Genomic DNA, 57671 nt, shown 5'->3' with positions numbered 1-57671 from the left:
GGCGAAGTTCCAGCGGAACCCGACCGAGGAGGAGATCGCCGACGAGATGGAGATGGACGTCGAGGAGGTGCGCAAGTTCCTCGGGCAGCTCTCCCTGGTCAACGTCGTGGCCCTCGACGAGCTCCTCGTCGACGACGACGGCTCGGCCCCGCGCCTGGTCGACACCCTCCGGGACACCAGCGCCCTGGACCCGCAGGCGATGGCCGAGCACGGTGAGGCCCGGCAGCTGCTGGCCCGCGCCGTCGAGCAGCTCCCCGAGCGGGAGAAGGTCGTCGTCAGCCTCTACTACTTCGAGGGCCTGACCCTGGCCGACATCGGCCGCGTGCTCGGGGTGACCGAGAGCCGGATCTGCCAGCTGCACACCAAGGCGGTCCTGCACCTGCGCGGCAAGCTCGCCGACATCGCCTGACCGGCGCGGACGGGAGGCGGTCGGTGGAGGAACTGCGCTCGTCCCGGCTCCGGCTGCGCGGGTGGCGGCCCGACGACGTCGACTTCCTCTTCGACCTGTACTCCCGGTGGGAGGTGCAGCGTCACATCGGGCTGGTGCCGCGGGTGATGACCGACCGCGCCGAGGCCCAGGAGCGGCTGGACCGGCTGGCGGCCCACCCGCAGCCGGACCCGCTGGGTGTCTGGGCGGTGGCGCGGGAGGACGACGGGCGCCTGCTCGGCGTGCTGCTGCTCAAGAGCATCCCGGCCTCCGGTACCGGGACGCCCGCGCAGCCCTCGGGTGACGTCGAGATCGGCTGGCACTTCCACCCCGACGCCTGGGGGCACGGCTACGCGACCGAGGCCGCCGCGCTGGTGCTCGGCCGCGCTCTCGAGGCCGGCCTGCCGCGGGTCGTCGCGGTCACCCACCCGGAGAACACCGCATCCCAGGCGGTGTGCCGGCGGATCGGGATGGTCCATCAAGGCCGCACGGACCGGTACTACGACGCGACCTGCGAGCTCTTCACCGCCACCCGCGACTGACCCGCGCGGGGTCAGTCCCCGGGCGGTGGCGGAGTACCGGGCGCGCCCGGGACGGACCCCAGCAGCGGCTGTGCCCCGGGCGGGTTGCGGTGCCCCTCCTCCCACGGCAGCTTGCCCGTCGAGTCGGGCCAGACCAGCTGCAGGACCTCGATCGCGCCGTAGAACTGCTCGGCGACCGACGTCCGCGGGTCGTCGTCCACCCGCAGGAACACCACCGGGGACGTGGCGTCGGTCAGCGCGGTGGTGGTGACGCCGGGGTCGAACCGGGCGCCGCCGCGCACGGCCTCGCCGACCAGGTTGAGGTACTTCTCGCCGGCCTCGAACGGCAGCCCGAGCACGATGACCTCCGGATGGCCCAGGGCCGTCAGCCCCACGGTGGTGGACCACCGCGGGTCGCCGGGGTTGCCGCCACCGTGCAGCACCGCCCAGCCGAAGCGGTCGATGACCCGCTCCAGGTCGCGCCGCACCTGCTCGGCGCTCGGGTCCTGCGCGGCGTCCGTCCCGGGGACGTCCCCGGAGGGCGCGGCCGCGGGCTCCGGCTTGGGCTTGCGTCGGAATCGCACCCCTGGACCGTAGCCGGGCGCCGGTCCGCCGTCGGCGATCCGACCGCTCAGCCCCACGGCAGCAGCCGGACCCGTGGTGGTCGCAGCAGCGACAGCGGGTCCAGGTAGGTCCCGCCGCGGCGCAGCCCCCAGTGCAGGCAGGCGTCGGCCGGGCAGCCGGCGTGCCCGGCGGTCAGCTCGCCGAGCGGTGTCCCGAGTCCCACCGCCTGACCGGCGGCCACGGAGGGGACGACCGGCTCGTAGGTCGTCCGCAGCCCACCGGGGTGGTCGACGCTGACCACCGGGCGTCCGGCCACCAGGCCGGCGAAGACCACGACGCCGGCAACCGCGGCGAGCACGGGCCGGCCCGGGACGGCGGCGAGGTCGACACCCCGGTGCCCGGGCGCGTACGGGGAGGGCGGCGGCACGAACGGCCGGGTCACCGTCGGCCCACCGGTGAAGGGCCAGCCCCACAGCGCGGTCGCCGGAGCGGTCGGGACGGGTGCGGCGGAGGCGGTGGGCGCGCCGGGCAGGGCCAGCGCCAGCACGGCGGAGGCGACCAGCAGACGTCGGAGGGGCACGCGGTCAGCCTGGTGCGGCCACGGCGCCGGGCACCGCGTCAGGACGGGCACGTGGACGAACGGGTGGGCTGGGGACGACCCGGTCCGCGAGCCGCTGTGCACCGCGTATGCTCAGCGGTGCGGTCCGCCTCCGGCGGGCCGACTTCGCGTGTCCGCCTCCCGCTGCTGCAGCGGGCCGGTCGCCACCTCGGTCCCGTTCCCCGGAACGGGTTCGGTGGCGCGGTGCGGGCACCAGGGCGGGCCACCACACGGTGCCCGCGACAACCGAGCAGCGCGGACCGGCCCCGGCCGGCCGCGCACGAGAAGGAAGGCGGCGCCACGTGGCAGTCGTCAGCATGAAGAACCTGCTCGACAGCGGGGTCCACTTCGGGCACCAGACCCGTCGCTGGAACCCGAAGATGAAGCGCTTCATCTTCACCGAGCGCAACGGCATCTACATCATCGACATCCAGCAGACGCTGGGTTACATCGACCAGGCCTACGAGTTCGTGAAGCAGACCGTCGCCCACGGCGGTTCGATCATGTTCATCGGGACCAAGCGCCAGGCGCAGGAGGTCATCGCCGAGCAGGCGACCCGCGTCGGCATGCCCTACGTGAACCAGCGGTGGCTGGGCGGCATGCTCACCAACTTCCAGACCGTCTACAAGCGGCTGGAGCGCATGAAGGAGCTCGAGGAGCTCGAGCAGACCGGCGCGCTGGTCAGCCTGTCGAAGAAGGAGCAGCTGGTCCTCTCCCGCGAGCGGATCAAGCTGGAGCGCTCCCTCGGTGGCATCCGTGACATGAAGAAGGTGCCGAGCGCCGTCTGGATCGTGGACACCAAGAAGGAGCACATCGCCGTCGGCGAGGCGCGCAAGCTCAACATCCCCGTCGTCGCGATCCTCGACACCAACTGCGACCCCGACGAGGTCGACTACAAGATCCCGGGCAACGACGACGCCATCCGCAGCACCGCGCTGTTGACCCGCGTCATCGCCGACGCCGTCGCCGAGGGCCTGCAGGCCCGTTCGGCCGCGCAGGCCAACGCCGGCCGTGGCGAGGACGCCGCCGTCGTGCCGGCCGCCGAGCCGCTGGCCGACTGGGAGCGTGAGCTGCTGACCGGTGGCGACGCCGCGGCTGCCCCGGCCGACGACGCCACCGCCACCCCGCTGCCCGAGACCCCGGCCGAGGCGCCGGCGGTCACGGCCACCGAGGTCGCCCCGGTCGAGGGTGTGCCGGCCACCGGCAGCACCGAGACCGGGACCCAGGGCGCCCAGAACGGCTGACCCATCGGCGCCGCCCCTCCCGCTCCGGCGGTGAGGGGCGGCGCCGCTGCATGCCCGGCCCCGCCGGGCGCGCTCCGCACCGTCGGGCCCGCACCGCCCGGGGCCCCGAGCCCGCACCCACCACGAGATCAGAGGAAGTGACAATCATCAACCCTCCTCTCTTCATTAAACTCTACTCACCTTTCTTCATAATTCCACCACTACTTCCATACTCTTCTATTTCTTAACCTACCATTCCTATAAATTAAATTTTCCAATTTCCTTCGTCCATCTCAATTATCTACTCCCCCACCCATTATATATTACTCTTCCTTCTCTCATCACTATATTACATCTATCTCAACTACTCCCCTCCTTCCAACTACATATTCTACCTCATCATTTCACTTCATTCTTCCCTCTTCTATTTCACATTCCCCTCTTATCTTCCCTCCGACTCTCCCTATCATTCTTTTCTATCCTCACTTTCTCCTCATATATATCCTTTACTCCATATCTTTCCCGGGATATTATTTTTCTGTTGTATACATCCTTATAACTGTGTTTCACTCATCTTTCACACGCGCTCGCTCACGAGCGCATGTTTATTAATGTCTCTGCTCTCGCGCGCGTTGTATCTCACGAGCGCACGCGCACGCACACGACCATGTATAGAGATAGATAGAGACAGTAGCGTGACTCCTCTGTATAGCGAGTCTTTTGTCTGATGTGTTATTAATTCATGTTCTTGGTGTATTGAGAGCGCTACATATACCCGTGTCTGTGTGTGTATCTCACAGATATTTTTATGCTATTAACGATACAGAGTCCGCGGCCTCCCCTTATCATACTTCCATTATTATTTCATCCCTATCCTCTCACACCATCGCTCTCTCTACGCATTGCTTTGCCTAGATTCATGAGGCGGCTATGCGACGTACTTGTGAATTCTCACTCTCACACGCGCAGAATAATGACTCACGCGCATCGCACACTCACTTGCCCATAAATTGGATTTTTAGATTATGTTACAGCAATTGTGTGTGTGCGACACGATCATCCCGCGCTTCATAGACACACGGCAATAGAGATAGATATAGAGAGATAGATTATAGAATACTAGTTCTTCAGTGCAGAACAGCAATTTCCCCCACGACTGACCCGCGATGGTGTGTGTGTGTCTTCCCCGTCCCTCCAAAGGGGCGGTGGCCGGGTGGCCTGTCGGGTTGATAGAGAGAGAGAGGAGTTGAGGTGATGAGGTGGTGTGTGTTACCCGCGCGCTCATGCGGCACGATCGACCGACACCCCACCGAACGATGACGAGGAACCACGTGACCGACTCGCGACCTGCCGGCAACCCCGAGGGGCTGCTGTTCGCGCCCGCCTCCTCCGCTCCCACCGACGGGCGGGGGTACCGGCGCGTGCTGCTCAAGCTCTCCGGTGAGGCCTTCGGCGGTGGCAGCGTCGGCGTCGACGGCGGCATCGTGCGCAACATCGCCGAGCAGCTGGCCGAGGTCGTGCACGGCGGCACCCAGGTGGCCGTCGTCGTCGGTGGTGGCAACTTCTTCCGCGGCGCCGAGCTGCAGAACACCGGCATCGACCGCCGGCACGCCGACTACATGGGCATGCTCGGCACGGTCATGAACGCCCTGGCCCTGCAGGGCTTCTGCGAGCAGGTGGGCCTGGAGACCCGGGTGCAGACCGCCATCACCATGGGCCAGGTCGCCGAGCCCTACATCCCGCGCAAGGCCGTGCGGCACATGGAGAAGGGCCGGCTGGTCATCTTCGGCGCCGGCGCCGGCATGCCCTACTTCTCCACCGACACCGTGGCCGCCCAGCGCGCGCTGGAGATCGGCTGCCAGGTGCTGCTCATGGCCAAGAACGGCGTCGACGGCGTGTACGACGACGACCCGCGCACCAACCCGGCGGCGACCATGTACGAGGACCTGGACTACGCGACCGTGCTGGCCAAGCAGCTCAAGGTCGCCGACGCCACCGCCATCTCCCTGTCCATGGACAACAAGATGCCGATCGTGGTGTTCAACCTGCTGGAGGACGGCAACATCGCGCGTGCGTCGGCAGGTGAGAGGATCGGCACGCTGATCAGCGACCAGTCCTGACCGGTCGCACCTGAGCGGGACGGCGCACGCCGGGCACCGTCCCGCTCGAGAACCGCACATCCCACGGCCAGCACGGCGGCTCCGGCCGCAGGAGGAGAGAACCCCGTGATCGACGACACCCTGCTCGATGCCGAGGAGCGGATGGACAAGGCCCTGTCGGTCGCCCGCGAGGACCTCGGCTCCGTCCGCACCGGCCGCGCCGCCCCGTCGATGTTCAACAAGATCGTCGTCGAGTACTACGGCGCCATGACCCCGGTGTCGCAGATGGCCTCCATCACCGTGCCCGAGGCGCGGATGGCGGTCATCAAGCCCTACGACGCCGGCCAGCTCAACGCGATCGAGAAGTCGATCCGCAACTCCGACCTGGGCGTCAACCCCACCAACGACGGGCAGCTGATCCGGGTCAACTTCCCGCAGCTGACCGAGGAGCGTCGTCGCGACCTGGTCAAGCAGGCCCGGTCCAAGGGCGAGGACGCCAAGGTCGCGATCCGCAACGTGCGGCGTCGCGCCAAGGAGGAGCTGGACCGGATCAACAAGGACGGCGAGGCCGGCGAGGACGAGGTGCGCCGCGCGGAGAAGGAGCTCGACGACCTCACCGCCGCCCACGTCGCCAGCATCGACGAGGCGATGAAGAACAAGGAGACCGAGCTCCTCGACGTCTGACCCGGTCCTGGACTCCCTCGCATGACCTCCTTCCCGCCCCGTCCCGAGCCGCCCCGTCCCGAGCCGCAGCAGGCCGATCGGCAGAGTCCGGGGCGGGAGCCTGCCCGTGGCCGGACGGGCGTGGCCGGTGGTCCCGCGACCGCTGGCATCGGGCCGCTCCCGCTGCACGGCGACGCAGCCGCTCCCGCGGTGCGGGCCGGCACGTCCGCACGGCCACCGCTGCCCCCGCTCCCGCCCCGCCCGGCCAGGCGGCCGGAGCAGGTGGCCGGCCCGGGCACCGTCGGGCTGCGCTGGGACGCCGGAGCCGACGAGGACCCCGGTCGTGACGAGGACGCCGCGGGCGGCGAGGGTGCCGCGCCCGATGAGCGGGGGCGGCCGGACGAAGGACAGGACGGCACCGCCGACCACGGGCGCGACGGCGACCCGCATGCAGCAGACGACGAGGACCCCGACGGCGACCCGCCGCTGACCGCCGTCCCGGACGCCCCGGGGCACGAGGTGACCGGCGAGGCACCCGTGGACACCCCCAGCGGTGCCCCCCGGGTGACCGGCCGGGCCGGTCGGGACATGGCCGCGGCCATCGGGGTGGGTGTCGGCCTGGGCGTGGCGGTGCTCGCCTCGCTGCTGGTCTGGCGCCCGGCCTTCCTGCTGGTGCTCACCGTCGCCGTCGCGATCAGCGTCATGGAGCTGACCGGGGCGTTGCGGAAGGGCGGGCACCGGCCGCCGCGACCGCCCGTGCTCGTCGGCGCCCTCGGGATGGTGGTGCTGGCCTGGACGCGTGGGCCCTCCGGCCTCGTCGTCGCCTTCCTGCTCACCGTCTTCGCCGTCCTGCTGTGGCGGCTGGGCGACGGACCGCTCGGCTACCTGCGCGACGCCTCCGCCGGGGTCCTCGTGGCCCTCTACGTCCCGCTGCTGGCCGGGTTCGCCGTCCTGCTGCTCGTCCCCGACGACGGGGTCGCCCGGGTGCTGGCGTTCATCGCCACGGTCGTCTGCAGCGACGTGGGCGGGTTCGCCGCCGGTGTCCTGTTCGGCAAGCACCCCATGGCCCCCACGGTCAGCCCGAAGAAGTCCTGGGAGGGGCTGGCCGGGTCGGTCACCGCGTGCGTGGTGATCGGCGTCCTGCTGGTCACGCTCACCTTCCACGCCCCGTGGTGGGGCGGGGCGCTGTTCGGGGTCGCCATCGCCGTCACCGCTACGCTCGGCGACCTCGCCGAGTCGCTGATCAAGCGCGACCTGGGCATCAAGGACATGGGCGACCTGCTGCCCGGCCACGGTGGCCTGATGGACCGGATGGACTCGCTGCTGCCGTCGGCCGCGGTGGCCTGGCTGATCCTCTCCGCGGTCGCCCCGGTCTAGCGGCGCCCCCCACTCGCACGCCCGCGGCTGGCCCTGAGAGGGAGCCGGCGGCCGGGGGTCAGCGGCGGACGGCGTCCCAGGTGCGGCCGACCTCGGTGAAGCCGAGGCGGGCGTACCAGTGCCGGGGCCAGTCGTCGGCCGCTGCGTCGAGGACCACCAGGTCGCAGCCGGCCGAGCCCGCGGTCGCCAGGGCCAGGTCGAGCAGGGCGCGGCCGTGGCCGCGGCGCCGCACCGACGGGTCGCTGACCACCGACTCCAGCGAGGCGGTGGCGCCGTCCACCCGCAGCTGCGCGGCAGCCACCACCTCGCCGCGCTCGCGGACGCCCACGTCGACCACCCGCACCACCCGGTCGGTGCGGTGCTCGCGACCCACCAGCTGCCGCACGACCTCGTCGAGGTCCGGCTCACCGGGCCCCAGGTCGTGTCGCCAGGACCGCTCCCACAGCGCGTGCACGTCGCGCTGCGGCACCACCTCGGCCGGACCACCGGCAGCAGCGGGAAACGGTGCCCAGCGGGCCATGAGCACCGTGGTCGCCACGTCCCAGCCCTGCCCGGACAACTCGGCGGCCACCGGTGCGGCGTCCGGGTGCAGCAGGGTCACCGGTGTGGCCGCCCAGCCCAGCGCGGTGGTGAGCTCGGCGGCGCGCGCGGCCACCTCGACAGCGGGGAGCAGGTCGGTGACGAGCAGCCGGTTGTCGTCCCGGGAGTGCGGGAAGGCGGGGTCGGCGACCGCCACGCCGCCGGGCACGTCGACCACCCGGGCGGCGCGACGGGTGCGCAGCGAGACGTCCAGGGCGCGGGCCCGGCCGGTCGCGTCCGCGGGGTCCGGTGGCGCGGGGGCGGTCCCCGGCCGCCAGGGCAGGACGGCGACCACGGCAGAGGTGGGCAGCGGACCGTACAGGTGCGGGAAGCGCATGCTCGCCGGGTCGCCGGGCACCCCCGGCTCCCAGCGCACCGGGGCGGTCAGCCGCGCCGGGTCGACGGCCAGCAGGACGACGTCCCGGCGTCCGGGGAAGAGCCGCTCGGCGGGCAGGTGCACCTGCGCCGGGGAGGACAGGTGCACGAACCCCACCTCGCTCAACGAGGGTGGGGTCACCGCACCGGTCTGCAGCGCCGCCCGCCACTCGGCCGGCGTGATGAGGTGCAGGAGCGGGCCCTCCGCGTGGTCGGTCACCAGCAGGACGTGCCCGGCGGGCCGTGACACCATGCCCGGCGATGACCAGCCCCACCGCTCCGGACGACGAGGACGCCGGTCCCACCGAGTGGGGCGGCTCGGTCGGGGTCGGCCCGTGGCCGGGGGAGTGGCCCACCGACCCACGGCTCGACCGCGAGCTGCTGGCCGACGGCGACCGGCGCAACGTGGCCGACCGCTACCGCTACTGGACCCTCGAGGCGATCGTCGCCGACCTGGACACCCGCCGGCACCCGTTCCACGTCGCGATCGAGAACTTCGCGCACGACCTGAACATCGGCACGGTCGTGCGCACGGCCAACGCCTTCCTCGCCGCCGAGGTGCACGTCATCGGCCGCCGCCGGTGGAACCGCCGCGGCGCCATGGTCACCGACCGCTACCAGCACCTGCGGCACCACCCCGACGTCGGCGGCCTGCTGGAGTTCGCCGCCGCCGAGGGCCTGGTGGTCGTCGCCGTGGACACCGGCCCGGGGTCCGTGCCACTGGAGACCGTCGACCTGCCGCAGCGGGCGGTCCTGCTGTTCGGCCAGGAGGGCCCCGGCCTCACCCCGAAGGCCCGCGCCGGTGCCGCGCTGACGGTGTCGATCGCGCAGTTCGGATCCACCCGGTCGCTCAACGCCGGGGTGGCGGCCGGGATCGCCATGCACGGTTGGATCCGTCAGCACGCCGGTCCGTTCATACCCTGAGTGCGGCGGGCCTCAGCGGAGTGTGATCGACCCGTGACGCCGCGCCTACCCGACGACGGGTGCCGTCTCCGGCACCATCACCGGGCGGGTCCGTCACCTCAGGCCCGGCCGCACCGGTGGCCGGGAGGACGACGGGCCGGGGAGGAGCGGCCGTCGTGTCGGGAACGCAGTACGACGGCCCGGTCCCGGACGCGCCCTCCACCCCGGTCGACGCCGTGCCGACCCCGCCGACCGCCACCGGCCCGGCGCAGCCCGTTGATCCCACCACCGGGCCGGCCGTCGCCGAGGAGGTCCCGGCCGGCCCGCCCGCGGGTGAGCCGTGGGACGCGGCCTGGCTGCCCACGTGGGCGCACCCCGCGGACCGGGGCGAGGCGCCCGGCCAGGTCAGCTCCCCGGCGGCGCGTCCCGCGGAGCCGGGGGTGGAGCCCGCGGCCCCGGCGCTGTCCGCCTGGGAGGTGGAGGCCGCGGCCATCGCCGCGCTCATCGCCGAACTCGACAGCGCAGCCGACGCACCGCCCGCCCTCACCCCGCCCTACGTGACGCCGCCCTCGGTGACGCCCGTCCCCGTGGCGCCCGTCCCCCTGGCGCCCACATCCATCGCGCCGCCGTCCGCGGCGCCGCCTCTCGTCGCACCGGCTCCTGCGGCGTCCGCGTACATGGCGTCGGCGTCTGTGGCGTCGGCGCCCGTGGCACAGGCGCCTGTGGCGTCGGCGCCCGTGGCGTCGGCGCCCGTGGCGTCGGCGCCCGTGGCACAGGCTTCCGTGGCACAGGCTCCTGTGGCATCAGCCCTGGTGGCACCGGCTCCCGTGACACCGGCCTCTTCGGTCCCGATCTCTTCGGTCCCAGTCTCCTCGGTCCCGGTCTCCTCGGTCCCGGTCTCCTCGGTCCCGGTCTCCTCGGTCCCGGTCTCCTCGGTCCCGGTCTCCTCGGTCCCGACCTCCGGGACGCCGGTCTCGGAGACGCCGATGTCCGCCACGGGGTCCTCGTCGACGCCGCCCACCACGACGCAGGTCACCAGAGTCGCGGTCTCCGGGACGCCGATCCCCGGGACACCGGACGTCGTGACGCCGTCCCCGGTCCTGGTCCCCGCCGCACCACCCACCACCGTGCCGCCCACGGCCCCGCCCCTGACGGCAGCTCAGCCCGGGCTCGCGGCCGGCGAGCCGCTGCCGGTGGCCACGCCGGTCCCCGTCGCCGGGTCCGCGGCAGTCGGCGGCCGGCCGGTCACCAGCGGACCGACGGCACCCCGGGACACCCCGCTCGCGACACCACCCGTCGTTCCCGTGCGGGCGCCCGAGGACGAGCGCGCGATCGTGTCGACCGCTCAGGAGCCCGCAGCCCCCAGTACCAGGGGCGCGCTCACCCCGACGGTCGTCGTCCCGCCCGTGCCGCGCAGCCGTCATGTCCGGGTCCTGCTGCCGCTGGCCGTGCTCGCCCTGGCCGCGGTCATCGCCGGCCTCGTCGTCCCGGGACAGTCCGGCGGCGACCGGCCTGCCGAGGCGGCGGCGCAGCGCAGCTCCGCTCCGTCGCCGGCCGCCACCGCACCGGCGCGCACACCGACGGCGACGACCCCGGTCCCCGCGGCCCGGACCACCGCGCCGGTCCCGCCCCCGACCCTGACAGCACCGACCGGGCTGCCGACGGTCGCCGGTCCGACGACCAGCGCGAGCCCGTCGTCCAGCCCGTTGCCGCTCCGGCCGTCGACCCCGCCTACCAGCCTGCTGTCCGCCCGGCCGGCCGCCGTGTCACCGGCCGTGCCGTCGCCGACGGTCGGCGGCATGCCGGCACCCGTCGTCCCGGTGCCCGTCGCCCAGGCCCCGGCACCCGGCCCGGACGGCGTCCCCGGCTGGACCGGCGACCTCCCGGTGGTCGGCCCGGCCCCGGGCGGCGTGCTGGTGCCGGACTCCCCGCCCGCCGTCCCGCCCACCGTCGACCCGGCGCCCGGGACCCCCGCGCCCGAGAGCCCGGCTGCTCCCACCAGCCCGCCGCCCGGTGGGCCCGGCACCTGCGAGGCCGCTGGTGAGGCGGACCTCGACCCCGGGGAGGCCGACGGAGCCGACCCCTGCGTGCCCGACGTCGACCCACCCGCGGAGGGCACCGACCCGAGCACCCCCGTCCCGATCCCGCCCACCGAGCCGAGCCAGCCCGCCGAGCCGACCCCGTCCACCGAGCCGGGCCTGCCCGGCACGCCCGGACCGACACCGCCCGACCCCGGTGACGGTCCGGTCCCGACGCCGTCGGCGACGTCCCCGGCCCCACCGGTGACCGTCGCCGGCTGACCCGGCCAGGCCCCGCGGTCGCCGACGGCGGTCCGGCCGGGAGCCATCTCACGCCCCGCCCGGCTCCCGGACGGCCCAGGTGGTGGGACCATGGACCCCGCCATGACTGTCCTGCCCCTGGTCTTCGACGCCCCCCGCCGCACCAAGCCGCCCCGGCACCTCGCCGACCTGACCCGCGAGGAGGCCCGCTCGGCGGTCACCGAGCTCGGTCAGCCGGCCTTCCGTGCCGACCAGCTGGCCCGGCACTTCTACGCCGGGGTCACCGACCCGGCGCTGATGACCGACCTGCCGGCCGCGTCCCGTGAGGACCTCACCGCGGCGCTGCTGCCCGGTCTGCTGACCCCGGTGCGGCACCAGTCCGCCGACGGCGGCCGCACCCGCAAGACGCTGTGGCGCCTGCACGACGGCGCCCTGGTCGAGAGCGTCCTCATGCGCTACCCCGAGCGCGCCACCGTCTGCATCTCCAGCCAGGCCGGCTGCGGGATGGCCTGCCCGTTCTGCGCCACCGGCCAGAGCGGCCTGACCCGCAACCTGTCCGCCGCCGAGATCATCGGCCAGGCGGTCGCCGCCGCCGCCGCGATGGCCAACGGCGAGATCCCGGGCGGGCCGGGCCGGCTGTCCAACGTCGTCTTCATGGGCATGGGCGAGCCGCTGGCCAACTACGCCCGCGTGCGCAAGACCCTCGACGCGCTCCTCGCGCCCGCACCGCACGGCCTCGGCCTGGCGCAGCGCTCGGTGACCGTGTCCACCGTCGGCGTCGTACCGGCGATCCGCAAGCTCACCGAGGAGGGGCTCAACGTCACCCTCGCGGTGAGCCTGCACGCCCCCGACGACGAGCTCCGCGACACGCTGGTGCCGATCAACACCCGGTGGAACGTCGAGGAGGTGCTCAGTGCCGCCGACGACTTCGCCCGGCGCACCGGCCGTCGCTACTCGATCGAGTACGCCCTGATCCGCGACATCAACGACCAGCCCTTCCGCGCCGACCTGCTCGGCAAGCTGCTGTCCAAGCGCCTCGCGCACGTCAACCTCATCCCGCTCAACCCCACGCCGGGCAGCAAGTGGGACGCCAGCCCGCTGCCGGCCCAGCGCGAGTTCGTCGCCCGGCTGCGCGCCGCGGGCGTGCCGACGACGGTCCGCGACACCCGTGGCTCGGACATCGACGGTGCCTGCGGGCAGCTCGCCGCCGCCGACCAGGTCGAGGGCATCCCGAGCATCGCGGTGCCGGTGCCCGGGATCGAGGAGGGCGTTCCGCTGGGCGGCGAGTCCGACCAGTGAGCGCCGCCCCCGGGCTGCCGTCGGCCGAGGTCGAGCCGCACACCCACGCCGACGTCTCCGGCGGCTGGTTGCGGGCCGCGGTCTTCGGGGGCATGGACGGGCTGGTCACCAACACCGCGCTGGTCGCCGGCGTGGGTGGCGGCGGCGCCGGGACCCACGCCGTCGTCCTGTCCGGGGTGGCGGGGCTGGCCGCCGGCGCCATCTCCATGGCGCTGGGTGAGTACACGTCGGTGAGCACCCAGAACGAGCAGCTCGACCTCGAGGTCGCCAAAGAGCGGCGCGAGCTGGCGACCAACCCGGTGGGGGAGCAGGAGGAGCTCGCCCAGCTGTGGCGCGAGCGCGGCCTGGACGACGATCTCGCCGAGGCCGTGGCCGCCCAGCTGTCCCGGGACCCCGAGCAGGCGCTGCGCGTGCACACGCTCAACGAGCTGGGCCTGGACCCCGAGGACAAGCCCTCGCCGATGACGGCCGCGGTGTCCTCGTTCGCCTGCTTCGCCGTCGGTGCGCTGATCCCGCTGCTGCCCTACCTGCTGGGGGCGCCGCAGCTGTGGCTGGCGTTGCTGGCCGGCGGTGCCGGGCTGGTCGTGGCCGGCGCGCTGTCGGCGCGCTTCACACCGCGCCCGTGGTGGTCGGCCGGGCTGCGGCAGCTGGTCTTCGGCGCTGTCGCCGCCGCGGCGACCTACCTGATCGGGACGGCGATCGGGGTCGGCGCCGGCTGACCGCTCAGTCGGCGCAGGACATCCCGGCTGCGCGCACCGCGTCGCTGGTGGCACGGATCGGCAGGCGGGCGATCGCGGGGGCGAGCGGCTCGCCCACGGGCAGCACCTGGATCGACCCCAGGTCCGCCCGGGCCAGCGAGGCGAGCTCGGTCATCGACGTGTCCGGGTCGACCTGGACCGCACCGGAGGCGGCCCACGCCGTCCGCTGCAGGCGCACCGGTCGCAGCAGTGAGCCACGGACCTGGGCCGCCAGCGCGGACAGGACGGTGCCCGCCGCCGACGCCCGGCCGTTGGGGTCGACCGTCGCGGGGACCCAGACGCCGTCGGCGAGGTGCTCGGGGTGGCGGGAGCGCACCATGGCCAGCGCCGTGACGCCGTCCACGTGCTGGCGCCCCGCGGTGGGCAGCTCGAGACCGGCGGGCACGTCCCGGACCGGCTCGGGGACGTCGACGTCCAGACCGCCGGCGGCGTCGACGAGCCCGGCGAACCCGGCCAGGTCCACGGTGACGAGGTGGTCGGTGGGGATGCCCAGGCTGCACAGCGCGCCCACCGTGTTGGCCGGGCCCGCGAGCCAGGTCAGGGCGAGCCGGTCGGGTCCCTCGGGTGCGCGGACCACGACGTCCCGGGGCACCGACAGCACCGTGGTGCCCTGGTCGCCCTGGTGCACGACGACGACGACGTCGGCGCGGGTCCCGGGGACGTCGGCTGCCGTGCCGAAGTCGGTCACGTCGGCACCGGCGGGCAGGTCGGTGCGGGAGTCCAGGCCGAGCAGCACCCAGGTGGTGCCGTCCTGGTCCTCGGGGCTCCCGGCGAGGGTGACGTCGAGGTGGTCGATGCGCGAGGTGATCAGGGCGACGTCGCCCAGCACGGCCAGCACGAGCACGACCAGGGCGGCGAGGGCGACCCGCACAGGGTGCCGGGGGCGGCGGAGGAGCACGGAACGCGCCGAACGCCGGCCAGGGAGTCCCTGGCCGGCGTCCGTCGTGGTGCGAGAGGTCATGCTCAGACCTGCGCAGCCCCAGCGGAGCGGCGGCGGCGGCCGATGACCATGGCGCCGGCGCCGGCGGCCAGGAGGACGCTGCCACCCATGAGCGGCATGGCGATGCTGGCACCGGTGTAGGCGAGGGCCTTGCCGTCGGCGGTCAGCTGCAGGGGCTCCTCGAAGTGGGTGCCCATGCTGCCGTCGTAGGCGAGGGTGTGGTTGCCCAGCGGCGTGCCGGCCGGGACGGTGAACTCGACGGTCACGACACCGTTGGCGTCGGCGGTGAACTCACCCAGGACGACGGGGGCCGAGTGCAGGACCACGGTGACCTTCTCGAAGGGCTTGAAGCCCTTGAGGACCTTGACGACCTTCTGGCCCGGGGCCGCGGCGTTGCCGGTGGTCTTGTCCGTGGAGGTGCTGGAGACGCCGGGGGTGTTCGGCTTGGCGCCGGGCTTAAAGTCGGCGGCCGGGGTGGTGGCGGCCGGCGTGGCGGTGGGGCTGGCGGCCGGGGTGCCCGGGGCCGGGGCGGGGGCGACGGTGCCGGCGGCCACGACGGTCAGGTCGGTGACCGGGTACTCCTGGGCCTCCTCGCCGTACTCGGTGCCACAGACGGCCTGGAGCTGGTGGGCGCCGAGGGGCGTGTCGGCCGGGAAGGACACCGAGATGCTCCAGGTGCCGTCCTCGTTCGTGTAGTCGCCGAAGACGACCTCGTCGGGGTTGTCCGACGTCGAGTCGGTGGCGATGATGACGGCGGCCGGGTTGGCCTCGTCGGTCGTCGTGCACCCGGTGCCGGAGACCTCGAACTCGGTGCCGGCGACGACGGTCGCGGGGGCGGTCGGGGCGGCCAGGGCGGCGAAGGCGGACGGCGCCAGGAACATGCTGGCGGCGGTGGCGCCGAGGGTCAGGCCGGCTGCAACAGCGGCGCGGGGGCGGGACGTGCGGCTCATCAGGTCCTCCGTGAAGTCTTTGGCGGCTCGGGCGTCCCGGCCTGCTGTGCAATGTCTATCGGCACAGACCCGTCCGAACTCAAGGAATACACAGCGACACGTCGGATGTCGCCCCAACAGTTCACAGCAGTCACACGCGCCACAGGGTGAACGGCTCAGGAGTTGTGGACTTCAGGCGCCCAGCGACGAAGCGTTGGCACAAGCAGCCACCACGGGGTCGCCCAACCGTGTCGCGGGTGCGTGCACAAGTGCCAAGAGCTGCCGGTAGTACGGCTGGTCGTCGGTGGCGCACGGGAGCACCCGGGCGCGACGCCGCCGACCCCCGCCGACCGCGAGTGCGTGGACACGCGGGCCGGTGTCGCCGGCCCGGGGTGGGCGTCCGGCCGGCTCTCGGCACACGCGGCCCTGGGACGACGAGAGGCCCGCCCCCCGGGTGGGGAGCGGGCCTCTCGTCGTACGGGCTCAGGTCAGCGCGCGCGCCAGGCGTTCTTGCGCCGGCGGATGTCCCACAGCAGCGTCACGACCAGGGTGGCCGACGCGAGGGCGAGGTAGATGTCCTCCACCCGACCCTCGTGGTTGCCCACCATGAGGGTCAGCAGGACCACGGCCAGGATCCAGCCGAAGACCCGGCCGGTCCGCCCGGCCTCGCCGTGCCAGCCCCAGTCCTCAGGACGCTCGTGGACGATCGGGGTCTCGCCCGCGCGGACGATGCCCTCCTCGCGGCCGGACTGCTCGACCACCTTGGCGCTGGTCTGGTGGCCCTGTCCCCGGCCGGTCGCATCGCTCACTGGGCATCCTCGCTCGCGGTCGTGGCCGCGTTCGCGGCGTCACTGGTGTCTCGGTGCACGGGCCGCAGCCCGTACCTGCCCATGATGACAGGCCGGGGTGTCGTGCACCCGACGGGCCGCGGGGCGGGTCTTGCGAGGATGGTGCGCACCGAGGGCACGGCACCGGCGACCGCCGCCGACCAGGGCAGCGAGGAGTGCAGATGAGCGAGCCGCGCGAGATCACCGTGCTGGGGTCGACCGGGTCGATCGGGCGGCAGGCCATCGCGGTCGCCCGGCAGAACCCCGGCCGGCTGCAGATCACCGGTCTGGCGGCCGGGGGCGGGGACGTCGCCCTGTTGGCCGAGCAGGCCCTCTCCCTGGGCGTGCGCACCGTCGCCGTCGCCCGGGCCACCGCCGCGCAGGACCTGCAGCTGGCCTTCTACGCCGCGGCCCAGCAGCGCGGCTGGGCGCAGGGCAACTACGCGCTGCCGGAGATCCTCGCCGGTCCCCGTGCCGCGGAGGAGCTCGCGGCCCGGCCGGCCGACGTCGTCCTCAACGGGATCAGCGGGTCGATCGGGCTGCGGCCGACCCTGTCGGCACTGGCGGCCGGGCGCACGGTCGCGCTGGCCAACAAGGAGTCGCTGGTGGCCGGCGGCGCGCTGGTGACCGCCGCGGCCGCGCCCGGGCAGCTGGTGCCGGTCGACTCCGAGCACTCGGCGCTGGCCCAGTGCCTGCGCGGCGGCGACCGCAGCGAGGTGGCCCGGCTCGTGCTCACCGCCAGCGGGGGCCCGTTCCGCGGCCGGACGGCCGACGAGCTGGCCGGGGTCACCCCCGAGCAGGCACTGGCCCACCCCACCTGGGACATGGGTCCGGTGGTGACCATCAACTCGGCCACCCTGGTCAACAAGGGGCTGGAGCTGATCGAGGCGCACCTGCTCTTCGACGTCCCGTACGCCGACATCGACGTGGTGGTGCACCCGCAGTCGATCGTGCACTCGATGGTCACCTTCGCCGACGGCGCGACGATCGCCCAGGCCAGCCCGCCGGACATGCGGCTGCCCATCGCCCTCGCGCTGGCCTGGCCCGAGCGGCTGCCGGTGGTCCAGCCCGCACTGGACTGGTCCACCGCCAGCACCTGGGAGTTCCAGCCGCTGGACGCCGAGGTCTTCCCGGCGGTGCGGCTCGCCCGGGAGGCCGGGGAGGCCGGTGGCGTCGTCCCGGCGCTGTACAACGCGGCCAACGAGGAGGCAGTGGCGGCCTTCACCGCCGGACACCTCTCGTTCCCAGGGATCGTGCAGGTCATCGCACGTACCCTCGACGAGGCGCCGGACCTCGGCGCCCCCACCTGCGTCGAGGACGTGCTGGCCGCCGAGAAGTGGGCCCGGGAGCACGCCCGCGCCGCCATCGCCGGGAGCTGAGTTGAGCGGGTTCCTCCTGACGGTCCTCGGGATCGTCGCCTTCGCTGTCGGCCTGCTCTTCAGCATCGGCTTCCACGAGTTCGGCCACTTCTACTGGGCGCGGAAGTTCGGCATGCGCGTGCCGCAGTTCTTCGTCGGCTTCGGCCCCACCGTGTTCTCCCGCCGGTTCGGGGAGACCGAGTTCGGCATCAAGGGCATCCCGCTCGGCGGCTTCATCCGGATCGTCGGCATGATCCCGCCGGCCGAGGAGGGCGAGAGCAAGCGCGCCACCCGGATGCGCCGCTTCATCGCCGAGGTGCGCGGGCAGGCGCTCAACGACGTCCTGCCCACCGACGCCGACCGCGTCTTCTACAAGAAGCCGTGGTGGCAGCGGGTGATCGTGATGTCCGCGGGGCCGGCGCACAACCTGGTGCTGGCCGTGGTGTTCTTCACCGTCGTCCTCGTCGGCCTGGGCACCAGTGTGATCACCACCCAGATCGACTCGATGCCGGCCTGCGTGCTGCCCGCCGGCACCACCGCCACCGACGCCGAGACCGCCTGCCAGGGACAGCCGCAGAGCCCCGCCGCCGCCGCCGGACTGCGCCCCGGCGACACCATCGTCGCCGTCGAGGGCCAGCAGCTGGACCCCACGGCCTACGACAGCTGGACGACGGTCCAGGACGCCATCCGCAGCCATCCCGGCCAGCCGGTCGCGCTCACCGTCGACCGGAGCGGCCAGCGGCTCGACCTCACCGTCACCCCGATCGCCAACACCGTCTACACCGACCTCACCGGTGAGGAGACGACGACCGCCGGCTACGTGGGCATCGCGCCGGCCCCGGGTTTCGCCCGGCAGTCGATCGGCGAGGTGCCCGGGTACTTCGGCATGGTCGTCTCGCAGTCGGTGCAGAAGCTGGTCCAGATCCCCGAGCGGGTGCCCCAGCTGTTCCGGGCGGCCTTCCTGGGGGAGGAGCGGGACCCCAACGGGCCCATCGGGGTCGTCGGCGTCGGCCGGCTGTCGGGGGAGTACTTCGCCCTCACCCAGATCAGCGCGCTGCAGAAGTTCTCCATCTTCCTGAGCCTGCTGGCCAGCGTGAACATGGTGCTGTTCCTGTTCAACCTGGTGCCGATGTACCCGCTGGACGGCGGCCACGTCGCCGGCGCCCTCTACGAGAAGGCCCGCGCCACCGTCGCCCGGCGCCGCGGCCGCCCCGACCCGGGGCCCTTCGACATCGCCCGGCTGATGCCGGTGGCCTACGTGATCGCCGGGTTGTTCATCGTGCTGTCGGGCCTGCTGCTCATCGCCGACATCGTCAACCCGATCACCCTGGGCTGAGGAAGGACCCCCTCGCCCCCCACCACTCGTCCCTCGCGGTGGGGCCCTGCGAGGGGGCCTGCCCTGCGCTCCCACCGCTCGTCTCTCGCCGAGGGGCCCTGCGAGGGGGCCCGCAGGGGAGCCGGGGGAGCTCACAGCGGTGCCGCCACCACCTGGTCGCCGGAGCGGTAGATACTGGTGGGCATGGCGATCCCCGTCAGTCTCGGCATGCCGGCTGCGCCCCCTCCCGTCCTCGCTCCCCGTCGCAAGACCCGCCAGCTCGACGTGGGCGGTGTCGGCGTGGGCAGCGACTTCCCGGTGAGCGTGCAGTCGATGACCACCACCAAGACCGCCGACATCAACGCGACGCTGCAGCAGATCGCCGAGCTGACCGCGTCCGGCTGCCAGATCGTGCGGGTCGCCGTCCCCGACACCGACGACGTCGAGGCGCTGCCGATCATCGCCAAGAAGTCGCAGATCCCGGTCATCGCCGACATCCACTTCCAGCCGCGCTACGTGTTCGCCGCGATCGACGCCGGCTGCGCCGCGGTGCGGGTGAACCCGGGCAACATCAAGAAGTTCGACGACAAGGTCGGTGAGATCGCCCGGGCCGCCAAGTACGCCGGCACCCCGATCCGGATCGGCGTCAACGCCGGCTCGCTGGACAAGCGTCTGCTGGAGAAGTACGGCAAGGCCACCCCCGAGGCGCTGGTCGAGTCCGCACTGTGGGAGGCCTCGCTGTTCGAGGAGCACGACTTCCGCGACATCAAGATCTCGGTCAAGCACAACGACCCGGTGGTCATGGTCCGCGCCTACGAGCTGCTGGCCCAGCAGTGCGACTACCCGCTGCACCTGGGCGTCACCGAGGCCGGCCCCGCCTTCCAGGGCACCATCAAGTCCGCGGTCGCCTTCGGCGCGCTGCTGTCCCAGGGCATCGGCGACACCATCCGGGTCTCCCTCTCCGCCCCGCCGGCGGAGGAGATCAAGGTCGGCAACCAGATCCTCGAGTCCCTCAACCTGCGCCAGCGCGGGCTGGAGATCGTCAGCTGCCCGTCCTGCGGCCGCGCCCAGGTCGACGTCTACAAGCTCGCCAACGACGTCACCGCCGGGCTCGAGGGCATGGAGGTGCCGCTGCGGGTGGCCGTCATGGGCTGCGTCGTCAACGGCCCGGGCGAGGCCCGCGAGGCCGACCTGGGCGTCGCCTCCGGCAACGGCAAGGGGCAGATCTTCGTCAAGGGCGAGGTCGTCAAGACCGTGCCGGAGGAGCTGATCGTGCAGACGCTGATCGAGGAGGCCAACCGCCTGGCCGCCGCGATGACCGCCGCCGAGCTGGCCACCGCCGGCGGCTCGCCGGTCGTCACCGTCTCCTGACCCGCACCTGCTGAGGTCGAGGACGGGGACCCACGTGCTGCGTTCCGTTGCCGCCCGGGTGCTCGACGCCGACGACGAGCTCGCCGTCCGCGAGCTGCTGGACACCGACCCGGTCGCGGCCTGCATGCTCGCCGGCCGGATCGAGACCCACGGGACGGCGACGTCGTCGCTCGGCGCCCCGCTGTGGGGCCTGGCCACCGGTGGCCGGCTGGACGCCGTCTGCCTGGCCGGTGCGAACCTGATCCCGTTCGCCCGGCCCGGCACGGAGCGCGTCGCAGCCGCCGCCTTCGCCGACCGGGCGCGGCGGGCCGGACGCCGCTGCTCCACCATCGTGGGGCCGGCCGCGTCGGTGCTGCCGCTGTGGGAGCTGCTCGAGCCCTGGTGGGGCCCGGCCCGCGAGGTCCGCGCCTCCCAGCCCCTGCTGGCCATCGAGGGGCCGCCGGCCGTGCTGCCCGAGCCCGCCGTCCGGCCGGTGCGGCCCGCGGAGCTCGACCTGCTGTTCCCCGCGGCCATCGCGATGTTCACCGAGGAGGTCGGGGTCAGCCCGCTGCGCGTCGACGGCGGGGCCGGCTACCGGGCCCGGGTGTCCGACCTGGTCCGCGCCGGGCAGGCGCTGGCCTGGATCCACGACGGCGAGGTGCTCTTCAAGGCCGACGTCGGCGCCGTCTCCCGGGCCGCCTGCCAGGTGCAGGGCGTGTGGGTGTCGCCGCAGCACCGGGGCCGGGGGATCGGCCAGCGCGGCACCGCCGCCGTCGTCGAGTACGCCCGCACGGCGATCGCCCCGGTCGTGAGCCTGTACGTCAACGACTACAACTCCGCCGCCCGCGCGGCCTACCAGCGGGTGGGCTTCGACCAGGTCGGCACGTTCGCCTCCGTCCTCTTCTAGAAGGACCCCCTCGCCCCCCACCACTCGCGAGCTCGTGGCGGGCCCCTGCGAGGGGGCCGGCGGGGCCGGACGCCTCGCCGTGTGCAGCGTGCGCGCCGGGCTCTGTCAGGTGCGTCTGCCAAGGTGGGGGACGTGCGCAGCCGATCCAGTTCCACCAGCAGGCGCGGGGCAGCCCGTCGGATGACGACGGCGGGCGGTGCGGCGGTCCTGGTCCTGGTGCCGCTGCTCGCCGGCTGCTCCAGCGACCCGACCGACGACGTCCGCGCGGCGGCCCAGGGCTTCCTCGACGACTGGGCCGGCGGCCGCACCGACGCCGCCGCGGCCCGCACGACCGACCCGGCCGCCGTCTCCACCCTGCTGACCCAGACGGGCACCGACCTGCCCGACGCCACCCTCACCCCCGCGCTGGGCGCGGTGACGGTCACCGACGACACCGCCACGGTGGCCTGGACGGCGGCCTGGGACCTCGCCGCGTCACCCGACTGGCGGTACGACGCCACGCTGCAGCTGCGCCAGGCCGACGACGCTTGGCAGGTGGTGGCCGCACCGACGATCGTGAACCCCGAGCTCGCCGCCGGCCAGCACCTGGAGCTGGCGCGCTCGCTGCCCGAGCGGGCCGCGCTCACCGACGGCACCGGCGCCCCGCTGTTCACCGAGACCGAGGTGGTCAACGTCGGGGTCGACAAGGCCCAGGTCACCGACCTGCCCGCGCTGTCCGCCGGGCTCGCCGCCGCGACCGGCGTCTCCGCCGAGGAGATCACCAAGGACGTCGAGGCGGCTCCCGACGGCCAGTTCGTCCCGGTCATCACGCTGCGCCGGCCGGACTTCGAGCGCATCCGCAGCCAGGTCTACGACCTGCCCGGCGCCGTCTTCCCCACCAGCACCCGGCTCCTGGCCCCCAGCTCGCGCTTCGGGACGGCGCTGCTGGGCCGGGTCGGGGACGCCACCGCCGACGTCCTGCAGGCCACCGTCGGCGACGACGGCAAGCCGGTCTACGCCCCCGGTGACCAGCTGGGCCTGTCGGGTCTGCAGCTGGCGTACCAGCAGCAGCTGGCCGGCACCCCGGGGTTCACCGTCTCGGTGGCCAGCACCGACAAGTCGATCACCGACGCCGGCCGACAGATCGGTGCCGTCGCCCCCGTGCCCGGCACCCCGGTGCAGACCACGCTGCTGCCCGCGGTGCAGAACGCCGCGGACGCGGCCGTCGCGAGCCAGCCGCTGGCCACGCACCTGGTCGTCGTCCGGCCGGGCACCGGGGAGGTCCTGGCGGTCAGCTCGAACGAGGCGGCCAACCCGACCAACGCGCTGTCCGGGCAGTTCCCGCCCGGGTCGAGCATGAAGACGATGACGGCGACGGCGCTGCTGTCGGCCGGGGCGCTCACGCCCACCTCGCCGGTGCCCTGCCCGGGGACGACGGTCGTCGAGGGCCGCGAGTTCGAGAACGAGGACCAGTTCGACCTGGGCACCGTGCCGCTGACCGAGGCCTTCGCCCAGTCCTGCAACACGACCTTCATCCAGCAGGGCCTGCAGCTGCCCGACGGCGCCCTGGCCGCGGCCGCCGCCTCCTACGGAGTGGGCAGCGACTGGCAGCTGCCGGTCGGGATCTTCAGCGGCGAGGTGCCCGCCGACGCGACCGGCACGACCAAGGCCGCCGACCAGATCGGCCAGGGCCAGGTGCTGATGAGCCCGGCGCAGCTCGCGCTCGTCGCGGCCGGCATCGCCAGCGGCACCCCCGCCGCACCGGTCGAGGTGAAGGGCGCCGCACCGGCCGGCCCGGCCCCGACCGGGCCCAGTGCGCAGGTGCTCGACGCGCTGCGGCCGATGATGCGCCAGGTGGTGCTCACCGGGACCGCCAGGGGGCTGAACGACCGGGGCGAGGTGTTCGGCAAGACCGGCACGGCCGAGTTCGGCAGCAACACCCCGCCGGACTCCCACGGCTGGTTCATGGGCTACCAGCAGGGCGGACCGCAGGGGGACCTCGCCTTCGCCGTCCTGGTCGAGGCCGGCCAGACGAGCCGGCTCGCCGTCGACGTCACCGACGCCTTCCTGGGCGGTCTCGGCGGCTGAGGCGCGACCCCGCCCCGGCCCCACGCCGGGCCGGGGCGGGCAGGCTGGCGAGGGGGCCGGTCAGGAGGCGGGCAGGCCGGGAAACGGCGTGGTCACCGGGGTGCGTCCGGCGGCGCCGCGCCAGGTGACCGCCCGTAGCTCGGCCGCCGTCAGCGTGGCGACGCCGAGCTCGCGGGTGCCCACCTCGGTGGCCTGGTCGAGGACCCACGTCCAGGCGGCGGAGGTCCCGTCCTCCAGGGTGACGGCGAGCCCGGCGGCGTCCTCGGCGGACGTCACGGGGGAGGGCAGCGCGTAGCCGCCCTCGGCGCCGACCGGCTCGACCCCCCGGGAGGTCAGCAGCTCCGCCAGCTGGTCGCGGAGGTCGCGGTGGGCCTGGCGGGCCGCACCCGCCGGCCCGCGCTGCTCCGGGGGGAGCGCGGTGCCGACCACCGCGTAGCCCCAGACGGCGGTGTGCGCGGCGGCCAGCGCGCCCTGCAGCGCGGCGTCCTCGGCCGCGGTGGGGGACGGGGCGGTGCTCGGGTCCTCAGGCACGGTGCTGGCCTCTCCGGGGGTCGACGGTGCCGGTCACGCCAGCTGCCCGGCCTGCCCCCGCAGCCCCGCGGCGAGGCTGCCCAGCAGCGCGGCCCGGGCCCCGCTGAAGGACGGGCAGGCCGTGGCGTGTGCGTCGGCTGCCGCGACCACCCGGGTGCGCAGCCACTCGCGCGCGCCCGCGGCGTCCGGGGGTGCGTCCGCGGTGGTGAGCGCGGCGGAGGCCGGTGCGGAGCTGCCGGCCCCCGCGCCCGGGGCCGCGGCCCGCAGCCGGTCCAGCTGCGCGCGGGCCTGCTCGGCGAGGCCGCTGGCGGACGTGGCCAGCTCCGGAGCGGCGGCCAGCGCCCGGTCGTACGCGGCGACCAGCTCCTCCTGCACCTGCACCTGGGCGGCCAGCTGGTCGACCTGGGCGGGGGTGACCGCGTCGGCGCGCTGCTCCGGCTCGCCGGTGCACCCGGTCGCCAGCAGCGCTGCGCCGGCGAGCGTGCCCAGCAGCAGACCCCGGCGGCTGAAGGCACCGGCGGCGGGGGAGGACGACAGCGGACCGGACATCGACGTCCATCCTGGCAGCCCCGCCGGTGCCGCGCGGGGACCGTGGCGGCACAGGTCACCCCCGCGTGGCGGGTGGGACGGGAGGTGCGGGCGGTAACCTGGCGGTCCACGCACAGTGCACCGGGGCGCAGCAGCACGCTCCCCGGTCCGCCGGGGGAGTCCCCCCGGGCCTGTCGCGGTCCAACACAACAGGAGGCAACCGGTGTCCACGCGAGCAGCAGGCGCCGGTGACGAGGTGACCACCCGGCTCACCGGCTGGGTGGAGCCCGTCGTGGTCGCCGCCGGGTACGACCTCGAGGAGCTCGTCGTCCGTCCGGCCGGTCAGCGCTCGGTGGTCCGCGTGGTCGTCGACCGCGACTCCGGCGTCAGCATGGACGACGTCGCCCAGGTCAGCCGCGCGCTGTCGGAGGTCCTCGACGCGCAGGACGAGGCGCTGGGCCGCTCGCCCTACGTCCTGGAGGTCACCAGCCCCGGCGTCGACCGGCCGCTGACGCTGCCCCGGCACTGGCGGCGCAACGTCGGCCGGCTGGTCACCGTCACGGTGGGGCCGGAGAAGGCCCGCGAGCAGGTCACCTCCCGTGTGGTGCGCGTCGAGGACGACGGCGTGGTGCTCACCGTGGAGAAGGGCGGCACCAAGAAGGGCCAGGTGCGCCGCACCGTCGGGGAGCGCACCGTGCCCTGGGCGGAGCTGGGCGAGGCGCGGGTGCAGATCGAGTTCACCCGGCCCGCCGGCCACCGGGACGCCGCACTGGTCTACGAGCCCGACGAGACCGGGACCGACGAGCACGAGGACGACGGCGACGACGACCTCGACGCCGACGAGCTCGACGACGAGCTGTCCGACGACGAGCAGGACGACGAGCAGGACGACGAGCAGGACGACGAGCAGGACGGGCCGCAGGGCACCGACGACGACGAGCACCACCCGACCGGGTCCTTCGCGGCCGGTGCAGCGGGAGGTCCGGGCGACCGGCTCCCCGCCGCGCGCCGCGACGAGCCCGGTCGCGACCAGGAGGCAGAGAAGTGAAGATCGACCTGACCGCCCTCGCGGCGATCGAGCGGGACAAGGACATCCCCGCCGACACCGTGCTGCACGCGATCGAGAGCGCGCTGGTCACCGCCTACCGGCAGGCCGAGGGGTCCTCCCCGCACGTGCGGGTGCAGATCGACCGGACGACCGGCGACGTCGCCGTCCTGGCCCAGGAGCTGGGTCCCGACGGCGAGGTCGTGCACGAGTTCGACGACACCCCCGGGGACTTCGGCCGCATCGCGGCCAGCACCGCCCGGCAGGTGATGGTGCAGGCGCTGCGCAACGCGGAGCACGAGCAGACCTTCGGCGAGTACGCCGGCACCGAGGGCGACATCGTCAGCGGCGTCGTGCAGGCCGACGCCCGCCGCAACACCCAGGGCCTGGTGCTGGTCGACATCGGCAAGGTCGAGGCCCAGCTGCCGCAGGCCGAGCAGGTGCCCGGGGAGAAGTACGAGCACGGCAGCCGGGTCAAGGCCTACGTGGTCTCGGTGGCGCGCACCCCCCGCGGCCCGCAGGTCACCCTCTCCCGCACCCACCCGAACCTGGTGCGCAAGCTCTTCGCGCTGGAGGCCCCCGAGGTCGCCGACGGCAGCGTCGAGATCGTGGCCGTCGCCCGGGAGGCCGGGCACCGGTCCAAGGTCGCCGTCCGCACCTCGGTCCCGGGCCTGAACGCCAAGGGCGCCTGCATCGGCCCGATGGGCCAGCGGGTCCGCAACGTGATGGGCGAGCTGCACGACGAGAAGATCGACATCGTCGACTTCTCCGACGACGACGCGACCTTCGTGGCCTCCGCGCTCGCCCCGGCCCGGGTCACCAGTGCGCGCGTCGTGGACGCCGCCGCCCGCGCGGTGCAGGTGGTCGTGCCCGACTACCAGCTGTCGCTGGCGATCGGCAAGGAGGGGCAGAACGCGCGGCTCGCCGCCCGCCTCACCGGCTGCCGCATCGACATCCGCAGCGACGCCCAGCCCGCCGACGACGCCACCGCCTCACCGGGGGTCGGGCGCGCGCCGCTGCGCGCCAGCGGCCCCGGTGGCCCCGACGGCCGTCCCGCCGGCCGTGGCCCGCAGGGGGGTGCCCGCACTCCCGTGCGGCGGGCGGGACACCCCGGCTCCTCGGCGCGCTAGACTAGGAGATGGCCGATCCGTCGATCCCGGTGCGCACCTGTGTGGGCTGCCGGAGACGTGCACCGGTCACCGAGCTGTTGCGCGTCGTCGTCCGCGACGGGGGTCTGACCCCCGACCCGCGGCGGCGGCTCCCCGGCCGGGGTGCGTCCCTGCACCCCACCGCGGAGTGCCTGCGTGCGGCAGTCCGGCGCCGGGCCTTCCCGCGTGCGTTGCGCAGCAGCGCGACACTGGAGACCGGTGCGCTCGAGGAGCTCGTCTCCGCCCGGTCGTCGTGACCGGCCGGGACGACACCCCGGGCACCAGCACCGCAGGACGAACACCGTCGGACCGGCAACCGGCCGGTCCACTACGAGAGCAGGACGACCTCGGATGAGCAACCCGTGAAGTCGCCACGATGACCATGCACCACCACTAATTCCGAGGTCGAGCGGGCCCGCCGCCGGCCTCACCAGAGGAGACCCGTGCCAGGCAAGGCCCGCGTACACGAGCTCGCGAAAGAGCTCGGCATCGACAGCAAGGCAGTGCTCGCCAAGCTCAAGGAGCAGGGCGAGTTCGTGAAGTCCGCGTCCTCCACCGTCGAGGCCCCCGTGGCCCGACGGCTCCGTGAGGCGTTCCCCGGTGCCGGTTCGCCCAACGGCTCCGGCTCGACCGGCGCCCGTCCCGGCCCCGGCCCGCGCCCGGCCGCACCGCGCCCGTCCGCTCCGGTGGCCTCGGCCCCCGCAGCGCCGGTTGCCCCGGTCGCGCCGTCCGCCCCTGCAGCCCCGGCCGCACCCCAGGCCCCTGCGGCTGCCGCCCCGACCCCGGCTCCTGCCGCGGCGTCGGCCCCGGCTCCCGCACGTCCGGTCGGCTCCGGCCCGCGTCCCGGCCCCCGGCCGGCCCCGCAGGCACGTCCGGCTGCTCCCCAGGCCCCGGCCCCGAGCGCCCCGGCCCCCCAGGCCCAGGCCCCCGCGGCCCAGGCTCCGGCCGCACAGGCGCCCGCAGCCCCGGCTGCGCGTCCGGCCGGTGCCCCCGGCCAGGGCGGTCCCACGCCCGGACCCCGTCCGGTCGGCTCCGGCCCGCGTCCCGGTCCCCGTCCGGCCCCGCGGCCGGGCAACAACCCCTTCAGCAGTGGTCAGCGTCCGGCTGCCGCTGGTCCGCGCCCGGCGCCGGCGCCCGGTGCGCCCAGCCAGGCCGGTCCCGGCGGACCGCGTCCGGCCGGCCCCGGCGGCCCCCGTCCCGGTCCCGGTTCCGGCGGTCCCCGTCCGGCAGCCGGTCCCGGCGGCCCGCGTCCCGGCCCCGGTGCCGGTGGCCCGCGTCCCAACCCCGGCATGATGCCGCAGCGCCCGAGCCCCGGCATGATGCCGCCTCGGCCCGCAGCGGGCGGTCGTCCGGGTGGTCCCGGCGGCGCCGGTGGTCCGGGTGCGGGTCGCGGCGGCGGTGGCGGTGGCGGCTTCCGTCCCGGCGGTGGCGGCGGCGGTGGCTTCCGTCCCGGTGGCGGCGGTCCCGGTGGCCCCGGTGGTCCTGGTGGCGGCGGCGGTGCTCCGGCCGGTGGCTTCCGCCCCGGTGGTGGCGGCGGCGGTCGTGGCCGTGGGCGCGGTGGCTCCGGTGCGGGCACCGCGGGTGCCTTCGGGCGTCCGGGCGGTCGCGGTCCGGTCCGCGGGCGCAAGAGCAAGAAGCAGCGGCGTCAGGAGTTCGACTCCATGGCGGCGCCGTCCATGGGCGGCGTCTCGCTGCCCCGTGGCAACGGCCAGACCGTGCGGCTGCCGCGCGGCGCGTCCCTGACCGACCTGGCCGAGCGCATCAACGCCGAGCCCGCCGCGCTGGTCACCGCCCTGTTCCACCTGGGCGAGATGATCACCGCGACGCAGTCGGTCAACGACGAGACGCTGCAGCTGCTCGGTGCCGAGATCGGCTGGGTCATCCAGGTCGTCAGCCCGGAGGACGAGGACCGCGAGCTCCTCGACACCTTCGACCTCACCTTCGGCGACGAGGAGAGCGACGACGAGGACGACTGGGACATCCGTCCGCCGGTCGTCACCGTCATGGGTCACGTCGACCACGGCAAGACCAAGCTCCTCGACGCGCTCCGGCACGCCAACGTGGCGGGCAAGGAGGCCGGTGGGATCACCCAGCACATCGGCGCCTACCAGATCGTCACCGAGCTGGAGGGCAACGAGCGCCCGGTCACCTTCATCGACACCCCGGGTCACGAGTCGTTCACTGCGATGCGTGCCCGTGGCGCGAAGGTCACCGACATCGTCGTCCTGGTGGTCGCTGCCGACGACGGCGTCATGCCGCAGACGGTCGAGGCGCTCAACCACGCCCAGGCCGCCAACGTGCCGATCGTGGTCGCGGTGAACAAGATCGACAAGGAGGGGGCCAACCCCGCCAAGATCCGTCAGCAGCTCACCGAGTACGGGCTGGTGGCCGAGGAGTACGGCGGCGACACGATGTTCGTCGACGTCTCCGCGACCACCCGTCAGGGTCTCGACGACCTGCTCGCGGCGGTCCTGCTCACCGCCGACGCCTCGCTGGACCTGCGCGCCAACATCGGCCAGGACCCCCAGGGTGTCGTCATCGAGGGCAAGCTGGACAAGGGTCGTGGCCCCGTCGCCACGGTCATGGTCCAGCGCGGCACGCTCCGCGTCGGCGACTCGATCGTGGCCGGTGACGCCTACGGTCGCGTCCGGTCGCTGCTCGACGAGCACGGCAACAAGCTCAAGGAGGCCCTGCCGGCCCGTCCGGTCCAGGTCGTCGGCCTGACCTCGGTGCCGCGCGCCGGTGACACCTTCCTCGTCGTCGAGGAGGACCGGATCGCCCGTCAGATCGCCGACCGCCGCCAGGCCCGGATCCGCAACGCGCAGAACGCGTCGATGCGGAAGCGGATCAGCCTGGAGGACCTGGACGCCGCTCTCAAGGAGACCCGTCAGCTCAACCTGATCATCAAGGGCGACAACTCGGGCACCGTCGAGGCGCTCGAAGAGGCGCTGATGAAGATCGAGGTGAGCGACGACATCTCGCTGCGGGTCATCCACCGCGGCGTCGGTGGCATCACCAAGAGCGACATCGACCTGGCGCTGGCCGACGACGTCATCGTCCTGGGCTTCAACGTCCGGGCCGAGGGCCAGGCCACCGAGCTCGCCAACCGCGAGGGCGTGGACGTCCGGTACTACACGGTCATCTACCAGGCCATCGAGGAGATCGAGTCCGCGCTCAAGGGCATGCTCAAGCCCGAGTACGAAGAGGTGCAGCTGGGCACCGCGGAGGTCCGCGAGGTCTTCCGGGTCCCGAAGATCGGCAACGTCGCCGGCTCGCTGGTCCGCAGCGGCACGATCGTCCGCAACTCCAAGGCCCGTCTCATCCGGGACGGCGCCGTGGTGGCGGACAACCTGACCGTCGAGTCGCTGCGTCGCTTCAAGGACGACGCGACCGAGGTCCGCGAGGGCTACGAGTGCGGCATCGGGCTGGGGTCGTTCAACGACATCAAGCCCGAGGACGTCATCCAGACCTTCGAGCTGCGCGAGAAGCCGCGTCTGTGACGAGGCACCCCGCCCGTCCCGCCTGAGCACGCTCGGGCAGGACGGGCGGGGCCTGCCCGTCTCCTCCCCGGTGCGCCGGGGAGGGGACGGGACGGACACCGTCCGGCAGCAGAGAGGGAGGACGCCGGTTGTTCACGGGCATGCTGAGCGCCGACCTGCTGCTGGGCGACGTCCACTCGCTCAAGGAGAAGCGCGCCGTGGTGAAGCCGATCGTGGCCGAGCTGCGGCGCCGCTTCGCGGTGGCCGCCGCGGAGGTGGGGGAGACCGACCTGCACCGTCGTGCGCAGGTCGGGATCGCCACCGTCGCCGGTGACGCCACCCAGGTGACCGACGTGCTCGACGCCTGCGAGCGGATGCTGGCCGAACGCCCCGAGGTGATGCTGCTGTCCACGCACCGCCAGTTGATCAGCGACACGGACGACTGAACCGGGCAGGCGCCACGCCTGCCCAACTGTGAAGGAGCAGCTGAGATGGCCGATCCCGCCCGGGCACGCCGGCTGGCGGTGCGCATCCGTCAGATCGTCTCCGCCACGATCGAGATGCAGATCAAGGACCCGCGACTGGGGATGGTCACCATCACCGACGCGCGGGTCACCAGCGACCTCCGCGAGGCGACGGTGTTCTACACCGTCTACGGCAACGACAACGAGATCGAGGACTCCGCGCGGGCGCTGGCCAGCGCCACCGGGGTGCTCCGCTCGACGGTGGGCAAGCAGACCGGCATCAAGTTCGTGCCGACGCTGACCTTCATCGCCGACATCGTCCCGGACACCGCCCGCGAGCTCGAGCAGGCACTCGAGCGGGCCCGGTACGCCGACGCCGAGCTGGCCCGTGCCCGCGAGGGCGCCCAGTACGCCGGCGAGGCCGACCCCTACCGCAAGCCCGCCGTCGACGAGGACGACGAGGACGACGACCTCGAGGACGACGACGCGGAGGTGGCGGCCGAGGTGGGTGCCGGCCGCACCGACGGCTTCGGGGACGAGCGCCCCTCGGCCACCGCCCAGCGGAGCGCGTCGTGACCGAGGCCGTGGACCCCGACCCCACCGACCTCGCCGGCGAGCACCAGGGGGTCACCCTCGGTGGCCGCGAGGAGCCGGGCACCGGCGACCCGACGTCGGGCGGCAAGCACGGGCAGGTCGGTGAGGTGCCCAGCATCGCCGCCGACGAGCCCGAGGACGGCTCGCACTACGCGGTCGGCGGCGGCAACACCGACCCCGAGCCCCAGCAGCCACCCACCGCCGACCCGCAGTCGTGACCACCACCGTCGGTGCCCAGCTGACGGCCGCCGTCGAGCTGCTGTCCTCGGCCGCGGCGGCCGGCGCCACCGTGGTGCTGTCAGGCCACGTCCAGCCCGACGCCGACGCCCTGGGCAGCACGCTCGCGCTGGCCGAGGGGCTGCGCCGGCGCGGGGCGCGGGTGGTCGCGACGTTCCCCGAGCCGTTCGTGCTGCCCCGGTCGCTGGGCTGGCTGCCCGGTGCCGACCAGCTCGTCGACCCGCGGACGGTCCCGGCCGACGTCGACCTGTTCGTCAGCCTCGACGCCGCCTCACCCGGCCGCCTCGGTGTGCTCGCTGGGCTGCTGGAGACCGCCGGCCGGTCGGTCGTCGTCGACCACCACGCCAGCAACCCCGGCTTCGGGAGCGTGCTCGTCCTCGACCCGCACGCCGCCGCGACCGTGGTCCTCGTCGCCGACCTGCTCGCCGGCCTGGGCGTCGACCTCGACGAGCGGCTGGCGACCTGCCTGTACGCCGGGCTGACCGCCGACACGGGGTCCTTCCGCTTCGGCAACACGTCCCCGGCCACGCACGAGCTCGCCGCCCGGCTGCTGCGCACCGGCATCGACCACGCCGCGATCAGCCGGCGGCTGTTCGACACCGCGCCCTTCGGCTGGCTCGGCCTGCTGTCGACCGTGACCGGACGTGCGGTCCTGGAGCCGGAGGTGGGTGCCGGGCTGGTGCTGACCTGGGCCACCGCGGCCGAGGCGCGCGACCACGGGCTGGAGCCCGACCAGCTCGAGGCGCTCGTCGACGTCGTCCGGGCCACGGCCGAGGCCGACGTCGCCGCGGTGCTCAAGGGGTCCGACGACGGGTCCTGGGTGGTGTCGATGCGCTCCCGCGGCGCCACCGACGTGTCACGGGTGGCGATGGCCCTGGGTGGTGGCGGGCACCGTGCGGCCGCCGGCTACAGCTCGGCACTGGACCTCGACGGCACCATCGCCCGGCTGCGCGCGGAGCTCTCCCGCTGAGCCGGTCGATCCCCGCGCTGGCCGCACCGGCGCTCGTCGTCCTCGCGGCCGAGCCGCTGTACCTGCTGGTGGACACCGCGGTCGTCGGCAACCTGGGCACCACCGCGCTGGGCGGGCTCGCCGTCGGTGGGGGACTGCTGGCCTACGTCGCCGCCCTGCTGAACTTCCTCGCCTACGGCACCACGGCCCGGGCCGCCCGTCGCACCGGGGCCGGTGACCGGCCCGGGGCGGTGGCGGAGGGCGTGCAGGCGACGTGGCTGGCCGTAGGTATGGGCGTGGTCCTCGCCGTGGTCTTCCAGCTCCTGGCCGGCCCGCTGACCCGGTTGATGACCGGCGGCGCGGGTCCGGTCGCCGAGGCGGCGGAGCAGTGGCTGCGGGTGGCCAGCCCCGGGCTGCCGTTGTTGCTGGTGGCCCTGGCGGGCAACGGCTGGCTCCGCGGCGTGCAGGAGCTGCGCCGGCCGATGGTGTTCGTGCTCGCCGGCAGCCTGGTCAGCCTGGTGCTGTGCCCGCTGCTGGTGCACACCGCGGGCCTCGGGCTGGTCGGCTCGGCGGTCGCCAACCTGGCCGGGCAGACGGTCTCGGCGGCGCTGTTCGCCCGCACGCTGGCCCGCGAGCTGGCCGGCTCGCGGGTCTCCTGGCGACCCCGGCTGCCGGCGCTGCGCGCCCAGCTCGTGCTCGGCCGGGACCTGCTCCTGCGGGCCGCCGTGCTCCAGCTGGCCTTCGCCGCCGCCGCCGCGGTGGTCGCCCGCTCCGGCACCGCCCAGCTGGGCGCGCACCAGGTGGCGCTGCAGCTGTGGCTGTTCCTGGCCCTGGTGCTCGACGCCTACGCGATCGCCGCCCAGACGCTGGTCGGCACCGCGCTCGGCGCCGGGCGCCCGGACGACGCCCGGCACACCGCCGCCCGGGTGGTGCGCTGGGGCCTGGGCACCGGCGTGCTGGTCGCCGTCGCGCTGCTCGCCCTGCGGCCGGTGCTGCCCGGGGTGTTCACCGACGACCCGGCCGTGCTGGCCCAGGCCGGCGTCGTCTGGTGGTTCCTGGCGCTGATGCAGCCGCTGGCCGGGGTGGTGTTCGCCCTGGACGGCGTGCTGATGGGCGCCGGGGACGTCGCCTACCTGCGCACGGTGACCCTCGGTGCGGCGCTGCTGGGCTTCGTGCCGCTGTCGCTGCTGTCGGGCTGGCTGGACTGGGGCCTCCCGGGGGTGTGGACCGGGCTGACGCTGTTCATCGTCCTGCGCCTGGTCGCGGTCGGGCAGCGGGTGCGGGGGAGTGCGTGGCTGGGTGAGACGGTGACCCGGTGAGCCCGAAGAAGCCCGACGCCGACGTCCCGCCGTCCCTGCTGCTGGTCGACAAGCCCGCCGGCATGACCTCCCACGACGTCGTCGCGATCGCGCGGCGGGTGATGAGCGTTCGCAAGGTCGGCCACGCCGGCACCCTCGACCCGATGGCCACGGGCCTGCTGGTGCTCGGCGTCGGCGCCGCCACCCGGCTGCTCGGGCACCTGTCGGGCTCGGACAAGACCTACGAGGCGACCGTCCGGCTGGGGCAGCGCACCGTCACCGACGACCGGGAGGGCGAGGTCCTCGCCACCACGTCGGCGGCCGGGCTGACCGAGGACGCCGTCCGGACGGCGCTGGCCGCGCAGGTCGGCCCGCTGCAGCAGGTGCCCTCGTCGGTGAGCGCGGTGAAGGTCGACGGGAAGCGCTCCTACGACCGCGTGCGGGCCGGGGAGGAGTTCGAGCTGGCCGCCCGGTCGGTCACCGTGCACTCCCTCGACGTGCACCGCATCACCCGGCCGACGCCCGACCTGGTCGACGTCGACGTCACCGTCTCCTGCAGCACCGGCACCTACATCCGGGCCATCGCCCGGGACGCCGGGACGGCGCTGGGCGTGGGCGGGCACCTCACCGCACTGCGCCGCACCTCCTCCGGCCCGTTCGACACCACGCAGGCCCGCCCGGTCGAGGACGCCGCCGGTGCGCTGGCGGGCCCGGGGGAGGGCCCCGGGGTGGTCGCGCTGGCCGACGCGGCGCGGGCGGTCTTCCCGGCCCGCGAGCTGACCGGGCCCGAGGCGGTCGCCCTGGGGTTCGGTCAGCGGGTGCCGGCCACCGGCGCCCCGGGGCTGCACGCAGCGGTGGGCCCCGACGGCCGGCTGGTGGCCCTCGTCGAGGACGCCGGTCCGCAGGCCAAGGTCGTCGTGGGCTTCCCGGCCGGGGAGGACACCGCTGTGTCACCGGCGCCGCGGCTGGGCACGGAGGCCCCATGAGCGTCGTGAAGATCAACTCAGTGACCGTGCCGGAGGACAAGCGCGAGCGGTTCGAGGAGCGGTTCCGGGGCCGCGCCGGTGCCGTGGAGACCACCCCGGGCTTCGAGTGGTTCGAGCTGCTCCGCCCGGCCGAGGGCACCGACCGCTACCTCGTCTACACCCGCTGGGAGAGCCAGGAGGCCTACGACGCCTGGCAGAGCGGCCAGGACTTCGACCGGGCCCACGACGGTGGCGGCGACACCCTGGCGCCGGCGGCCGAGCGCTCGCAGAACCACCTGGAGAGCTACGAGGTCGTGCAGTCCTCCGGCCCGCACGGCGAGAAGAGCTGACGCCCCGCCCGCGCCCGGGGGCCGTCCCGGGCGCGGGCTAGGCTCGTGCTGCGGACCGGCACCCGTCGGGCCGCCAGCACCAGCACCTCAGGCGGGAGCCATGACCGACACGCTCAACGACAGCCGCACCTCTTCCCGGACGTTCGTCGAGGGCGTGCCGCTGGTCGTGGAGGACGTGCCGCGCCGCTCCGCCACCGAGCGTGCCGAGCAGCTGGGCGACCCCGGCTTCGGCCGGTACTTCACCGACTCGATGTTCATCGCCCGCTACCGCGCCGGTGAGGGCTGGGTCGACGCCCGGCTCACCCGCTACGCGCCGCTGCAGATGGACCCGAGCGCTGCCGCGCTGCACTACGCGCAGTCGATCTTCGAGGGTCTCAAGGCCTACGCCCAGCCCGACGGCAGCGTGGCCACCTTCCGCCCCGAGGCCAACGCCGCCCGCTTCGCCCGTGGCGCCCGCCGGCTGGCCATGCCGCCGGTGCCGGAGGAGGCTTTCCTCACCGCCGTCGACGCCCTGGTCGACGCCGACCGCGACTGGGTGCCCACCGGTGCGGACCAGACGCTCTACATCCGGCCCTACCAGCTGGCCGTCGAGCCGTTCCTCGGTGTGCGGCCCGCGCACGAGTACCTCTTCGTCGTCATCGCCAGCCCCGCCGGCGCCTACTTCCCGCGCGGCGTCCACCCGGTGTCGGTCTACCTCTCCGAGGACTACATCCGGGCCGCTCCCGGGGGCACCGGCGACGTCAAGTGCGCCGGCAACTACGCCGCCAGCCTGCTGGCCCAGGAGCAGGCGATCGCCGCCGGCTGCGACCAGGTGGTCTGGCTCGACGCGGTGGAGAAGAAGTACGTCGAGGAGATGGGCGGGATGAACCTGTTCTTCGTCCTCGGCTCCGGGGAGGACGCCGAGCTGGTCACCCCCGAGCTCACCGGCACCCTGCTGCCCGGCATCACCCGCGACTCGCTGATCACCGTCGCCCGCGAGCTGGGGCACCGGGTCACCGAGCGGAAGTTCAGCGTCGAGGAGTGGCGGGCCGGCGTCGCCGACGGCACGGTCACCGAGACCTTCGCCTGCGGCACCGCCGCCGTCATCACCCCGGTCGGCGCGGTGAAGGCCGGCACCGGTGACTTCGTCGTCGGCGACGGGGATCCCGGGCCGCTGACCATGCAGCTGCGGGCGCACCTGCTCGACGTCCAGCACGGGCGGGTCGCCGACCCGCACGGCTGGCTGCACCGCGTCGTCCCGGCCGTCTGAGCCGACGGTCGGCAGGGGAGTCGAGTGCTGCGCTGGCGCGGGTTGGACGCCACCCCGGGTGACCTGGGCCGGGCTGTCGTCACCATCGGCATGTACGACGGGGTCCACCGCGGCCACCAGCACCTCATCGGGGCCGCGGTGGCCCGGGCCCGGGCGATGCGTCGTCCGGCCCTGCTGCTCACCTTCGACCCGCACCCGGCCGAGGTGGTGCGCCCGGGCTCGCACCCGGCGATCCTCACCGCCGCCGACCGCAAGGCCGAGCTGGTCGCCGCGCTCGGCGTCGACGCGATGTGCGTGCTGCCCTTCACCTCGGCCTTCAGCCGGCTGACCCCGGGGGAGTTCACCCACACCGTCCTGGTCGAGCACCTGCACGCCGCCCAGGTCGTCGTGGGACGCAACTTCACCTACGGGCACCGCGCCGAGGGCGACGTGGAGACCCTGACCGCCGAGGGCCGCCGGTTCGGCTTCGGCGTCGAGGGCGTCGACCTGACCAGCGTCGGTCAGGCCCCCGACCCCGCAGGCGACGGCGAGGTCACCATCTCCTCCACCTACATCCGCGCCTGCGTGGCCGCCGGCGACATGGCCTCGGCGGCGCTGGCCCTGGGCCGCCCCCATCGGGTCGACGGCATCGTGGTGCGCGGCGACCGGCGGGGGCGCGAGCTCGGCTACCCCACGGCCAACGTCGAGAGCCCGCGGTACACCGCGGTGCCCGCCGACGGCGTGTACGCGGGCCACCTGGTGCTGCGCGACCACCACGGCGTCACCCGCAGCCGGCACCCGGCGGCGATCTCGGTGGGCAGCAACCCCACCTTCTCCGGCGCGCGCCGCACCGTCGAGGCGTTCCTGCTCGACTTCGAGGGCGACCTGTACGGCGAGCACGTCGGGGTGGAGTTCGTCGAGCGGCTCCGGCCGATGACCGCCTTCGCCGGCATCCCGGAGCTGCTGGTCGCGATGGCCGACGACGTCAGCCGCACCCGGGTCCTGCTCGGGCTCTGAGCGCCCCCCGCCGTCCCCGGGCGGCTCGGGACACCGGCTCGGCGGTGGGTCCGTGTAATCTCATGGACGGCGTCGGGAGACCGACGTGTGTGCCTGCTGCCCCCGTGACACAGACCGGGGGCCACACGTGACCTGCCCTGGAGGCAAAGATGGCGCTCGAGAGCGCGACGAAGAAGCAGATCATGACCGAGTACGCGACGGTCGAGGGCGACACCGGTTCCCCCGAGGTGCAGGTCGCGATGCTGACCCGACGGATCAGTGACCTGACCGAGCACCTCAAGATGCACAAGCACGACCACCACAGCCGGCGGGGCCTGCTCCTGCTGGTGGGTCGTCGTCGCCGCCTGCTGAACTACCTGGCCAAGACCGACATCAACCGGTACCGCTCGCTCATCGAGCGGCTCGGCCTGCGCCGCTAGCACCACCGAGGGGACCGCTCCGGCACGCCGGGACGGTCCCCTCACTCGTGCGGCGCCCGCCGCACGGGACCACCGGCCGATCGCACCGCCGCCCCCGCGTGGGCCGGTCCTCGGTAGTGGCCCCCGGGACAGCGAGCCTGAACGCAGGCACCCGCCCCGAGGGCTTCGATCGAGCACCGGTCGCCCCGGACGCCGGCCGTGCACCGCCGCGAAGAGGACGTCGCCGCATGCGACGTAGGAAGAGGACACGATGTCTTCACCCAGCACCGACACCACCGACTTCGACGCCGAGGACGGCGTCTTCACCGCCACCGCGGTGATCGACAACGGGGCCCTCGGGACCCGCACCGTCACCTTCGAGACCGGCCGCCTCGCCAAGCAGGCCGCCGGTTCCGTCGTCGCCACCATGGGCGACACCACGCTGCTGTCGGCCACCACGGCCGGCCGTCAGCCCAAGGACCAGTTCGACTTCTTCCCGCTGACGGTGGACGTCGAGGAGCGGATGTACGCGATCGGGAAGATCCCCGGTTCGTTCTTCCGCCGCGAGGGCCGCCCCTCCGAGGACGCCATCCTCACCTGCCGCCTGATCGACCGCCCGCTGCGCCCGACCTTCGCCAAGGGCCTGCGCAACGAGGTCCAGGTCGTCATCACCGTCCTGTCGCTGGACCCCGACCACGTCTACGACGTGCTCGCGATCAACGCCGCGTCGGCCTCCACCCAGCTGTCGGGCCTGCCGTTCTCTGGCCCGGTCGGTGGCACCCGCGTGGCCCTGATCAACAACCAGTGGGTCGGCTTCCCCACCCACGCCGAGCTCGAGGACGCCGTCTTCGACATGGTCGTGGCCGGCCGCGTCCTGCCCGACGGTGACGTCGCGATCATGATGGTCGAGGCCGAGGCTACCGAGAAGACGATCGAGCTCATCGCCGGCGGCGCCACCGCGCCGACCGAGGAGGTCGTCTCCGCCGGTCTCGAGGCCGCGAAGCCGTTCATCAAGGCGCTGTGTCAGGCGCAGGCCGAGCTGGCCGCCAACGCCGCCAAGCCCGAGGCGCACTTCCCCCGCTTCCTCGACTACCAGGACGACGTCTACGCCGCCGTCGAGGCGCACGCGACCGAGAAGCTGACCGTGGCCCAGGCCATCGCCGGCAAGCAGGACCGCGAGGAGGCCACCGACGCCGTCAAGGACGAGGTCAAGGCCGCTCTCGCCGGCCAGTTCGAGGGTCGCGAGAAGGAGATCTCCGGGGCCTTCCGCGCGGTCACCAAGAAGGTCGTGCGCCAGCGCATCCTGCGCGACAAGGTCCGCATCGACGGCCGTGGCCTGACCGACATCCGGCCGCTGTCGGCCGAGGTCGAGGTCCTGCCCCGGGTGCACGGCTCGGCGCTGTTCGAGCGCGGCGAGACCCAGATCATGGGTGTCACCACGCTGAACATGCTCCGCATGGAGCAGCAGCTGGACACGCTGAACCCGGTCACCCGCAAGCGCTACATGCACAACTACAACTTCCCGCCGTACTCCACCGGTGAGACCGGCCGCGTGGGCTCGCCCAAGCGCCGCGAGATCGGCCACGGCGCGCTCGCCGAGCGGGCGCTGCTGCCGGTGCTGCCGGACCGCGAGGAGTTCCCCTACGCGATCCGCCAGGTGTCGGAGGCCCTCGGTTCCAACGGCTCCACCTCGATGGGCTCGGTCTGCGCCTCGACGCTGTCGCTGCTCAACGCCGGTGTGCCGCTGAAGGCGCCGGTCGCCGGCATCGCCATGGGCCTGGTCTCCGACGAGGTCGACGGCAGGACGCAGTACGTCGCGCTGACCGACATCCTGGGTGCCGAGGACGCGTTCGGTGACATGGACTTCAAGGTCGCCGGCACCAAGGACTTCGTGACGGCCCTCCAGCTGGACACCAAGCTCGACGGCATCCCCTCCGACGTCCTCGCCGGTGCGCTGACCCAGGCCCGCGCGGCCCGGCTGCACATCCTCGACGTCATGCTCGAGGCGATCGACGGCCCCGACGAGATGAGCCCGTTCGCCCCCCGGGTGACCACGGTGCGCATCCCGGTCGACAAGATCGGCGCGGTCATCGGGCCGAAGGGCCAGATGATCAACGCGATCCAGGACGAGACCGGCGCCGACATCACCATCGAGGACGACGGCACGATCTACGTCGGCGCCTCCGACGGCCCCTCGGCCCAGGCGGCCGTGGACCGGATCAACGCCATCGCCAACCCGACGCTGCCCAAGGTCGGCGAGCGGTTCCTCGGCACCGTGGTGAAGACGACGGCCTTCGGCGCCTTCGTCTCGCTGCTGCCGGGCCGTGACGGTCTGGTGCACATCAGCAAGCTGGGCAACGGCAAGCGGATCGCCAAGGTCGAGGACGTCGCGAACGTCGGCGACAAGCTGCAGGTCGAGATCACCGACATCGACGCCCGCGGCAAGATCAGCCTGGTGCCCGTCGTCGAGGGCGAGGCCGCCGCTGCCGGCGACTCCGCCCCGGCCGACGACACCGCTCCCGCGGAGGCATGACCACGTCGCACGGTCTGACCGGGGCCGGGGTGGGCGCTGCGGCGTCCGCCCCGGCCCCGGTCGGCGTGACCGAGGTGCTGGACGTCGACGAGTTCGGCGGCCGGGTGGAGCGCACCGAGCTGCCCGGTGGGCTGCGCGTGATCACCGAGACGATGCCCGGGGTGCTGTCGGCGACGCTGGGCATCTGGGTGGGCGTGGGCTCGCGGGACGAGAGCCCCGCGGTCGGCGGGTCGTCGCACTTCCTGGAGCACCTGCTGTTCAAGGGGACGCGCAGCCGCACGGCACTGGAGATCGCCACCGCGATGGACGCCGTGGGCGGTGAGATGAACGCCTTCACCGCCAAGGAGCACACCTGCTACTACGCCAACGTGCTCGCCAGCGACCTGCCGCTGGCGGTGACGTTGCTGGGTGACCTGGTCACCGAGGCGCTCAACACGGCACCGGACCTGGAGTCCGAGCGCACGGTGGTGCTCGAGGAGATCGCCATGCGCGACGACGAGCCCGCCGACGCCGTGCACGACCTCTTCGCCGAGACGCTCTTCGGGGACACCCCGCTGGGCCGGTCGGTGCTCGGCACCGTGGAGTCGATCGAGGCGCTCACCCGCGACGACGTCGACGGCTGGTACCGCGAGCGGTACGCGGTGCCCTCGATCGTCGTCTCGGCCGCCGGGCGGATCGACCACGCCCAGGTGCTGGGGCTGGTCACCGCCGCCTTCGGCGACCGGCTGTCGGGGGACTCGCGGCCGGACCCGCTCCGGTCGGGGGACGACGTCGACCTCAGCGCACCGGCCCGCCCGGGCGGGCTCATCCGCCGGACGACCGAGCAGACGCACCTGCTGCTGGGTGGTCTGGGCATGGGCCGGCTGGACGACCGGCGGTACGCGGCCGCCGTGCTGGACGCCGCGGTCGGTGGTGGCATGAGCTCCCGGTTGTTCCAGGAGATCCGGGAGAAGCGGGGGCTCGTCTACAGCGTGGGCTCCTCGTTGACCCACTACGCCGGTGCGGGCAGCTTCTCCGTCTACGCCGGGTGCTCGCCCAAGCGCGTGCCGGAGGTGCTCGGGCTGGTCCGTGCCTGTCTGGCCGAGGCAGCAGCGACGGGGCTGACGGCCGAGGAGGTCGCGCGGGCGCGCGGTCAGCTCAAGGGCGGTCTTGTCCTGGGGCTGGAGGACACCGGGTCACGGATGAGCCGGCTGGGCAAGAGCGAGCTGTCCTTCGGGGAGTACCTGCCCGTGCGGTCGGTGCTCGACCTGCTCGACGGCGTGGACGAGGAGCAGGTGGCCGCTGTCGCTGCCGACCTGTTCACCCGTCCGACCTGCCTGGCGGTCGTGGGTCCCTACCGGGAGCGCGACCTCGACCGGCTGCTCGCCGCCTGACCACGTGACGTCCCAGGTGCACCAGCACGGCGCCGTGGCCCGTGGGGCCTTCGCGGTCGCCGTGCTGGTCTCCCTCGCGGTGCTCTTCGCCCCGCCCTCGGACGTGCCGTCGGCACCCCCGGGCGTGGACAAGGTGGTCCACCTGTCGCTCTTCCTCGTACTCGCGGTGACCGCACGGTGGGCCGGGGTCCGGTGGCAGGTGGCCCTCCTCTCCCTGCTGGCGTATGCCGCGGTGAGCGAGGTGCTCCAGGGCACGGCGCTCGTCGACCGGGACGCCGAGTTCCTCGACTGGGTCGCCGACGCCACGGGTGTGGTCATCGGGGTCGGCCTGTGGGCACTGTTCGGCCGGTCGCGGGGCGCGACCTCCCGCTGACCGTCCGCGGGTCCGCCTTGCGTCCGTCCCCGTCGTTGGTGAGCATCGCGGGATGACCACCAGTTCGACGGCCGCCGTCCCCGCCCCCTCGCCCACGACGAACGGCGACTCCCCGCTGATCTCGGTCGGTGTGCTGGGAGCCCGTGGCCGGATGGGCGCCGAGGTCGTCCGCGCCGTCGACGCTGCCGAGGACCTCGAGCTCGTCGCGATGGTCGACGAACGGGACTGGCTGTTCAACGTCGCGGACGCCGGCGCTCAGGTGGTCGTGGACTTCACCCGGCCCGACTCGGTGATGGAGAACATCCGCTTCTGCATCGACCAGAACATCCACTGCGTCGTCGGGACGACCGGCTTCGACGAGGAGCGGCTGGCCACGATCGCCGGGTGGCTGGAGCCCAAGCCCGAGGTGGGCGTGCTCATCGCACCGAACTTCGGCATTGGCGCCGTGCTGCTCATGCGGTTCGCCCAGGAGGCCGCACGCTTCTTCCCGTCCGTGGAGGTCATCGAGCTGCACCACCCCAACAAGGTCGACGCCCCGTCGGGGACGGCGACCCGGACGGCCCAGCTGGTGGCCGAGGCCCGGCGTACGGCCGGGGTCCCCGCCGCACCGGACGCCACCCGTGAGGAGGACTCGCTCCCGGGTGCCCGCGGTGCTGCCGTCGACGGCATCCCCGTGCACGCCGTCCGGCTCAGCGGACTGGTCGCCCATCAGGAGGTCCTGATGGGAGCAGCGGGGGAGACCCTCACGCTGCGGCACGACTCCTACGACCGGGCGTCCTTCATGCCCGGCGTCCTCCTCGCCGTCCGGGAGATCGGCCGGCGCCCCGGGCTCACCGTCGGCATCGAGGGCCTCCTGGGTCTCTGACCGCGTGACCCGTGGGGCGGATGTGACTGCTGAGGCGTCCGGACACCCGGCATTCACGTGACCTGCGCCGCAATTTCGTAGGTACCGACCAGCGCTGACCTGCGGGTTCGTGCTCCGGACGGCCTCCGGAACACGAAATCGGGTGTCCGGACCCTCCGGCCGGCTTGACGGCCCGTTCCCCGCCGCGTAACTTTCTCTTTGCGCCGAGCGAGACCGGGCCGGAAGGGCCGGGAGCCGCGAGGTCAGACCCCCAGGGTGTGACAGCGAGCCGTGCTCAGCGTACTGTGGGACAAGCCGTCACGGAGAACGACCGGGGAACCGGTCGGGGAACGTGCGCGTCCGCTCCTTGAGAACTCAACAGCGTGCCGAAAGTCAGTGCCAAGTAACAAATCCCCATACGGTGTCTTCGGATGTCGTTGGGTTCCTTTGGTTGATTGAACGAGAGTGCCAACTCTTGGTCTCAGCTGCGATCAAATCATCTACGGAGAGTTTGATCCTGGCTCAGGACGAACGCTGGCGGCGTGCTTAACACATGCAAGTCGAGCGAGGCCCATCTTCGGGTGGTGCCCTAGCGGCGAACGGGTGAGTAACACGTGGGCAACCTGCCCTCAGCTCTGGGATAACTCCAAGAAATTGGTGCTAATACCGGATGTGACCGCTGACCGCATGGTCTGGTGGTGGAAAGATTCATCGGCTGAGGATGGGCCCGCGGCCTATCAGCTTGTTGGTGGGGTAATGGCCCACCAAGGCGACGACGGGTAGCCGGCCTGAGAGGGTGACCGGCCACACTGGGACTGAGACACGGCCCAGACTCCTACGGGAGGCAGCAGTGGGGAATATTGCGCAATGGGCGAAAGCCTGACGCAGCGACGCCGCGTGAGGGATGACGGCCTTCGGGTTGTAAACCTCTTTCAGTAGGGACGAAGCGCAAGTGACGGTACCTACAGAAGAAGCACCGGCCAACTACGTGCCAGCAGCCGCGGTAATACGTAGGGTGCAAGCGTTGTCCGGAATTATTGGGCGTAAAGAGCTCGTAGGCGGTCTGTCACGTCGGCTGTGAAAACCCGAGGCTCAACCTCGGGCCTGCAGTCGATACGGGCAAACTAGAGTACTGCAGGGGAGACTGGAATTCCTGGTGTAGCGGTGAAATGCGCAGATATCAGGAGGAACACCGGTGGCGAAGGCGGGTCTCTGGGCAGTAACTGACGCTGAGGAGCGAAAGCGTGGGGAGCGAACAGGATTAGATACCCTGGTAGTCCACGCCGTAAACGTTGGGCGCTAGATGTGGGGCTCATTCCACGAGTTCCGTGTCGCAGCTAACGCATTAAGCGCCCCGCCTGGGGAGTACGGCCGCAAGGCTAAAACTCAAAGGAATTGACGGGGGCCCGCACAAGCGGCGGAGCATGTTGCTTAATTCGATGCAACGCGAAGAACCTTACCTAGGCTTGACATGCACGGAAATCTCCCAGAGATGGGAGGTCCTTTAAAGGGTCGTGCACAGGTGGTGCATGGTTGTCGTCAGCTCGTGTCGTGAGATGTTGGGTTAAGTCCCGCAACGAGCGCAACCCTCGTTCTATGTTGCCAGCACGTCATGGTGGGGACTCATAGGAGACTGCCGGGGTCAACTCGGAGGAAGGTGGGGATGACGTCAAATCATCATGCCCCTTATGTCTAGGGCTGCAAACATGCTACAATGGCCGGTACAAAGGGCTGCGATACCGCGAGGTGGAGCGAATCCCAAAAAGCCGGTCTCAGTTCGGATTGGGGTCTGCAACTCGACCCCATGAAGTTGGAGTCGCTAGTAATCGCAGATCAGCAACGCTGCGGTGAATACGTTCCCGGGCCTTGTACACACCGCCCGTCACGTCACGAAAGTCGGTAACGCCCGAAGCCGGTGGCCCAACCCCTTGTGGGAGGGAGCCGTCGAAGGCGGGATCGGCGATTGGGACGAAGTCGTAACAAGGTAGCCGTACCGGAAGGTGCGGCTGGATCACCTCCTTTCTAAGGAGCACTGGCCGCCGTCTTAGCGATGGTGGTCCAGAGCCGTGCACCGGCCAGGAGGCTTCCTCAATCATGAGGGGGTCCAGGGTGTTGGTGACGGAGCTCAAGGGTGGAACGCTGACCAGTTCGGCTCGGATGTCCAGTTCGCTGTTAGTACGGCTCGTTGATCCATCACCGGCCCTTCACGGGGTCACAGGGGTGGGGAGGGTCTGGAACGCGAGTGGCTGGGGGTACCGGGTCGTAGGCACGCTGTTGGGTCCTGAGGGAACGGGCCGGCCAGGCCGTGGAGGAGCGCGAGCTGCTTCAAGGGTCTGGTTGGGTGTTCGCTCTGGGAGTCCCATCTGCTCGTCATACCGCTCGGGTAACCCCGGGGTCTGGTGGTGTCATGTGGTGGGTCATCTTCCGTACTTTGAGAACTGCACAGTGGACGCGAGCATCTAGTAAGCAAGTATCTGGATACCCGCACTGATCCATGACCCACAGATGTGGTGGCCGCGAGGTTGTCACGGGGTGGGGTTGTGGGTGGGTGTGGGTGTTCTTGTGTGTGGTCAAGTTGTTAAGGGCACACGGTGGATGCCTGGGCACCAGGAGCCGATGAAGGACGTAGGAGGCTGCGATAAGCCTCGGGGAGCTGTCAACCGAGCGTTGATCCGAGGATTTCCGAATGGGGGAACCCCGCACCAGTCATGTGGTGTGACCCGCGCCTGAACACATAGGGCGTGTGGAGGGAACGTGGGGAAGTGAAACATCTCAGTACCCACAGGAAGAGAAAACAACCGTGATTCCGTGAGTAGTGGCGAGCGAAAGCGGATGAGGCTAAACCGATCGCATGCCAAGCCGGCAGGCGTTGTGTGGTCGGGGTCGTGGGACGATTCAGCATCTTCTGCCGAAGGTGCAGGGAGTCAGAAAGCCATGTGTTAGTGGAAGGCCTCTGGAAGGGGTCGCCGTAGAGGGTGAGAGCCCCGTACACGAAAACTCATGGCCTCCCGAGTTGTATCCCAAGTAGCACCGAGCCCGTGAAATTCGGTGTGAATCTGGCGGGACCACCCGCTAAGCCTAAATACTCCCTGGTGACCGATAGCGGACAAGTACCGTGAGGGAAAGGTGAAAAGTACCCCGGGAGGGGAGTGAAATAGTACCTGAAACCGTGTGCCTACAAGCCGTGAGAGCCTTATGCGCACTTGTGCGTGGGGGTGATTGCGTGCCTTTTGAAGAATGAGCCTGCGAGTTAGCGGTACGTGGCGAGGTTAACCCGTGTGGGGTAGCCGTAGCGAAAGCGAGTCCGAACAGGGCGATTGAGTCGCGTGCTCTAGACCCGAAGCCGAGTGATCTACCCATGGCCAGGTTGAAGCGCGGGTAAGACCGCGTGGAGGACCGAACCCACTTCAGTTGAAAATGGAGGGGATGAGCTGTGGGTAGGGGTGAAAGGCCAATCAAACTCGGTGATAGCTGGTTCTCCCCGAAATGCATTTAGGTGCAGCGTCACGTGTTTCTTGCCGGAGGTAGAGCACTGGATGGTCTAGGGGCCCCACAAGGTTACTGAAATCAACCAAACTCCGAATGCCGGTAAGTGAGAGCGTGGCAGTGAGACTGCGGGCGATAAGGTTCGTAGTCGAGAGGGAAACAGCCCAGATCATCAGCTAAGGCCCCTAAGCGTGTGCTAAGTGGAAAAGGATGTGGGATTGCCGTGACAACCAGGAGGTTGGCTTAGAAGCAGCCACCCTTGAAAGAGTGCGTAATAGCTCACTGGTCAAGTGGTTCCGCGCCGACAATGTAGCGGGGCTCAAGCACACCGCCGAAGCTGTGGCATTCACATGAACCCGTCCGGTCCTTCGGGGTCGGGCCAGGTGTGTGGATGGGTAGGGGAGCGTCGTGTGGCCATTGAAGCGGCGGAGTGATCCAGCCGTGGAGGCCACACGAGTGAGAATGCAGGCATGAGTAGCGAAAGGGGAGTGAGAAACTCCCCCGCCGGATGACCAAGGGTTCCTGGGCCAGGCTAATCCGCCCAGGGTGAGTCGGGACCTAAGGCGAGGCCGACAGGCGTAGTCGATGGACAACGGGTTGATATTCCCGTACCCGCGAAAGAACGCCCATGCTGAACCCAGCGATGCTAACCGCCTGAAACCGGTGACTGACCTTCGGGTCTGATCCGGCGGAACGCGGGACCCGGACTGGTAGTAGGCAAGCGATGGGGTGACGCAGGAAGGTAGTCCTACCGGTGAATGGTAGTACCGGTGCAAGGGTGTGGCCCGTGGGATAGGTAAATCCGTTCCACACGAGGGTGAGGCCTGACGCATAGCCGAATGAGGCGAATTGGATGATCCTATGCTGCCGAGAAAAGCCTCTAGCGAGTTCTTAGCGGCCCGTACCCCAAACCAACTCAGGTGGTCAGGTAGAGAATACCAAGGCGATCGAGCGAACTGTGGTTAAGGAACTCGGCAAAATGCCCCCGTAACTTCGGGAGAAGGGGGGCCATCTGCTGTGAACCGCTTACGCGGGGCAGCGGTGGGTGGCCGCAGAGACCAGTGAGAAGCGACTGTTTACTAAAAACACAGGTCCGTGCGAAGTCGAAAGACGATGTATACGGACTGACGCCTGCCCGGTGCTGGAACGTTAAGGGGACGGGTTAGCCGCAAGGCGAAGCTCAGAACTCAAGCGCCAGTAAACGGCGGTGGTAACTATAACCATCCTAAGGTAGCGAAATTCCTTGTCGGGTAAGTTCCGACCTGCACGAATGGCGTAACGACTTCTCAGCTGTCTCAACCACAGGCTCGGCGAAATTGCACTACGAGTAAAGATGCTCGTTACGCGCGGCAGGACGGAAAGACCCCGGGACCTTCACTATAGCTTGATATTGGTGTTCGGTTCGGCTTGTGTAGGATAGGTGGGAGACTGTGAAGCGGGCACGCCAGTGTTCGTGGAGTCATCGTTGAAATACCACTCTGGTCGAATTGGATGTCTAACCTCGGTCCGTGATCCGGATCAGGAACAGTGTCAGGTGGGTAGTTTAACTGGGGCGGTTGCCTCCCAAAATGTAACGGAGGCGCCCAAAGGTTCCCTCAGCCTGGTTGGCAATCAGGTGTCGAGTGCAAGTGCACAAGGGAGCTTGACTGCGAGACCGACGGGTCGAGCAGGAGCGAAAGCTGGGACTAGTGACCCGGCACCGGCATGTGGAAGCGGTGTCGCTCAACGGATAAAAGGTACCCCGGGGATAACAGGCTGATCTTCCCCAAGAGTCCATATCGACGGGATGGTTTGGCACCTCGATGTCGGCTCGTCGCATCCTGGGGCTGGAGTAGGTCCCAAGGGTTGGGCTGTTCGCCCATTAAAGCGGCACGCGAGCTGGGTTTAGAACGTCGTGAGACAGTTCGGTCCCTATCCGCCGCGCGCGTAAGAGACTTGAGAAGTGCTGTCCCTAGTACGAGAGGACCGGGACGGACGAACCTCTGGTGTGCCAGTTGTTCCGCCAGGAGCACTGCTGGTTGGCTACGTTCGGCAGGGATAACCGCTGAAAGCATCTAAGCGGGAAGCCTTCTTCAAGATGAGGTCTCTCACCGGGTCAACCGGGTAAGGCCCCCGCCCAGACCAGCGGGTTGATAGGCCGGAAGTGGAAGCGGCGTAAGTCGTGGAGCTGACCGGTACTAATAGGCCGAGGGCTTGACCATCACAACACCCAGCCTCATAGCTTTTCTAGTTGTCTCGCGTCCACTGTGTGGTTCTGAACGTACGGAACCCACCCCCAACCCGATCCCCGCACTCTCGTGTGGTGGTCCGGGTGGAGTGGGGTGGGCCCGATAAGTTCACAGCGTTACGGCGGTCATGGCGAAAGGGAAACGCCCGGTCTCATTCCGAACCCGGAAGCTAAGCCTTTCAGCGCCGATGGTACTGCCCCGGGGACGGGGTGGGAGAGTAGGACGCCGCCGGACACAACTCCCAGGAACGGGGTCACAGCATCAGCTGTGGCCCCGTTTCTGCATGTCCGGGGACTATCGATCGGCGGTCCGGACAGGAACTGCACCCCTGCAGCGATACCTGCAGCATCGCTGCGGCTACACGGTCGCCTGTCCCGCATCTGTCGCGTCAGGACCTGTCGCGGACGTGAGTGCCAGCACGCGCTCGGCCGGCGTGCGGTACTCGACGACCGGCGCACGCACGCAACGCTCCTACCGGAGTGACGACAACCGGCGCACGCGCGCGATGTCGCTACCGGAGTGACGACGACAGGCGCACGCACGCAACCCTCCTGCCGGCCTGACGAAAGTCCACGGGCCGTCCCCCCAGGTCCCGCCTTCGTGTGGGTCGCTCGTCCACGGGTCACCACGACCGGCGAGGTGGGCCTGCGCCAGTTACCCACCGATGCCGGGCTGTGAGCGTCCGCGGCGCTGAGCGTGCGCTGCGACCTCTCGATGCCAGGTCCACAGCGCAACGGTCAGCACGTGCCTCGACTCCAGCGTCAGCGGCGGCGGTCGGGTGCGGCGGTGGTGGCACCCACGTTGTCGTCGAGCCACTGGTTGAGGGCGGCGTACTGCCGCCATGCACCGCGCACCCGCTCCAGGGCAGCGCGCTCCTGCAGCCACTCCGCCGGCTCCCACACCTGGGAGGCGTACAGCGACCGGTGCCGGAGGAGCCCGATCCGTGGGTGGTCCATGGCGTGCCCACGCGGGGCCCGCACCAGCTGGTCCCCGTCGATGAGGAACCCGGCCTCCCGCAGCCGCGTGACCTCACGCTCCAGGCGCGGACCCTGCACGTCGTCGGCGACCGCCCGCCGGTACCGCTCGACCTGGTCCGGCTGCAGACGCCAGCACCCACCGGAGACCAGCAGACCGTCCGCCGACACCTGGACGTACAGCGAGCCGAGGCCCGCGCCGTCCCGGTGGAGGACCGCGCCCTGGTGGGTCTTGTAGGGCGTCTTGTCGTGGCTGAAGCGGACGTCCCGATAGGGCCGGAAGAGCTTCGGCGTGCCGAACTCGGCCGTCAGCTCCTCGGTGAGCGCCAGCATCGGAGCACGGACGTGCGTCTCGTACTCGCTGCGGTGCCCGGTCCAGTAGGTCCTGCTGTTGTCGGCCTCGAGGCCCTCGTAGAAGACCAGCGCCTCGTCGGGGAAGCCGGTGAAGCGGGGAGAGCTCACGATGTCCCTTCTCGGTCGGCGGCGGGGTGGTCCCCGTCCAGCCGGGTGTGCCAGCGCACCTGCCGCACGGCGTCGTCCCCGGACTCCAGGACACGCACACCGCCCTCGGGCGCCCAGCCGGCCGTCTCCAGGAACCGGGCGGTCACCGTGTCCTGTTCCGCCAGCCAGCTGGTGAGGGTGGTGACACCTGCCGCCCGGGCCAGGTCGGCGACCGCGGCCAGCAGCCGGCTGCCGTGGCCGCGGCGTCCCCAGCGCGGTTCCACGAGCAGCACGGTCAGCTCGCGTGCCGCCCCGTCGGGTGCGGTCACGGCGAACCCGACGACGGCACCGGCGTCCACGGCGACCAGGACGCTGTGCGCCGGCGACGGGGGAGCGGAGAGGGCGGTGCGCCAGGTCCCCGCCGCGTCGGCGTCGTCCCAGGCGTCGAGGACGCCGGCCGGCAACAGGTCGCCGAACGCGGTCCGCCAGGTCACCAGCTGCACACGGGCGATCGCCGCCGCGTCGTCCGGGCCGGCCGTACGGACGGAGACCTCGGCCGAGCCGGTCAGGCGCAGCGACGGGGTGTCCACGGCGGCAGCCTAGGCGCGACCGAGGGGGACGCGGCCGGCTCGTCGGCTGTCGGACCCGGCGGGCAGGATCACCGGTCGTGGAGCCAACCGTCGAGCGGCTGCCGGCCGCACTGGCCCGGCGCATCGCGCTGGCCGCCCAGGGGTTCGCCGACCCGCGCCCGGACGGGCCGGTGGGCACCCGGCAGCTGCGGCGCACCGTCGAGCGGCTGGGCGTCGTCCAGATCGACTCGGTGAACGTCGTGTCCCGCTCGCACTACCTGCCGTACTTCAGCCGGCTCGGCCCCTACCCGCGGGCGGCGGTCGACCGGCTGGCGAACGAGCGGCACGACGTCGTCGAGTACTGGGCGCACGAGGCCTCCTTCCTGCCGGTCCGGTTGCACCCGCACCTGCGCTGGCGGATGGCCGCCGTCGAGCAGGAGGCCTGGGGGTCGATGACGCGCGTGCAGCGCGAGCGCCCCGAGTACGTCGCGGCCCTGCTGGAGCGCATCCGGGTCGACGGGCCGCTGAGGGCCAGCCAGCTCGCCGAGGTGCGGCCCAACCGGCCCGGCAGCATGTGGAACTGGCACGAGGGCAAGGCCGCGCTGGAGTACCTCTTCTTCACCGGCGCGCTCACCGCCCGCGCGCGCACCGCCGGGTTCGAGCGCGTCTACGACCTCACCGAGCGGGTGCTGCCCGCCGCCGTCGTGCAGGCGCCCACCCCCGAGCGCGGGGACGCCGTGCGCGAGCTGGTGCGCACCGCCGCCCGCGCACTCGGCGTCGCCACCGAGACCGACCTGCGCGACTACTTCCGCCTCTCACCCACTGACGCCCGGACCGCGATCGCCGAGCTCACCGACGCAGGCGAGCTGGCGCCGGTGCAGGTCACCGGCTGGGACCGGCCGGCCTGGCTGGTGCCCGACGCGCGGCGGCCGCGGTGGGTCCGCGCCCGGGCGCTGCTGTCGCCCTTCGACTCGCTGGTCTGGGAGCGACCGCGGGTCGAACGCCTCTTCGGGTTCCGCTACCGGCTGGAGATCTACACGCCGGCCGCGAAGCGCGTGCACGGCTACTACGTGCTGCCCTTCCTGCTCGGCGACGCCCTCGTCGCCCGGGTCGACCTCAAGGCCGACCGGCAGGCCGGCGTCCTGCGGGTGCAGGCCGCCCACGCCGAGGCCGGGGTGGACGTCGTCGAGGTGGCCCGCGAGCTGGCCGCCGAGCTGCGGCTGATGGCCGCCTGGCTGGAGCTGGACACCGTCGCCGTGGCCGACGCCGGCGACCTCGCCGCGGACCTGACCGCCGCTCTCGTCGGACCCGGCACCTAGCATCGGGTGGCCGGTCGCGGGCACCCGCCGCGGCGCCGGCGGCATCCCGACCAGACCAGGAGCGTGCGTGACCCAGCAGCCGGACACCCAGTACGAGGACCTGCTCCGGCGGGTGCTGGAGCACGGCGAGCCCAAGTCCGACCGCACGGGCACCGGCACGCGCAGCCTGTTCGGCGAGCGCCTGCGCTACGACCTGTCCCAGGGGTTCCCGCTGGTGACCACGAAGAGCGTGCACTTCCGGTCGATCGCCTACGAGCTGCTGTGGTTCCTCCGCGGCGACGGCAACGTCCGCTGGCTGCAGGAGCACGGCGTCTCGATCTGGGACGAGTGGGCTGCCGAGGACGGCAGCCTCGGGCCGGTCTACGGCGTGCAGTGGCGCTCCTGGCCCACCCCCGACGGCCGGGAGATCGACCAGATCTCCACCGTCCTGGAGACACTGCGCACCGACCCGGACTCCCGGCGGATGCTCGTCTCGGCCTGGAACGTCGGGGCGCTGCCGGACATGGCCCTGGCGCCCTGCCACGCCCTCTTCCAGTTCCACGTCAGCGGCGGCCGGTTGTCCTGCCAGCTCTACCAGCGCAGCGCCGACCTGTTCCTCGGCGTCCCCTTCAACATCGCCAGCTACGCGCTGCTCACCCAGATGGTCGCCCAGCAGGTCGGGCTCGAGCCGGGCGACTTCATCTGGGTCGGTGGCGACTGCCACGTCTACGACAACCACGTGACCCAGGTGCGCGAGCAGCTGACCCGGGAGCCGTACCCCTTCCCGCGGCTGGAGATCGACCCGGCGCCCTCGCTGTTCGAGCACAGCTACGAGCAGTTCCACCTGCTCGACTACCAGCACCACCCGGCGATCCGCGGCAAGGTGGCCGTGTGACGTCCCCGGCCGGCCCGGGCGCCGTCCGGATGGTCTGGGCGCAGGCCCACGACCGGGTCCTCGGCGCCGACGGGACGCTGCCCTGGCACCTGCCCGAGGACCTCCGGCTGTTCAAGGCGCTCACCCTCGGGTCGACGGTCGTGATGGGCCGGCGCACGTGGGAGTCGCTGCCGGCCCGGGTCCGCCCGCTGCCGGGCCGGCGCAACGTCGTCCTCAGCTCCACGCTGTCGGCCGTCGACACCGGGGTGCCGGTGGCGCGGTCGGTCGCCGACGTGCTCGCCGGCGACGACGACGTGTGGGTGATCGGCGGCGGCGGGGTCTACGCAGCCCTCCTGCCGCACGCGACCGAGGTCGTCACCACCGAGATCGACGCCGCGTTCCCCGGCGACACGTTCGCCCCCGCGCTCGACGCCGGCTGGACGCGGTCGGCCCGGGTGCCCGCCCGGGGGTGGCTGCGGTCGTCGTCCGGTCTGCGGTTCGCGGTCTCGGTGTGGACGCGGGACGGCGGTGTGCCGGCGACGGCGCAGGCCGTGGCGGACGCCCTCGCCGCGGTGCCCGAGGACGACGCGGCACCCTCGTAGGCTCGACCGCGTGCCCGCCATCGCCCCGCTGAGGGTCCAGGTCATCGCCCAGACGCAGTTCACCCCGCCGGCGGACGTGCCCTGGGAGACCGACGCCGACGGCGGGCAGGCGCTCGCGGAGTTCGCCGGACGGGCCTGCTACCAGTCCTGGTCCAAGCCGAACCCGGCGACGGCCACCAACGCCGGGTACCTGCGGCACATCCTCGAGGTCGGGCACCTGTCGGTGCTCGAGCACGGCTCGGTGACGATGTACCTCACCGGGGTCTCCCGGTCGCTGACCCACGAGCTGATCCGGCACCGGCACTTCTCCTACAGCCAGCTCTCCCAGCGCTACGTGCCCGAGACCGACGCCGCCGTGGTGGAGCCCACCGCCATCGCCGAGGACCCGGTGCTGCACGCGAAGTTCCTCGCCGCCACCGAGGCCGCGGTGGCCGCCTACACCGAGCTGCTGGAGGGGCTGGAGGAGCGCTTCGCCGACGCACCCAACGCCACGCTGCGCCGCAAGCAGGCCCGCCAGGCCGCCCGCGCGGTGCTGCCCAACGCCACCGAGACCCGGATCGTGGTCACCGGCAACTACCGCGCGTGGCGGCACTTCGTCGCGATGCGGGCCAGCGAGCACGCCGACGTGGAGATCCGGGAGCTGGCGGTGGCGTGCCTGCGGGAGCTGCAGCGGGTCGCCGGCAACGTGTTCTCCGACTTCCGGATCAGCGCGCTGGCCGACGGCACCGAGGTCGCGGCCAGCCCGTACGTGACCGAGGGCTGACCCACCGGCACCGCGGGAGCGACCGGGGGAGCGGTGGTCGGTAGATTCCCACCATGACCACCGATCCCGCCCGGCCCTTCGGGCGTGTGCTCACGGCCATGGTCACCCCGCTGACCGAGGACGGGTCGATCGACCTCTCCGGCGCGCAAGAGCTGGCCGCGCACCTGGTCGACCGCCAGTCCCACGACGGCCTGGTGGTCTTCGGCACGACCGGGGAGTCGCCGACCATCAGCGACGCCGAGCAGCACGCCGTCCTGGAGGCGGTGCTGGACGCCGTCGGCGACCGGGCCACCGTCATCGCCGGGGTGGGCACCAACGACACCGCGCACTCGATCGAGAAGGCGCAGTCGGCTGCCCGGCTCGGCGTGCACGGCCTGCTCGTGGTGACCCCGTACTACAACAAGCCCCCGCAGGCCGGGCTGCTGCGGCACTTCACCGCCGTCGCGGACTCCACCGACCTGCCGGTGATGCTCTACGACATCCCGCCCCGGTCGGTCGTGCCGATCGAGGTCGAGACCCTCGTGCGGGCCGCCGAGCACCCGAACATCGTCGCGGTGAAGGACGCCAAGGGCGACCTCGGCGCGGTGATGTGGACCCTGGCCCGCACCGACCTCGCCTACTACTCCGGCGAGGACATGCTCAACCTGCCGCTGCTGGCCGCCGGTGCGGTGGGCGTGGTCAGCGTGGTCGGCCACCTGGTGGGCACCCGGCTGGCCGAGCTCATCGCCGCGGTCGAGGCCGGCGACCTGGTGACCGCCCGCGCGGTCAACCAGGCGCTGCTGCCGGTCTACACCGGCGTCTTCCGCACGCAGGGCACGATCATGATCAAGGCGGCGCTGCGCGAGCTGGGGCTGCCGGCCGGCCCCGTCCGCCCGCCGCTCGTCGACGCCACCCCCCAGGAGCTGGAGCAACTGCGCATGGACCTCGCCGCCGGGGGCGTCACCCTGTGACCACCGTGATGCCGCCGAAGGGGCAGCCCGCACTGCAGCCCCACCTCGGCCTGCAGGCGCCCCCGCCGCTGCCGGCGGGCGGCCTGCGGGTGATGGCGCTGGGCGGGCTGGGCGAGATCGGCCGCAACATGGCCGTCCTGGAGTTCGACGGCCAGCTCCTGGTCATCGACTGCGGGGTGCTCTTCCCCGAGGCCGACCAGCCCGGCGTCGACCTGATCCTGCCCGACTTCGGGGTCATCGAGCACCGGCTGCACGAGATCACCGCCGTCGTCCTCACCCACGGGCACGAGGACCACATCGGCGCCGTCCCGTACCTGCTGCGGCTGCGCAAGGACATCCCGCTGGTGGGGTCCCGGTTCACCCTGGCGCTGGTCAAGGCCAAGCTGCGCGAGCACCGCATCGACCCGGTGCTGGTCGAGGTGGCCGCCGGTGACGACCACCTGGCCGGGCCCTTCCACTGCGAGTTCATCAGCGTCAACCACTCGATCCCCGACGCGCTCGCCGTCGCCGTGCACACCCCGCCGGCACGCTGGTGCACACCGGTGACTTCAAGATGGACCAGCTGCCGCTGGACGGCGTCCTCACCGACCTGGGCGCCTTCGCCCGGCTCGGCGTCGAGGGCATCGACCTGCTGCTGGCCGACTCCACCAACGCCGAGGTGCCCGGGTTCGTCACCTCCGAGCGCACCATCGGCCCGGTCCTGGACGACGTGTTCGCCCGGGCCACCCAGCGGCTCATCGTCTCCAGTTTCGCCAGCCACGTGCACCGCATCCAGCAGGTGCTCGACTGCGCCGCCAAGCACGGGCGCAAGGCCGCGTTCGTCGGCCGCTCGATGGTGCGCAACATGGGCGTCGCGCAGGACCTCGGCCTGCTGCACGTGCCGCCGGGCCTGATGGTCAAGCTCGACGAGGCCACCGCCATGCCCCCGGAGCAGGTCGTGCTGATCAGCACCGGGTCGCAGGGCGAGCCGCTGTCCGCGCTCGGCCGCATGGCGCGCGGTGACCACCACCAGATCACCATCGAGGCCGGCGACACGATCATCCTGGCGTCGTCCCTGGTGCCCGGGAACGAGACCTCGGTCTACAAGGTCATCAACTCCCTCGCCCGGCTCGGCGCGACCGTCGTGCACAAGGAGACGGCGAAGGTGCACGTCTCCGGGCACGCCCCGGCCGGCGAGCTGCGCACCCTGATCAACGTGGCCAAGCCGCGGCACCTGATGCCGGTGCACGGCGAGTGGCGGCACCTGCGGGCGCACGCCGCGCTGGCCGAGCAGACCGGCATGCGCCGGGACCAGGTCCTGCTCGCCGAGGACGGCGTGGTCGTCGACCTCGTCGACGGCAAGGCCTCGATCGTGGGCAGCGTGCCGATCGGCAACGTCTACGTCGACGGGCTCAACGTCGGCGACGTCGGCGAGGAGTCGCTGCAGGCCCGCCGGATCCTCGGCGACGAGGGCTTCGTGGCCCTCACCGTGGTCATCGAGCCCTCCACCCGCACGATCGTGCGGCCGGTGCACCTGACCGCCCGCGGCTTCTCCGACGACCAGGGCGCCTTCGACGAGGTGCTCGAGCTGGTGGAGAAGGAGCTCGGCCGGGCCATGGAGGACCAGTCGGTGGACGCCCACCGGCTCTCCCAGGTCATCCGCCGCACGGTCGGCAAGTGGGTGTCGGACAAGTACCGCCGCCGCCCGATGATCATCCCGACCGTCCTCGAGGTCTAGCCGTCATGGAGTCCCAGCGCATCGTCTCCCGAGCGCTGGGACTCCATGGCGTCAGCGCACGACCTCGATCGGGGTGATGCCCTCCTCGGCGGGGAGGGTGAAGCCGAGCACCTGGGCGTAGAAGGACAGCTCGCCGTCCAGGGCGGCGCGGATGTTCGCCGCCTTGCGGAAGCCGTGCTGCTCACCGGCGAACAGCAGGTAGGCGTGCGGCACGCCCTTGGCGCGCAGTGCGGCGACCATCATCTCGGCCTGCTCCGGCGGGACGACCCGGTCCTCGTCGCCCTGGAACACCGCGAGCGGGGTGTCGAGGGCGTCGACGTGGTGGATGGGGGAGCGCTCGGCGTAGACGTCGGCGCCCGAGGGCCACGGCGCGATCAGCCCGTCGAGGTAGCGCGACTCGAAGGAGTGCGTGTCGGCGGCCAGCGCGGCCAGGTCGGCGACGCCGTAGTGGCTGGCGCCGGCGGCGAACACCCCGGGGCGGAAGGTGAGCGCGGCCAGCGTCGTGTAGCCACCGGCCGAGCCACCGCGGATGGCCAGCCGGGCCGGGTCGACGCGGCCGTCGCCGGCCAGCCACTGCGCGCAGGACACGACGTCGTCGAGGTCGGCGATGCCCCAGTTGCCCTGCAGCGCGTCGCGGTACCGCCGGCCGTAGCCGGTCGAGCCGCGGTAGTCGACGTCGGCGACGGCGAACCCGCGGGAGGTCCAGTACTGCACGCCGAGGTCGAGCACGGCCCGGGCGGCCGACGTCGGCCCGCCGTGCACCAGCACCAGCAGCGGCGGGCGCTCGTCGTCCGGTCCGGTCACCTGCGGGTTGGCCGGCGGGTAGAACAGCGCGTGCGCCTCACCGACGCCGGAGTCGCCCGGCACGGTCGGGAAGGTGACGTGCTGCGGGCGGGAGAACCAGCCGGCGTCCAGGCCGAGCTCGCGGGCGGGCCGGAGCACCTCACCGGCACCGTCCAGGGAGGTGCGCAGCACCACCGACTCCGACGTCGGGCCACCGGCGACGCACACCACGGCTTCGCCGGCGGCGCGCAGCTGGCCGAACGAGGCGTACTGC

General features: G+C 72.2%; 51 protein-coding genes, 3 rRNA genes and 2 pseudogenes (2 of these 56 running past the window's edge). 44 read left to right on the top strand and 12 right to left on the bottom strand.

Annotated features, from left to right (window positions below):
* Together whiG and KUM42_RS05005 are read left to right on the top strand one after the other, a co-directional pair.
* Positions 1–409: the 3' portion of an RNA polymerase sigma factor WhiG gene (gene whiG / locus KUM42_RS05010; RefSeq protein WP_237495488.1), read on the top strand. It extends 389 nt beyond the left edge of the window; 409 of the gene's 798 nt are visible here — the last part of the coding sequence; its start codon lies off the left edge, out of view; it ends in the stop codon at positions 407–409.
* Between the two features lie 23 nt (positions 410–432).
* On the top strand, positions 433–969 hold the full coding sequence (locus KUM42_RS05005; RefSeq protein WP_237495486.1) for a GNAT family N-acetyltransferase: 537 nt from the start codon (positions 433–435) through the stop codon (positions 967–969).
* A gap of 11 nt (positions 970–980) precedes the next feature.
* Here the strand turns inward: KUM42_RS05005 and KUM42_RS05000 are convergent, their stop codons facing one another.
* Together KUM42_RS05000 and KUM42_RS04995 are read right to left on the bottom strand one after the other, a co-directional pair.
* Positions 981–1532, bottom strand: a complete 552-nt coding sequence (locus tag KUM42_RS05000; protein WP_237495484.1) for a DUF4262 domain-containing protein — start codon at positions 1530–1532, stop codon at positions 981–983.
* Between the two features lie 47 nt (positions 1533–1579).
* Complete coding sequence (locus KUM42_RS04995) at positions 1580–2092, bottom strand: M23 family metallopeptidase (RefSeq protein ID WP_237495482.1); 513 nt, start codon at positions 2090–2092, stop codon at positions 1580–1582.
* 320 nt (positions 2093–2412) lie between these two features.
* Here KUM42_RS04995 and rpsB point away from each other — a divergent pair, with 320 nt between their 5' ends.
* The 4 genes from rpsB to KUM42_RS04975 all read left to right on the top strand — a co-directional run bounded on the left by rpsB (position 2413) and on the right by KUM42_RS04975 (position 7472).
* The gene (gene rpsB / locus KUM42_RS04990) at positions 2413–3354 is read left to right on the top strand and encodes a 30S ribosomal protein S2 (protein WP_237495481.1); all 942 of its coding nucleotides are present in this window, start codon (positions 2413–2415) and stop codon (positions 3352–3354) included.
* A 1349-nt stretch (positions 3355–4703) separates the two neighbouring features.
* Entirely contained in the window at positions 4704–5453 is a 750-nt protein-coding gene (pyrH, locus tag KUM42_RS04985; RefSeq protein WP_237496642.1) for a UMP kinase, read from the top strand.
* 105 nt (positions 5454–5558) lie between these two features.
* Entirely contained in the window at positions 5559–6116 is a 558-nt protein-coding gene (gene frr, locus KUM42_RS04980; RefSeq protein WP_237495479.1) for a ribosome recycling factor, read from the top strand.
* Positions 6117–6377: 261 nt separating this feature from the next.
* Positions 6378–7472 (top strand): phosphatidate cytidylyltransferase, encoded by a 1095-nt coding sequence (locus tag KUM42_RS04975; RefSeq protein ID WP_237495477.1) that lies wholly within the window; start codon positions 6378–6380, stop codon positions 7470–7472.
* Between the two features lie 58 nt (positions 7473–7530).
* Here KUM42_RS04975 and KUM42_RS04970 read toward each other — a convergent pair whose 3' ends face one another.
* Complete coding sequence (locus KUM42_RS04970) at positions 7531–8679, bottom strand: GNAT family N-acetyltransferase (protein WP_237495475.1); 1149 nt, start codon at positions 8677–8679, stop codon at positions 7531–7533.
* A gap of 8 nt (positions 8680–8687) precedes the next feature.
* Between KUM42_RS04970 and KUM42_RS04965 the strand changes: the two genes are divergently transcribed.
* Positions 8688–9350, top strand: coding sequence for an RNA methyltransferase (locus KUM42_RS04965; protein WP_237495473.1), 663 nt, complete (start codon positions 8688–8690; stop codon positions 9348–9350).
* Between the two features lie 532 nt (positions 9351–9882).
* Here KUM42_RS04965 and KUM42_RS04960 read toward each other — a convergent pair.
* Positions 9883–10467: a pentapeptide repeat-containing protein gene (locus KUM42_RS04960; RefSeq protein WP_237495471.1), complete on the bottom strand. Its 585-nt coding sequence runs from the start codon at positions 10465–10467 to the stop codon at positions 9883–9885.
* 196 nt (positions 10468–10663) lie between these two features.
* Between KUM42_RS04960 and KUM42_RS04955 the strand changes: the two genes are divergently transcribed.
* From KUM42_RS04955 to KUM42_RS04945, 3 genes are all read left to right on the top strand, one after another.
* Positions 10664–11629: a hypothetical protein gene (locus KUM42_RS04955; protein WP_237495468.1), complete on the top strand. Its 966-nt coding sequence runs from the start codon at positions 10664–10666 to the stop codon at positions 11627–11629.
* 102 nt (positions 11630–11731) lie between these two features.
* A complete protein-coding gene (gene rlmN / locus KUM42_RS04950) occupies positions 11732–12907 on the top strand; it encodes a 23S rRNA (adenine(2503)-C(2))-methyltransferase RlmN (RefSeq protein ID WP_237495467.1) in 1176 nt (391 codons plus the stop codon).
* Positions 12904–13626 (top strand): VIT1/CCC1 transporter family protein, encoded by a 723-nt coding sequence (locus KUM42_RS04945; RefSeq protein ID WP_237495465.1) that lies wholly within the window; start codon positions 12904–12906, stop codon positions 13624–13626. Before rlmN ends, KUM42_RS04945 begins: the two co-directional genes overlap by 4 nt.
* Positions 13627–13630: 4 nt before the next feature.
* Here the strand turns inward: KUM42_RS04945 and KUM42_RS04940 are convergent, their stop codons facing one another.
* The 3 genes from KUM42_RS04940 to KUM42_RS04930 form a co-directional block, all read right to left on the bottom strand.
* A complete protein-coding gene (locus KUM42_RS04940) occupies positions 13631–14626 on the bottom strand; it encodes an LCP family protein (protein ID WP_237495463.1) in 996 nt (331 codons plus the stop codon).
* A gap of 2 nt (positions 14627–14628) precedes the next feature.
* Positions 14629–15555, bottom strand: a complete 927-nt coding sequence (locus KUM42_RS04935; protein ID WP_237495461.1) for a hypothetical protein — start codon at positions 15553–15555, stop codon at positions 14629–14631.
* Positions 15556–16022: 467 nt separating this feature from the next.
* The gene (locus KUM42_RS04930; RefSeq protein WP_237495458.1) at positions 16023–16343 is read right to left on the bottom strand and encodes a DUF2631 domain-containing protein; all 321 of its coding nucleotides are present in this window, start codon (positions 16341–16343) and stop codon (positions 16023–16025) included.
* A 200-nt stretch (positions 16344–16543) separates the two neighbouring features.
* Here KUM42_RS04930 and dxr point away from each other — a divergent pair, with 200 nt between their 5' ends.
* The 5 genes from dxr to KUM42_RS04905 all read left to right on the top strand — a co-directional run bounded on the left by dxr (position 16544) and on the right by KUM42_RS04905 (position 23358).
* Entirely contained in the window at positions 16544–17740 is a 1197-nt protein-coding gene (dxr, locus tag KUM42_RS04925; RefSeq protein WP_237495457.1) for a 1-deoxy-D-xylulose-5-phosphate reductoisomerase, read from the top strand.
* 1 nt (position 17741) lies between these two features.
* Entirely contained in the window at positions 17742–19055 is a 1314-nt protein-coding gene (locus KUM42_RS04920) for an RIP metalloprotease (RefSeq protein ID WP_237495456.1), read from the top strand.
* A gap of 183 nt (positions 19056–19238) precedes the next feature.
* Positions 19239–20405: a flavodoxin-dependent (E)-4-hydroxy-3-methylbut-2-enyl-diphosphate synthase gene (gene ispG, locus KUM42_RS04915; protein ID WP_370629338.1), complete on the top strand. Its 1167-nt coding sequence runs from the start codon at positions 19239–19241 to the stop codon at positions 20403–20405.
* Positions 20406–20439: 34 nt separating this feature from the next.
* Positions 20440–21291 carry a DUF4081 domain-containing GNAT family N-acetyltransferase gene (locus KUM42_RS04910; protein ID WP_237495454.1) on the top strand — a complete coding sequence of 284 codons (852 nt, stop codon included), beginning with the start codon at positions 20440–20442 and terminating at the stop codon, positions 21289–21291.
* 180 nt (positions 21292–21471) lie between these two features.
* Complete coding sequence (locus KUM42_RS04905; RefSeq protein ID WP_237495452.1) at positions 21472–23358, top strand: penicillin-binding transpeptidase domain-containing protein; 1887 nt, start codon at positions 21472–21474, stop codon at positions 23356–23358.
* A 60-nt stretch (positions 23359–23418) separates the two neighbouring features.
* Here KUM42_RS04905 and KUM42_RS04900 read toward each other — a convergent pair whose 3' ends face one another.
* A complete protein-coding gene (locus KUM42_RS04900; RefSeq protein ID WP_237495450.1) occupies positions 23419–23889 on the bottom strand; it encodes a ferritin-like domain-containing protein in 471 nt (156 codons plus the stop codon).
* Between the two features lie 33 nt (positions 23890–23922).
* Entirely contained in the window at positions 23923–24438 is a 516-nt protein-coding gene (locus KUM42_RS04895; RefSeq protein WP_237495448.1) for a hypothetical protein, read from the bottom strand.
* 202 nt (positions 24439–24640) lie between these two features.
* Here KUM42_RS04895 and rimP point away from each other — a divergent pair, with 202 nt between their 5' ends.
* The 22 genes and pseudogenes from rimP (at position 24641) to rrf (ending at position 48660) form a co-directional block, all read left to right on the top strand.
* Positions 24641–25465: a ribosome maturation factor RimP gene (rimP, locus tag KUM42_RS04890; protein ID WP_237495446.1), complete on the top strand. Its 825-nt coding sequence runs from the start codon at positions 24641–24643 to the stop codon at positions 25463–25465.
* On the top strand, positions 25462–26592 hold the full coding sequence (nusA, locus tag KUM42_RS04885; RefSeq protein WP_237495445.1) for a transcription termination factor NusA: 1131 nt from the start codon (positions 25462–25464) through the stop codon (positions 26590–26592). The genes rimP and nusA overlap by 4 nt, the downstream gene beginning before the upstream one ends.
* An 8-nt stretch (positions 26593–26600) precedes the next feature.
* The gene (locus tag KUM42_RS04880) at positions 26601–26867 is read left to right on the top strand and encodes a YlxR family protein (protein ID WP_237495443.1); all 267 of its coding nucleotides are present in this window, start codon (positions 26601–26603) and stop codon (positions 26865–26867) included.
* Between the two features lie 186 nt (positions 26868–27053).
* Positions 27054–27194, top strand: a pseudogene (locus KUM42_RS20105) (translation initiation factor IF-2 N-terminal domain-containing protein); the annotation flags it as partial.
* Positions 27195–28271: 1077 nt separating this feature from the next.
* On the top strand, positions 28272–30110 hold the full coding sequence (gene infB / locus KUM42_RS04870; protein ID WP_237496640.1) for a translation initiation factor IF-2: 1839 nt from the start codon (positions 28272–28274) through the stop codon (positions 30108–30110).
* 128 nt (positions 30111–30238) lie between these two features.
* The gene (locus tag KUM42_RS04865) at positions 30239–30535 is read left to right on the top strand and encodes a DUF503 domain-containing protein (protein WP_237495441.1); all 297 of its coding nucleotides are present in this window, start codon (positions 30239–30241) and stop codon (positions 30533–30535) included.
* A 45-nt stretch (positions 30536–30580) separates the two neighbouring features.
* Positions 30581–31129: a 30S ribosome-binding factor RbfA gene (gene rbfA, locus KUM42_RS04860; RefSeq protein ID WP_237495439.1), complete on the top strand. Its 549-nt coding sequence runs from the start codon at positions 30581–30583 to the stop codon at positions 31127–31129.
* Entirely contained in the window at positions 31126–31365 is a 240-nt protein-coding gene (locus tag KUM42_RS04855) for a hypothetical protein (protein ID WP_237495437.1), read from the top strand. Before rbfA ends, KUM42_RS04855 begins: the two co-directional genes overlap by 4 nt.
* Positions 31362–32354, top strand: coding sequence for a bifunctional oligoribonuclease/PAP phosphatase NrnA (locus tag KUM42_RS04850; protein ID WP_237495436.1), 993 nt, complete (start codon positions 31362–31364; stop codon positions 32352–32354). Before KUM42_RS04855 ends, KUM42_RS04850 begins: the two co-directional genes overlap by 4 nt.
* On the top strand, positions 32351–33652 hold the full coding sequence (locus KUM42_RS04845; RefSeq protein WP_370629353.1) for an MATE family efflux transporter: 1302 nt from the start codon (positions 32351–32353) through the stop codon (positions 33650–33652). The genes KUM42_RS04850 and KUM42_RS04845 overlap by 4 nt, the downstream gene beginning before the upstream one ends.
* The gene (gene truB / locus KUM42_RS20240) at positions 33649–34617 is read left to right on the top strand and encodes a tRNA pseudouridine(55) synthase TruB (protein WP_304610746.1); all 969 of its coding nucleotides are present in this window, start codon (positions 33649–33651) and stop codon (positions 34615–34617) included. Before KUM42_RS04845 ends, truB begins: the two co-directional genes overlap by 4 nt.
* A complete protein-coding gene (locus KUM42_RS04830; protein ID WP_237495432.1) occupies positions 34614–34946 on the top strand; it encodes an antibiotic biosynthesis monooxygenase in 333 nt (110 codons plus the stop codon). Before truB ends, KUM42_RS04830 begins: the two co-directional genes overlap by 4 nt.
* Before the next feature lie 100 nt (positions 34947–35046).
* Positions 35047–36195 (top strand): branched-chain amino acid aminotransferase, encoded by a 1149-nt coding sequence (locus KUM42_RS04825; RefSeq protein ID WP_237495431.1) that lies wholly within the window; start codon positions 35047–35049, stop codon positions 36193–36195.
* A gap of 24 nt (positions 36196–36219) precedes the next feature.
* Complete coding sequence (locus KUM42_RS04820) at positions 36220–37191, top strand: bifunctional riboflavin kinase/FAD synthetase (RefSeq protein ID WP_237495429.1); 972 nt, start codon at positions 36220–36222, stop codon at positions 37189–37191.
* 149 nt (positions 37192–37340) lie between these two features.
* A complete protein-coding gene (gene rpsO, locus KUM42_RS04815; RefSeq protein WP_056287976.1) occupies positions 37341–37610 on the top strand; it encodes a 30S ribosomal protein S15 in 270 nt (89 codons plus the stop codon).
* Between the two features lie 250 nt (positions 37611–37860).
* A complete protein-coding gene (locus KUM42_RS04810) occupies positions 37861–40122 on the top strand; it encodes a polyribonucleotide nucleotidyltransferase (RefSeq protein WP_237495426.1) in 2262 nt (753 codons plus the stop codon).
* The gene (locus tag KUM42_RS04805; protein ID WP_237495425.1) at positions 40119–41495 is read left to right on the top strand and encodes a pitrilysin family protein; all 1377 of its coding nucleotides are present in this window, start codon (positions 40119–40121) and stop codon (positions 41493–41495) included. Before KUM42_RS04810 ends, KUM42_RS04805 begins: the two co-directional genes overlap by 4 nt.
* A gap of 4 nt (positions 41496–41499) precedes the next feature.
* Positions 41500–41868, top strand: coding sequence for a VanZ family protein (locus KUM42_RS04800; protein WP_237495423.1), 369 nt, complete (start codon positions 41500–41502; stop codon positions 41866–41868).
* Positions 41869–41920: 52 nt separating this feature from the next.
* The gene (gene dapB / locus KUM42_RS04795) at positions 41921–42733 is read left to right on the top strand and encodes a 4-hydroxy-tetrahydrodipicolinate reductase (RefSeq protein WP_237495420.1); all 813 of its coding nucleotides are present in this window, start codon (positions 41921–41923) and stop codon (positions 42731–42733) included.
* Positions 42734–43211: 478 nt separating this feature from the next.
* Positions 43212–44734 (top strand): 16S ribosomal RNA (locus tag KUM42_RS04790).
* 546 nt (positions 44735–45280) lie between these two features.
* A 23S ribosomal RNA gene (locus KUM42_RS04785) occupies positions 45281–48399 on the top strand.
* A 144-nt stretch (positions 48400–48543) separates the two neighbouring features.
* Positions 48544–48660 (top strand): 5S ribosomal RNA (gene rrf / locus KUM42_RS04780).
* Together the 16S, 23S and 5S rRNA genes form the textbook arrangement of a ribosomal RNA operon.
* A 527-nt stretch (positions 48661–49187) precedes the next feature.
* Here the strand turns inward: rrf and KUM42_RS04775 are convergent.
* Positions 49188–49862, bottom strand: a complete 675-nt coding sequence (locus tag KUM42_RS04775) for a DUF2461 domain-containing protein (RefSeq protein WP_237495418.1) — start codon at positions 49860–49862, stop codon at positions 49188–49190.
* Positions 49859–50431, bottom strand: a complete 573-nt coding sequence (locus KUM42_RS04770; protein WP_237495416.1) for a GNAT family N-acetyltransferase — start codon at positions 50429–50431, stop codon at positions 49859–49861. The genes KUM42_RS04775 and KUM42_RS04770 overlap by 4 nt, the downstream gene beginning before the upstream one ends.
* A gap of 77 nt (positions 50432–50508) precedes the next feature.
* Here KUM42_RS04770 and KUM42_RS04765 point away from each other — a divergent pair, with 77 nt between their 5' ends.
* From KUM42_RS04765 to KUM42_RS04740, 7 genes and pseudogenes are all read left to right on the top strand, one after another.
* On the top strand, positions 50509–51729 hold the full coding sequence (locus KUM42_RS04765) for a winged helix-turn-helix domain-containing protein (RefSeq protein WP_237495415.1): 1221 nt from the start codon (positions 50509–50511) through the stop codon (positions 51727–51729).
* A gap of 67 nt (positions 51730–51796) precedes the next feature.
* On the top strand, positions 51797–52603 hold the full coding sequence (locus tag KUM42_RS04760; RefSeq protein ID WP_237495413.1) for a thymidylate synthase: 807 nt from the start codon (positions 51797–51799) through the stop codon (positions 52601–52603).
* On the top strand, positions 52600–53184 hold the full coding sequence (locus tag KUM42_RS04755; protein WP_237495411.1) for a dihydrofolate reductase: 585 nt from the start codon (positions 52600–52602) through the stop codon (positions 53182–53184). Before KUM42_RS04760 ends, KUM42_RS04755 begins: the two co-directional genes overlap by 4 nt.
* Positions 53185–53194: 10 nt before the next feature.
* Positions 53195–53947, top strand: a complete 753-nt coding sequence (thyX, locus tag KUM42_RS04750) for an FAD-dependent thymidylate synthase (protein ID WP_237495409.1) — start codon at positions 53195–53197, stop codon at positions 53945–53947.
* A 53-nt stretch (positions 53948–54000) separates the two neighbouring features.
* Positions 54001–54897 carry a 4-hydroxy-tetrahydrodipicolinate synthase gene (dapA, locus tag KUM42_RS04745; protein ID WP_237495407.1) on the top strand — a complete coding sequence of 299 codons (897 nt, stop codon included), beginning with the start codon at positions 54001–54003 and terminating at the stop codon, positions 54895–54897.
* An 8-nt stretch (positions 54898–54905) separates the two neighbouring features.
* A pseudogene (locus KUM42_RS20235) lies at positions 54906–55331 on the top strand (MBL fold metallo-hydrolase); the annotation flags it as partial.
* Between the two features lie 98 nt (positions 55332–55429).
* Positions 55430–56614 (top strand): ribonuclease J, encoded by a 1185-nt coding sequence (locus tag KUM42_RS04740; RefSeq protein WP_304610745.1) that lies wholly within the window; start codon positions 55430–55432, stop codon positions 56612–56614.
* 51 nt (positions 56615–56665) lie between these two features.
* On the opposite strand, the gene KUM42_RS04735 is transcribed toward KUM42_RS04740, so the two are convergent.
* Positions 56666–57671, bottom strand: partial view of a prolyl oligopeptidase family serine peptidase gene (locus tag KUM42_RS04735; protein WP_237495405.1) — the 3' portion only. It continues 953 nt past the right edge of the window; only the last 1006 of its 1959 coding nucleotides appear in the window; its start codon lies beyond the right edge, outside the window; its stop codon occupies positions 56666–56668.

The organism is Modestobacter sp. L9-4 (assembly GCF_019112525.1).
In the GTDB taxonomy this organism is placed as follows: Bacteria; Actinomycetota; Actinomycetes; order Mycobacteriales; family Geodermatophilaceae; genus Modestobacter.
This window is presented reverse-complemented; position numbering and strand designations above follow the sequence as displayed.

Bases quoted from the DNA above. Each gene is read 5' to 3' on its own strand.
- KUM42_RS04970 (WP_237495475.1), bottom strand. From the start codon at position 8,679: ATGGTGTCACGGCCCGCCGGGCACGTCCTGCTGGTGACCGACCACGCG.
- KUM42_RS04965 (WP_237495473.1), top strand. From the start codon at position 8,688: ATGACCAGCCCCACCGCTCCGGACGACGAGGACGCCGGTCCCACCGAG.
- rlmN (WP_237495467.1), top strand. From the start codon at position 11,732: ATGACTGTCCTGCCCCTGGTCTTCGACGCCCCCCGCCGCACCAAGCCG.
- KUM42_RS04940 (WP_237495463.1), bottom strand. From the start codon at position 14,626: ATGACCTCTCGCACCACGACGGACGCCGGCCAGGGACTCCCTGGCCGG.
- KUM42_RS04935 (WP_237495461.1), bottom strand. From the start codon at position 15,555: ATGAGCCGCACGTCCCGCCCCCGCGCCGCTGTTGCAGCCGGCCTGACC.
- dxr (WP_237495457.1), top strand. From the start codon at position 16,544: ATGAGCGAGCCGCGCGAGATCACCGTGCTGGGGTCGACCGGGTCGATC.
- ispG (WP_370629338.1), top strand. From the start codon at position 19,239: ATGGCGATCCCCGTCAGTCTCGGCATGCCGGCTGCGCCCCCTCCCGTC.
- KUM42_RS04905 (WP_237495452.1), top strand. From the start codon at position 21,472: ATGACGACGGCGGGCGGTGCGGCGGTCCTGGTCCTGGTGCCGCTGCTC.
- KUM42_RS04895 (WP_237495448.1), bottom strand. From the start codon at position 24,438: ATGTCCGGTCCGCTGTCGTCCTCCCCCGCCGCCGGTGCCTTCAGCCGC.
- KUM42_RS04880 (WP_237495443.1), top strand. From the start codon at position 26,601: ATGGCCGATCCGTCGATCCCGGTGCGCACCTGTGTGGGCTGCCGGAGA.
- infB (WP_237496640.1), top strand. From the start codon at position 28,272: ATGGCGGCGCCGTCCATGGGCGGCGTCTCGCTGCCCCGTGGCAACGGC.
- rbfA (WP_237495439.1), top strand. From the start codon at position 30,581: ATGGCCGATCCCGCCCGGGCACGCCGGCTGGCGGTGCGCATCCGTCAG.
- KUM42_RS04830 (WP_237495432.1), top strand. From the start codon at position 34,614: ATGAGCGTCGTGAAGATCAACTCAGTGACCGTGCCGGAGGACAAGCGC.
- KUM42_RS04825 (WP_237495431.1), top strand. From the start codon at position 35,047: ATGACCGACACGCTCAACGACAGCCGCACCTCTTCCCGGACGTTCGTC.
- rpsO (WP_056287976.1), top strand. From the start codon at position 37,341: ATGGCGCTCGAGAGCGCGACGAAGAAGCAGATCATGACCGAGTACGCG.
- KUM42_RS04810 (WP_237495426.1), top strand. From the start codon at position 37,861: ATGTCTTCACCCAGCACCGACACCACCGACTTCGACGCCGAGGACGGC.
- KUM42_RS04805 (WP_237495425.1), top strand. From the start codon at position 40,119: ATGACCACGTCGCACGGTCTGACCGGGGCCGGGGTGGGCGCTGCGGCG.
- dapB (WP_237495420.1), top strand. From the start codon at position 41,921: ATGACCACCAGTTCGACGGCCGCCGTCCCCGCCCCCTCGCCCACGACG.
- dapA (WP_237495407.1), top strand. From the start codon at position 54,001: ATGACCACCGATCCCGCCCGGCCCTTCGGGCGTGTGCTCACGGCCATG.